This window comes from Telluria antibiotica, assembly GCF_011682055.1.
GTDB classification, from domain to species: domain Bacteria; phylum Pseudomonadota; class Gammaproteobacteria; order Burkholderiales; family Burkholderiaceae_D; genus Telluria; species Telluria antibiotica.
Genome location: NZ_JAAQOM010000001.1, coordinates 632,976 through 689,043 on the forward strand (window position 1 = coordinate 632,976; position 56,068 = coordinate 689,043).

At 63.4% G+C, this 56,068-nt stretch carries 55 protein-coding genes (2 of these 55 only partly in view); 13 read left to right on the forward strand and 42 right to left on the reverse strand.

Features of this window, described 5'->3' with window-relative positions:
* Window positions 1-935, reverse strand: the 5' end (the start) of a protein-coding gene (locus tag HAV22_RS02530) for a TonB-dependent receptor (protein ID WP_166856126.1). The gene continues 1,924 nt to the left of window position 1, outside the view; only the first 935 of its 2,859 coding nucleotides appear in the window; it begins with the start codon at window positions 933-935; the stop codon falls past the left edge of the window.
* A gap of 472 nt (window positions 936-1,407) precedes the next feature.
* On the opposite strand from HAV22_RS02530, the gene HAV22_RS02535 reads away from it, so the two are divergent.
* On the forward strand, window positions 1,408-2,220 hold the full coding sequence (locus HAV22_RS02535) for a MurR/RpiR family transcriptional regulator (RefSeq protein WP_166856127.1): 813 nt from the start codon (window positions 1,408-1,410) through the stop codon (window positions 2,218-2,220).
* A 141-nt stretch (window positions 2,221-2,361) separates the two neighbouring features.
* Here HAV22_RS02535 and HAV22_RS02540 read toward each other — a convergent pair whose 3' ends face one another.
* The 16 genes from HAV22_RS02540 to HAV22_RS02615 all read right to left on the reverse strand — a co-directional run bounded on the left by HAV22_RS02540 (window position 2,362) and on the right by HAV22_RS02615 (window position 19,130).
* A complete protein-coding gene (locus HAV22_RS02540; protein WP_229421017.1) occupies window positions 2,362-4,416 on the reverse strand; it encodes a glycoside hydrolase family 97 protein in 2,055 nt (684 codons plus the stop codon).
* Between the two features lie 188 nt (window positions 4,417-4,604).
* Complete coding sequence (locus HAV22_RS02545) at window positions 4,605-5,666, reverse strand: ribonucleotide-diphosphate reductase subunit beta (RefSeq protein WP_166856128.1); 1,062 nt, start codon at window positions 5,664-5,666, stop codon at window positions 4,605-4,607.
* A gap of 80 nt (window positions 5,667-5,746) precedes the next feature.
* Complete coding sequence (locus HAV22_RS02550) at window positions 5,747-7,552, reverse strand: LPD7 domain-containing protein (protein WP_166856129.1); 1,806 nt, start codon at window positions 7,550-7,552, stop codon at window positions 5,747-5,749.
* Window positions 7,553-7,564: 12 nt separating this feature from the next.
* Window positions 7,565-9,475: a type IV secretory system conjugative DNA transfer family protein gene (locus tag HAV22_RS02555; protein ID WP_166856130.1), complete on the reverse strand. Its 1,911-nt coding sequence runs from the start codon at window positions 9,473-9,475 to the stop codon at window positions 7,565-7,567.
* A 9-nt stretch (window positions 9,476-9,484) separates the two neighbouring features.
* Window positions 9,485-10,555 (reverse strand): P-type DNA transfer ATPase VirB11, encoded by a 1,071-nt coding sequence (gene virB11, locus HAV22_RS02560; RefSeq protein WP_166856131.1) that lies wholly within the window; start codon window positions 10,553-10,555, stop codon window positions 9,485-9,487.
* Entirely contained in the window at window positions 10,552-11,745 is a 1,194-nt protein-coding gene (locus HAV22_RS02565; protein WP_166856132.1) for a TrbI/VirB10 family protein, read from the reverse strand. The genes virB11 and HAV22_RS02565 overlap by 4 nt, the downstream gene beginning before the upstream one ends.
* Window positions 11,742-12,551, reverse strand: coding sequence for a TrbG/VirB9 family P-type conjugative transfer protein (locus tag HAV22_RS02570; RefSeq protein ID WP_166856134.1), 810 nt, complete (start codon window positions 12,549-12,551; stop codon window positions 11,742-11,744). Before HAV22_RS02570 ends, HAV22_RS02565 begins: the two co-directional genes overlap by 4 nt.
* A complete protein-coding gene (locus HAV22_RS02575; protein WP_166856136.1) occupies window positions 12,548-13,411 on the reverse strand; it encodes a VirB8 family type IV secretion system protein in 864 nt (287 codons plus the stop codon). Before HAV22_RS02575 ends, HAV22_RS02570 begins: the two co-directional genes overlap by 4 nt.
* An 11-nt stretch (window positions 13,412-13,422) precedes the next feature.
* Window positions 13,423-13,575, reverse strand: a complete 153-nt coding sequence (locus HAV22_RS02580) for a hypothetical protein (protein WP_166856138.1) — start codon at window positions 13,573-13,575, stop codon at window positions 13,423-13,425.
* Between the two features lie 7 nt (window positions 13,576-13,582).
* Window positions 13,583-14,608 carry a TrbL/VirB6 family protein gene (locus HAV22_RS02585; protein WP_166856140.1) on the reverse strand — a complete coding sequence of 342 codons (1,026 nt, stop codon included), beginning with the start codon at window positions 14,606-14,608 and terminating at the stop codon, window positions 13,583-13,585.
* An 11-nt stretch (window positions 14,609-14,619) separates the two neighbouring features.
* Complete coding sequence (locus HAV22_RS02590; RefSeq protein ID WP_166856142.1) at window positions 14,620-14,889, reverse strand: EexN family lipoprotein; 270 nt, start codon at window positions 14,887-14,889, stop codon at window positions 14,620-14,622.
* A 35-nt stretch (window positions 14,890-14,924) separates the two neighbouring features.
* The gene (locus tag HAV22_RS02595; protein WP_166856144.1) at window positions 14,925-15,596 is read right to left on the reverse strand and encodes a type IV secretion system protein; all 672 of its coding nucleotides are present in this window, start codon (window positions 15,594-15,596) and stop codon (window positions 14,925-14,927) included.
* Window positions 15,593-18,049: a VirB4 family type IV secretion/conjugal transfer ATPase gene (locus HAV22_RS02600; protein ID WP_166856147.1), complete on the reverse strand. Its 2,457-nt coding sequence runs from the start codon at window positions 18,047-18,049 to the stop codon at window positions 15,593-15,595. Before HAV22_RS02600 ends, HAV22_RS02595 begins: the two co-directional genes overlap by 4 nt.
* Entirely contained in the window at window positions 18,046-18,420 is a 375-nt protein-coding gene (locus HAV22_RS02605) for a VirB3 family type IV secretion system protein (RefSeq protein ID WP_166856149.1), read from the reverse strand. Before HAV22_RS02605 ends, HAV22_RS02600 begins: the two co-directional genes overlap by 4 nt.
* A 1-nt stretch (window position 18,421) precedes the next feature.
* Window positions 18,422-18,709, reverse strand: coding sequence for a TrbC/VirB2 family protein (locus tag HAV22_RS02610; RefSeq protein ID WP_166856151.1), 288 nt, complete (start codon window positions 18,707-18,709; stop codon window positions 18,422-18,424).
* A complete protein-coding gene (locus HAV22_RS02615; RefSeq protein WP_166856153.1) occupies window positions 18,702-19,130 on the reverse strand; it encodes a hypothetical protein in 429 nt (142 codons plus the stop codon). The genes HAV22_RS02610 and HAV22_RS02615 overlap by 8 nt, the downstream gene beginning before the upstream one ends.
* Window positions 19,131-19,271: 141 nt before the next feature.
* On the opposite strand from HAV22_RS02615, the gene HAV22_RS02620 reads away from it, so the two are divergent.
* From HAV22_RS02620 to HAV22_RS02655, 8 genes are all read left to right on the forward strand, one after another.
* Window positions 19,272-19,583: a TrfB-related DNA-binding protein gene (locus HAV22_RS02620; RefSeq protein ID WP_166856155.1), complete on the forward strand. Its 312-nt coding sequence runs from the start codon at window positions 19,272-19,274 to the stop codon at window positions 19,581-19,583.
* A complete protein-coding gene (locus HAV22_RS02625; RefSeq protein WP_166856157.1) occupies window positions 19,580-20,386 on the forward strand; it encodes a ParA family protein in 807 nt (268 codons plus the stop codon). The genes HAV22_RS02620 and HAV22_RS02625 overlap by 4 nt, the downstream gene beginning before the upstream one ends.
* Window positions 20,383-21,387: a ParB/RepB/Spo0J family partition protein gene (locus HAV22_RS02630; protein WP_166856159.1), complete on the forward strand. Its 1,005-nt coding sequence runs from the start codon at window positions 20,383-20,385 to the stop codon at window positions 21,385-21,387. Before HAV22_RS02625 ends, HAV22_RS02630 begins: the two co-directional genes overlap by 4 nt.
* A gap of 53 nt (window positions 21,388-21,440) precedes the next feature.
* Entirely contained in the window at window positions 21,441-21,740 is a 300-nt protein-coding gene (locus HAV22_RS02635) for a hypothetical protein (protein ID WP_166856161.1), read from the forward strand.
* Between the two features lie 177 nt (window positions 21,741-21,917).
* Window positions 21,918-22,481 carry a plasmid mobilization relaxosome protein MobC gene (gene mobC / locus HAV22_RS02640; protein ID WP_166856163.1) on the forward strand — a complete coding sequence of 188 codons (564 nt, stop codon included), beginning with the start codon at window positions 21,918-21,920 and terminating at the stop codon, window positions 22,479-22,481.
* On the forward strand, window positions 22,471-23,514 hold the full coding sequence (locus HAV22_RS02645) for a relaxase/mobilization nuclease domain-containing protein (RefSeq protein ID WP_166856165.1): 1,044 nt from the start codon (window positions 22,471-22,473) through the stop codon (window positions 23,512-23,514). Before mobC ends, HAV22_RS02645 begins: the two co-directional genes overlap by 11 nt.
* A gap of 572 nt (window positions 23,515-24,086) precedes the next feature.
* Window positions 24,087-27,653, forward strand: coding sequence for a hypothetical protein (locus HAV22_RS02650; RefSeq protein ID WP_166856167.1), 3,567 nt, complete (start codon window positions 24,087-24,089; stop codon window positions 27,651-27,653).
* A 687-nt stretch (window positions 27,654-28,340) separates the two neighbouring features.
* On the forward strand, window positions 28,341-28,595 hold the full coding sequence (locus tag HAV22_RS02655; RefSeq protein WP_166856169.1) for a helix-turn-helix transcriptional regulator: 255 nt from the start codon (window positions 28,341-28,343) through the stop codon (window positions 28,593-28,595).
* Here the strand turns inward: HAV22_RS02655 and HAV22_RS02660 are convergent.
* The 3 genes from HAV22_RS02660 to guaB all read right to left on the reverse strand — a co-directional run bounded on the left by HAV22_RS02660 (window position 28,582) and on the right by guaB (window position 33,261).
* Window positions 28,582-29,778 (reverse strand): tyrosine-type recombinase/integrase, encoded by a 1,197-nt coding sequence (locus HAV22_RS02660; RefSeq protein WP_166856171.1) that lies wholly within the window; start codon window positions 29,776-29,778, stop codon window positions 28,582-28,584. The genes HAV22_RS02655 and HAV22_RS02660 overlap by 14 nt on opposite strands.
* 294 nt (window positions 29,779-30,072) lie before the next feature.
* A complete protein-coding gene (guaA, locus tag HAV22_RS02665; RefSeq protein ID WP_166856173.1) occupies window positions 30,073-31,683 on the reverse strand; it encodes a glutamine-hydrolyzing GMP synthase in 1,611 nt (536 codons plus the stop codon).
* 117 nt (window positions 31,684-31,800) lie between these two features.
* Window positions 31,801-33,261, reverse strand: a complete 1,461-nt coding sequence (gene guaB / locus HAV22_RS02670; RefSeq protein ID WP_166856175.1) for an IMP dehydrogenase — start codon at window positions 33,259-33,261, stop codon at window positions 31,801-31,803.
* Window positions 33,262-33,415: 154 nt separating this feature from the next.
* Between guaB and HAV22_RS02675 the strand changes: the two genes are divergently transcribed.
* A complete protein-coding gene (locus tag HAV22_RS02675; protein ID WP_166856177.1) occupies window positions 33,416-33,937 on the forward strand; it encodes a DUF4124 domain-containing protein in 522 nt (173 codons plus the stop codon).
* A gap of 50 nt (window positions 33,938-33,987) precedes the next feature.
* On the opposite strand, the gene HAV22_RS02680 is transcribed toward HAV22_RS02675, so the two are convergent.
* Both HAV22_RS02680 and HAV22_RS02685 read right to left on the reverse strand, forming a co-directional pair.
* On the reverse strand, window positions 33,988-34,299 hold the full coding sequence (locus HAV22_RS02680; protein WP_166856179.1) for an RnfH family protein: 312 nt from the start codon (window positions 34,297-34,299) through the stop codon (window positions 33,988-33,990).
* Window positions 34,292-34,723, reverse strand: coding sequence for a type II toxin-antitoxin system RatA family toxin (locus HAV22_RS02685; protein WP_166856181.1), 432 nt, complete (start codon window positions 34,721-34,723; stop codon window positions 34,292-34,294). Before HAV22_RS02685 ends, HAV22_RS02680 begins: the two co-directional genes overlap by 8 nt.
* An 80-nt stretch (window positions 34,724-34,803) precedes the next feature.
* Here HAV22_RS02685 and smpB point away from each other — a divergent pair, with 80 nt between their 5' ends.
* On the forward strand, window positions 34,804-35,253 hold the full coding sequence (gene smpB / locus HAV22_RS02690; protein ID WP_036228601.1) for an SsrA-binding protein SmpB: 450 nt from the start codon (window positions 34,804-34,806) through the stop codon (window positions 35,251-35,253).
* Between the two features lie 39 nt (window positions 35,254-35,292).
* Here the strand turns inward: smpB and HAV22_RS02695 are convergent, their stop codons facing one another.
* The 9 genes from HAV22_RS02695 to HAV22_RS02735 all read right to left on the reverse strand — a co-directional run bounded on the left by HAV22_RS02695 (window position 35,293) and on the right by HAV22_RS02735 (window position 42,287).
* The gene (locus HAV22_RS02695) at window positions 35,293-37,170 is read right to left on the reverse strand and encodes a GGDEF domain-containing protein (RefSeq protein WP_166856183.1); all 1,878 of its coding nucleotides are present in this window, start codon (window positions 37,168-37,170) and stop codon (window positions 35,293-35,295) included.
* A gap of 68 nt (window positions 37,171-37,238) precedes the next feature.
* Window positions 37,239-38,435 (reverse strand): multidrug effflux MFS transporter, encoded by a 1,197-nt coding sequence (locus HAV22_RS02700; protein ID WP_166856185.1) that lies wholly within the window; start codon window positions 38,433-38,435, stop codon window positions 37,239-37,241.
* A gap of 176 nt (window positions 38,436-38,611) precedes the next feature.
* Window positions 38,612-39,298 (reverse strand): signal peptidase I, encoded by a 687-nt coding sequence (gene lepB / locus HAV22_RS02705; RefSeq protein ID WP_166856187.1) that lies wholly within the window; start codon window positions 39,296-39,298, stop codon window positions 38,612-38,614.
* Between the two features lie 103 nt (window positions 39,299-39,401).
* Window positions 39,402-39,752: a hypothetical protein gene (locus HAV22_RS02710; protein ID WP_166856189.1), complete on the reverse strand. Its 351-nt coding sequence runs from the start codon at window positions 39,750-39,752 to the stop codon at window positions 39,402-39,404.
* A gap of 32 nt (window positions 39,753-39,784) precedes the next feature.
* Window positions 39,785-40,069: an SDR family NAD(P)-dependent oxidoreductase gene (locus tag HAV22_RS02715; protein ID WP_166856191.1), complete on the reverse strand. Its 285-nt coding sequence runs from the start codon at window positions 40,067-40,069 to the stop codon at window positions 39,785-39,787.
* 3 nt (window positions 40,070-40,072) lie between these two features.
* The gene (locus HAV22_RS02720; RefSeq protein ID WP_166856192.1) at window positions 40,073-40,996 is read right to left on the reverse strand and encodes an SPFH domain-containing protein; all 924 of its coding nucleotides are present in this window, start codon (window positions 40,994-40,996) and stop codon (window positions 40,073-40,075) included.
* Between the two features lie 28 nt (window positions 40,997-41,024).
* On the reverse strand, window positions 41,025-41,396 hold the full coding sequence (locus tag HAV22_RS02725) for a hypothetical protein (RefSeq protein ID WP_166856194.1): 372 nt from the start codon (window positions 41,394-41,396) through the stop codon (window positions 41,025-41,027).
* Window positions 41,393-41,815 carry an NfeD family protein gene (locus HAV22_RS02730; RefSeq protein ID WP_166856196.1) on the reverse strand — a complete coding sequence of 141 codons (423 nt, stop codon included), beginning with the start codon at window positions 41,813-41,815 and terminating at the stop codon, window positions 41,393-41,395. The genes HAV22_RS02725 and HAV22_RS02730 overlap by 4 nt, the downstream gene beginning before the upstream one ends.
* A 97-nt stretch (window positions 41,816-41,912) precedes the next feature.
* On the reverse strand, window positions 41,913-42,287 hold the full coding sequence (locus HAV22_RS02735) for a hypothetical protein (protein ID WP_166856198.1): 375 nt from the start codon (window positions 42,285-42,287) through the stop codon (window positions 41,913-41,915).
* Window positions 42,288-42,601: 314 nt separating this feature from the next.
* On the opposite strand from HAV22_RS02735, the gene HAV22_RS02740 reads away from it, so the two are divergent.
* Window positions 42,602-43,573, forward strand: a complete 972-nt coding sequence (locus HAV22_RS02740) for a tetratricopeptide repeat protein (protein WP_166856200.1) — start codon at window positions 42,602-42,604, stop codon at window positions 43,571-43,573.
* Window positions 43,574-43,626: 53 nt separating this feature from the next.
* On the opposite strand, the gene ppsA is transcribed toward HAV22_RS02740, so the two are convergent.
* On the reverse strand, window positions 43,627-46,071 hold the full coding sequence (ppsA, locus tag HAV22_RS02745) for a phosphoenolpyruvate synthase (protein ID WP_208296017.1): 2,445 nt from the start codon (window positions 46,069-46,071) through the stop codon (window positions 43,627-43,629).
* 287 nt (window positions 46,072-46,358) lie between these two features.
* On the opposite strand from ppsA, the gene ppsR reads away from it, so the two are divergent.
* Complete coding sequence (gene ppsR / locus HAV22_RS02750) at window positions 46,359-47,207, forward strand: posphoenolpyruvate synthetase regulatory kinase/phosphorylase PpsR (protein WP_166856202.1); 849 nt, start codon at window positions 46,359-46,361, stop codon at window positions 47,205-47,207.
* Between the two features lie 53 nt (window positions 47,208-47,260).
* Here ppsR and HAV22_RS02755 read toward each other — a convergent pair whose 3' ends face one another.
* From HAV22_RS02755 to bamA, 10 genes are all read right to left on the reverse strand, one after another.
* Window positions 47,261-48,196 (reverse strand): DUF2071 domain-containing protein, encoded by a 936-nt coding sequence (locus tag HAV22_RS02755; RefSeq protein ID WP_166856204.1) that lies wholly within the window; start codon window positions 48,194-48,196, stop codon window positions 47,261-47,263.
* Window positions 48,197-49,408 carry an EAL domain-containing response regulator gene (locus HAV22_RS02760; protein ID WP_166856206.1) on the reverse strand — a complete coding sequence of 404 codons (1,212 nt, stop codon included), beginning with the start codon at window positions 49,406-49,408 and terminating at the stop codon, window positions 48,197-48,199.
* Window positions 49,409-49,459: 51 nt separating this feature from the next.
* Window positions 49,460-50,248: a TrmH family RNA methyltransferase gene (locus HAV22_RS02765; RefSeq protein ID WP_166856207.1), complete on the reverse strand. Its 789-nt coding sequence runs from the start codon at window positions 50,246-50,248 to the stop codon at window positions 49,460-49,462.
* Entirely contained in the window at window positions 50,245-50,901 is a 657-nt protein-coding gene (gene rnhB, locus HAV22_RS02770) for a ribonuclease HII (protein ID WP_166856209.1), read from the reverse strand. Before rnhB ends, HAV22_RS02765 begins: the two co-directional genes overlap by 4 nt.
* Window positions 50,898-52,055, reverse strand: a complete 1,158-nt coding sequence (gene lpxB, locus HAV22_RS02775; protein ID WP_371869509.1) for a lipid-A-disaccharide synthase — start codon at window positions 52,053-52,055, stop codon at window positions 50,898-50,900. The genes rnhB and lpxB overlap by 4 nt, the downstream gene beginning before the upstream one ends.
* Complete coding sequence (gene lpxA, locus HAV22_RS02780; RefSeq protein ID WP_166856212.1) at window positions 52,039-52,827, reverse strand: acyl-ACP--UDP-N-acetylglucosamine O-acyltransferase; 789 nt, start codon at window positions 52,825-52,827, stop codon at window positions 52,039-52,041. Before lpxA ends, lpxB begins: the two co-directional genes overlap by 17 nt.
* Entirely contained in the window at window positions 52,827-53,306 is a 480-nt protein-coding gene (fabZ, locus tag HAV22_RS02785) for a 3-hydroxyacyl-ACP dehydratase FabZ (protein WP_166856214.1), read from the reverse strand. The genes lpxA and fabZ overlap by 1 nt, the downstream gene beginning before the upstream one ends.
* Complete coding sequence (lpxD, locus tag HAV22_RS02790) at window positions 53,303-54,361, reverse strand: UDP-3-O-(3-hydroxymyristoyl)glucosamine N-acyltransferase (protein ID WP_166856216.1); 1,059 nt, start codon at window positions 54,359-54,361, stop codon at window positions 53,303-53,305. The genes fabZ and lpxD overlap by 4 nt, the downstream gene beginning before the upstream one ends.
* A 77-nt stretch (window positions 54,362-54,438) precedes the next feature.
* Entirely contained in the window at window positions 54,439-54,963 is a 525-nt protein-coding gene (locus HAV22_RS02795; RefSeq protein WP_229421018.1) for an OmpH/Skp family outer membrane protein, read from the reverse strand.
* Between the two features lie 32 nt (window positions 54,964-54,995).
* Window positions 54,996-56,068: the end of an outer membrane protein assembly factor BamA gene (gene bamA, locus HAV22_RS02800; protein WP_166856218.1), read on the reverse strand. Its footprint extends 1,288 nt past the window's final position; only the last 1,073 of its 2,361 coding nucleotides appear in the window; its start codon lies off the right edge, out of view — the gene reads right to left on this strand; the stop codon is at window positions 54,996-54,998.

Genomic DNA, 56,068 nt, shown 5'->3' on the forward strand with positions numbered 1-56,068 from the left:
GTGCCGTACGAGTAGAAGGTGTCGACGGTCGTCTTGAAATTCGCGTTCGGCTTGTATTGCAGGGTCAGGGTGGCGCTGTCGCGCGTCAGGTACTTGTGCGTGGAATCGGACTTGAAACCGCCCGGCACGATCACGTCGGTACCGTCGTAGTTGTACTTCGGCGCATAGCCGCCCCACGTGTCGAACAGCAGTTCGTCGCCGTTGTCCTGCTTGAACGAGGTCAGGCCGAACGACACGCCCAGCGTGCGGTTGGCGAACTGGTCGATGTACGACAGGGTCTTGCGGTTGCCCGAACCTTCCTCGCCGCCGGCGTCGACACCGATGCGCTCCTTGCGGTAGCTGGCGGCCATCACGCGCTTGCCGAACTCCAGCGGCCGCAGCGTGCGCAGGTCGATCGTCGCCGCCAGGCCCTGGCCGACGAGGCTCGCCGTCGGCGTCTTGTAGACCAATACCGAGCCGGTCAGCTCGGCCGGGAACAATTCGAATTGCGGCGCGCGGTCCTCGCCCGTCGACGCCTGCTCGCGTCCGTTCAGCAGCGAGCCGTTGAAGCTTGGCGACAGGCCGCGCACGCTCACCTGCGACGCCTTGCCCGTCTCCTTGTCGCGCTGCACGGTCACCCCGGACAGGCGCGACACCGATTCGGCCACGGTGCTGTCGGGCAGCTTGCCGATGTCCTCGGCAGACACGGCCTCAACGATCGAGTTTGCGTTTTTCTTGATCGAGATGGCCGCCTCGATGCCGCTGCGGATGCCGGTCACGGTCACGGTCTTCATGGGGCCGTTGGTGGCCTGGACCGTTTCCACGGCCGGTACGTTCGTTGTCTCCTGCGCCGCCGCGCTGCCGCCGGTGCCCAGCATCAGCAGGGCGCACGCCAGCGCCACGGGCGTGGGCTGCATCCCGTAGGCTTGGGCGGGCGACTTAATTTTATTGTTCACTTCTTTTCTCCAGATAGGTAGTTTAACTAGACGCTCGGAGGAGGCGCTGGGGGAGCTGGGCGCTTTCCACCTGACCGACGAGCGATCGAGAGGGATCTTACGTGGCCTGTATGCCGAATTGACGGGACTTCTTGGCTTTCGCACAAACCCAAATGAAACCTTAAACTTGGGTTTGGCGAGTGTTGCGAAAACGACTAACGCAACGCCGCACGATGTAGTTTAGGTACTTGATAAGAGAGGACGTGTAGACGCGTTACCTCCGTCCGAGCGCGTTCGGGATGCTCAGCCGCTCCTGTACGGCGATCGGTCGCAGGACAGTGAGCAGCGACGCCTGACATGGCACCCGCCGTGGTCGCGTCTTCGATCAAGAAAATTCTCATTCGCAAAGTCTAGCCCGGCAAAACTTAAGGTTGCATTTACAAAAGTCGCCTTGCACGGTATTCGCACAGGGTGCGTGATAGCATTTCTCGCTATGGAACTACCGCTGCCTCCCTGCTCCGCGTCCCTGGCAGCCAATTCGGTGCTCGACCGGATCGCACGGATCTACCCTACCCTCAGCCGCGCGGAACGCCAGGTCGCGGACTTCGTGCTGGCCGACCCCGGCGGCCTGGCGCGCACGCCGATCAGCCGCATCACCTCGCAGTCGGGCGCCAGCGCGCCGACGATCCTGTGCTTTTGCCGCGCGGTCGGATTCAAGGGCCTGACCGATCTAAAGCTGTCGATGGTCGCCGTCCTCGGTGGCGACGCGAGGACGGAAGCGTCGGCCACGTCCGACCATCCCCTCCTCAATTCTGCGACCGAACTCGTCGACAAGTTGCGCCACCTGGCGCTGCGCGCGCATATCGCGGAAGCCGCAGCTCTGCTTGCGGGCGCCGCCGGCGTCACCTGCATGGCTTCGCACGACCTGCTGGCCGCGGCGGCCTACGCGCGCGATGCGCTGCTGAGCCGTGCCGTGCACGCGCTGACGCCCGACGCGCCGGCCTACGGCGGCGCTCCCTCGGGGCCGGCGACCGCGCACGCGGTCGGACTGTTCTTCTGCCGCGGCCTGCCTACCGCGGCGCTGGCCGACACCATCACGCGCTACCGGCGTCACGGCCACGGCGCGATCGTCGTCGGCGACGTGACCGTGGCGCCGTTCGCCCAGGCACCCGTCGAGATCGCGACCGGCCTGCCGCCGCGCCGCGGCGCGGCGCATGGCAGCACCGCGCTCCTGCCTCACCTGCTGGTCACCGACCTGCTGGTCGACGCGCTCGTTCGGCGCCGCGGCGCCGCGGCCGGGCACTAACGGCTGGCGGATACCAGCCTCTGTTGCCGCTGCCGCGCACGATGTTGAAACCGTAGGCATTGAACAGTAGGTTGATGACTGCCGGGATGCCGTGTGGCGCCCCACGTCGGCCACGCCCTCGGCGGGCGCGGTGCCTCGATGTCAGGATTGCGGGACGAGACGGATCGCTTGGCCGCCGCCCGGCGCCAGCGCCATGTCCAGCACGTCCGTGCTCGTCACGGTGCGCTTCTCGATCACGAGGTCGAAGCGGTGCGCGGTACGGTAATCCGCCTGCTCGCCGTCGCGATAGATTTCCGCGACGTAGGCCTTACCGGGGTCGAGGAACTGCAGCGGCAGCCGCAGCGTGCGGGCCGCGCCGTCCGTCACGGCGCCGACGTACCACGCATCCGAATGGCGGTCCTTGCGCGCGATGGTCGCGAACTGCCCGACCTCGCCGTTGATCACCCGTGTGTCCGCCCAGTCGGTCGGCACGTCCTTGATGAACTTGAATGGACCCGGATACTGTTCGTAGTGCTCGATCAGGTCGGCCGCCATTACGACGGGCGAATAGATGACCACGAAGTTCGCGAGCTGCTTGGCCTGCGTGGAATTGAACCACTTGTCGCCCGCGCCTTTCAGGCTCAGCACGCCCGGCGTGTAGTCGAACGGACCACTCAGCATGCGTGTGAACACCAGGTTGGCCTCATGGTCGACACCGTTGACCGGATTGCCCCAGGCGTTGTACTCGACGCCGCGTGCACCCTCGCGCGAGATCCAGTTAGGATAGGTGCGGCGCAGGCCGGTGTCCTTCACTGGCTCATGGGTGTCGATCGCCAGCTTGTATCGCGCGGCTTTCTTGATGGCCTCGACATAGTGGCGCACGCCGTCCTGCGAATCGGTGTAGCCGAACCAGGTCTTGCCGCCCGGGCCGGCGAAGCGCGCCGCGCCGCCGTCGGTGACGTAGCCTGTCTTGATGCTGTCGACACCGAGCCGCGCATAAAGCTTGTACGCGTCGTCCATCTGCGCCTCGTAGCGCGCGATGTTCCCGCCGGTTTCATGGTGCCCGATCAGGCGCACGCCCTGTTCGGCCGCGTATTTCGCGAGGCCGGGCAAGTCGAAGTCTGGATACGGGCGCGTAAAACTAAAGTCGGCGCCGCTGCCGGCCCAGTCGCCGTCCCAGCCGAGGTTCCACCCCTCGACCAGTACGCCGCGGAAGCCGTTCCTGGCCGCAAAGTCGATATAGCGCTTCGTGTTCGCCGTGGTGGCGCCGTGCTTCGGGCCCGAACCCCACGTCGTCAGCCCCAGGTGCATTTCCCACCAGACGCCGACGAACTTCGAAGGCTTGACCCACGACACGTCCCCGAGCGCGTTCGGCTCGTTCAGGTTCAGGATCAGGTCCGACATGTACAGGCCTGCCGCGCTGTCGGCGATCTGCATCGTGCGCCACGGGGTCGTGAACCCGCCCTGGCGCACGACCGGCGCGCCATGCGCGGACGGCGCCAGGTGCGCGCGCAGTGTCTGCCCTTCCACGCGGCGCAGCCACATGGAGGCATAATCGACCAGGGCCGCCTCATGGAAGGCGACGTGGGTGCCGTCGTCGAGCCGCACGGTCAGCGGCGTATTCGCCATGCCCACTTCGCGCAGGGGCGTCTTCTGGATCGGGTACTCGAGCGCCCACACTTCGCCGGCCTGCTGCCACCATGCGTTGGCCGGCTGCGCGACGACGAACTCGGTCAACTCGTCCGAGATCGCCACGGGTTTTCCATCGCGCTGCGCGGGAAATTCGTAGCGGAAGCCCACGCCGTCGTCGAACACGCGGAACACGATGCCGAGCCGGCGCCCGCTCTTCTGGCGCAGGTCGACGCGCATCTCGCGGTAGTGGTTGCGCACGAAGCGACGCTCGCCCCAGGGCTGCTCCCAGGTGTCGTCGTAGTCGCCGAAGGATTTACGTTCGAGCGCGAAGCCGGCATCGAGCGGCGCGCCGCTGGCCAGCACGATGCCGAGCCGCGACGGCGCGATCACGGGCTTGCCGCGCCGGTCGACGTGGTACGACAGGCGGCCGTCAATGGCGGCCTCGATGGATACGGTGAGCACCTTGCCGGGCGAGTCGACCGTCGCCAGCAGCTCGTCCGCCCAGGCGCCGGCTGCCGCGGTCGCGATGCCCAGGGCGATGCATGCGCGCGCCGCCCAGTGGGTGAACATGGCGGGCAAATTCATGATGAGTCTCCTTGATGTTGTCATTCCGATGGCTGATGCCAGTCGGTGATCGTCCATCAAGCTCATCAGTTCCGTCAACGTGGCTTCTAAAGCCGATATTAAGATTCGGACCCGGGTCTTAACGTTGGATTCAGGGGCGTCGTTCTGGGCGTTGCGCGCGCACGTAGAGTACGATGTTCACGAATACGTTAATCCCACTGTAAAGCAGCGCTGCCCTGGTACTCGGTCACGCGCGTCTCGAAGAAGTTGCGTTCCTTCTTCAGGTCGATCATTTCGCTCATCCACGGGAACGGGTTTTCCTCGTTCGGGAACAGTGCATCCAGGCCGATCTGGACGGCGCGGCGGTTGGCGATGAAGCGCAGGTAACCCTTGAACATCGCTGCGTTCAGGCCCAGCACGCCGCGCGGCATCGTGTCTTCGGCGTAGCGGTATTCCAGGTCCACGGCCTTCAGGAACAGGCCTTTGATCTCTTCGCGGAATTCCGCCGTCCACAGCTGCGGGTTTTCCATCTTGATCGTGTTGATCAGGTCGATACCGAAGTTGCAGTGCATCGATTCGTCGCGCAGGATGTACTGGTACTGCTCGGCGGCACCCGTCATCTTGTTCTGGCGGCCCAGCGCGAGGATCTGCGTGAAGCCGACATAGAAGAACAGGCCTTCCATCAGGCAAGCAAACACGATGATCGAGCGCAGCAGCTTCTGGTCGTTTTCCAGCGTGCCGGTGTGGAACGTCGGATCGTTGATGACTTCGATGAACGGGATCAGGAACTGGTCCTTGTCGCGGATCGACGGAATCTCGTTGTAGGCGTTGAAAATTTCCCTCTCGTCCAGGCCCAGCGATTCCACGATGTACTGGTAGGCGTGCGTGTGGATCGCTTCCTCGAACGCCTGGCGCAGCAGGTACTGGCGGCATTCCGGCGCCGTGATGTGGCGGTAGGTGCCCAGCACGATGTTGTTGGCGGCCAGCGAGTCGGCGGTCACGAAGAAGCCCAGGTTGCGCTTGACGATGCGGCGCTCGTCTTCGGTCAGGCCATTCGGGTTCTTCCACAGTTCGATGTCGCGCTGCATGTTCACTTCCTGCGGCATCCAGTGGTTCGCGCATCCGGCCAGGTATTTGTCCCACGCCCATTTATATTTGAACGGGACCAGCTGGTTGACGTCGGTCTTGGCGTTAATGATGCGCTTGTCGTCCGCGTTCACGCGTTTGCCATGTGCCTGCGCTTTCGGCGGCTCGTCGTCCCACGATAACATGATGACCTCCTGAGAACCGAGTACCCACGCTCTTTGCAGAGGTGGGTCGATTACAGCTCGAAAAGAAACGGCAAGTACGCCTACCGCTCTTTCGCCACCTCTTTAGCACGCGGTGCCTTGCCCTGATCGATAGCTTCCTTCGCTACGTGAGGCTCGCGATCGTTCGCCTTTCTGCTCTTCGCATGCGACATGTAGATCTTTGGCCCTTTCACGGTCTCGCCAGTAACGATCTTCTGTAAAACATGTCGCCGGGCGAGACCGACAAACTCTTCCCTCGCCTCCTCGGGAAGATGCGCTTCCGCGAATTTCCTGGCTACGTCGACGACGCCGTATGCGGGCGCGAGCTCGGGATGATTCTTCAAGACGAACGATGGTTTGTCCTTCTCGAACGCCGAAGCCTTTGCGAATAATTCAGGGTTAGGAACTGGAGGTACCTTCGGCGTCGTCTCAGCGCTCCGCCCGCCAGTTTGAGGCCGCCCCGACGCAGCAACAGATGGCGACGCTGGAGCCTTGCCGAGGTCCGGTATTCGTCCTTTCTCGACCATGTTATTCACGGGTCGATTCGCCAACTCGGCCAAGTCCAGGGCCGTAGGCTGATATCCTGCGACCTTCAGTCCGGCCTGAGCTGCCTCCATCCATGCACTGCGTCGAAATTCCTCAGTACCCTTGACCGTGATATTCGACCAACCGCGAGCCTGGGCGATTTCGACGAGCGAGCGAACGACTTCTGGATGGGCACCCCGTGTCGCCAGCTTTTCGCCGCGGTCAACGAACGCGAGCGTTTTGTCTGGGAAGTAGTAATCGGTCTCGACCTTAAGGAAGCGTCGAACCACGCTCGCCGGCACAGCTTTGGTCTTGTCCTCTGCCACCACTGGCTCGTTGCCCGGGACTACTAATCGCTCAGCAACTGTCGCTGTCACGGCCGGTGTCGCTCTACTGTGTAGCCAAGCGCCAGCGACCTGAGCGGAGCTACCGATCATCCGCAGCACTTTCTTACTCAAGCCTGGCGTCGACTTGCCACCGTCGCCTCCGGGCTCCTGTTGCGGCATATCGGTTGATGGCCGTTTGTCGAGTTCGTGTAGAGGGCCGCGTTCAATTGTGTTCTCGACGTCGCCTTCACGTACCTTGGCCCCACGAACAATTCGGGGCGATGCCTTTACCTGAATTACTTCGGTAACCTGATGCGGTCCGTAGAAATTTGCAGGACTGGTGGACGTCGAGTTACCAGCATCTTGCGCTACCTTGCCTGCAACCGCGCGTCCCGACGTAGCCAGCCTTGCCAAGATAGCGTCAGCAGTTTTTTCAAACTCGGGACTAAACTTTGGCATGTGCGTAGCCAGGTAGCTTCGCCCGGATGCGATCTCCGCTTCCAATCGCTGCATATTCGACACGTGGTACAGAACGAATTCGCGGCTCTGTGGTTTCAGTTTGAATATGTCCGGTACCTTTGCCTCGGGGTTGGCAAGGAATCTGATTGCCTCCTCCGTGACAGGAGGGATGTCACCTCGCTCGGGCATAGCCTGAGGTAGTGCTGACTGCGTCGAAAGCTGCGCGACATCCGGGGTCGAAGATGCCCGGCGTCGCACACGTTTTGAAACGGGAGGTTCAGTCTGCGCTGGCTCCGCTGCATCCACAGCCTTCGATGATGTCCGGGTCTTCCGTGCCGGACTGGCAGCTGCCGCGGCTTGTTGGGCGGGATCGCCGGTTCCCGTTCCTTCCTGGGTTTTGGCAGTTCGGCTCCTGCGTGGACTTGATGTCGTGACCTCGGCACTACCGTTCTGCCCAGCCCTGAGCGCTCGCGCCGCTTTTGAATCGTCGTTCGGGTCGCTCGGCATTGGGTTATCCAGTGCAGGTGCCCCGTGTTCCTGTTTGTCTTCGATACTCATTATCAACTCCTGTCAGGTTGTCACTTCAACTTCACGGATGAAGGAATCGAAAACTCTTTGCAGATCTTCGCCGGTCAGCTTTTCTCCTTTCGGTAGTTGGACATTCTTGAATTCCGCCGCGTAATCGGTGAGCTTCAATTTGCCGAGCTTTGGCACGTCCTGCGGAGTGATGTCGCGTGGCGATTTGGCTTTGCCGGCGGGTGCGTCATCTTTCTCAAGCAATGGTGGTGGCGGTGCCGGCATCGTGATCTCGATCGGCGTAATCTCGGGCAGCGGACGGTTTGCGCGACGCAGGAATACAAGGCGCTGCCAGTACCAAATCTTTCGGCAGAAAATCGGCAGGCAGTGCTCAACGAAGACGATCTCGTTATTCACTCCCATCATCTTGACCTCCTGCGGATTGAGGAGTGCACGCGCCGTCTTCGACCTGGTGACGCTGCCCGGGCGGACGCTCATGGCCTGCCGTGAATCCGATGTGCTGTCCGCGGTGAAGGTACCAAGCTCGCGCGAGATATCTGTAGCGTAGTCGTTGTCGTTGGGCGCATAGACGACACGCGCTCCGCAGCAGGCGATGATGTTCTTCGTATGGTCCGGCCCGTAGACGGCGCGAAGCTGGGGCACCGAGTGCGCTATCAGCAGCGGACGGATGCCATAGCCGCCCATTAGCTGGATGCTCTTTTCGATAATGGGCATCCGGCCAAGGGCAGCCAGTTCGTCCATGATCGGCAGCAGCTCGTAACGGATGGTCGGATCGTCTTCAGGCATCTTGTCCATGTTCGCATCCAGCAGCTGCGTAAAAAACAGGTTCATCAGCAGGGACAGCCGATCCAGATCTCCGGGATTGACACCGAGGTAGATCGACAGGCGCTTGCGGCGCACGTTGTAGAAGTTAAAGGAGTCGGCACTGGTCGCGGCGTCGACGAGTGGGTCGGTCCACAACTGCAACTTCGCAGTGAACGTCTTGCGCACCGACGACTGCGTCTGGGGACTCAAGGCGATGAAGTCGTACAGCATCCGCTTACAGGTGGATGACAATGGACTCTGCGATTTATCGCGTTCACGGATGATTCGCTTCCAGTGGTCGCTTACGGAATCATCTGCGCCGTGCATGATCTGGCGCACCATCTCACCCATCGTGCGCGGTAGCGACGGCGTTTCGATCACGTACAGGCCGATGCCAAGGAACAGGTCGCGGCAAGACGCCGGCCAGAACGGATCGCCCGAAGCCGGATCGGGAGACAACTGGTTCGCGAGCTTTTGCAAGGCGCTGACGCGAAGCGGAGGATCGTCCGGTACATAGTGCTTCGAGATCGGGTTCCATTGTGCCGTCAGGCCTTTGGGCGACAGGGGATCGAACAGGTAGGCATCGGAAAACAGGCTGCGGAATCCTGCGGTGATCCTGTAGCACTCCTTGCGCACGTCGTTGACGACAATGCTTCCGCGCCAGGAAAGCGCGTTGGGCTGGACGAGGCCTGCACCTTTGCCCGACCGCGGAGGTGCGATGACGATGGCGGCAAGCTGACGTCCAAGGACGAGATAACGTCTTCCCCACCGGCCAAGGATGATTCCGGTCTCGGCGAACAGGCCGGCACGGGCAACCTCGCGCCTGGTCGCGAAACGCGCGTCGCCATGCAGCGAACGATTCACAGGCCGGCACAAGGCGATCACAATGGCACTCACCGGGACCGTTCCGATGACGAGACAGCCGATCAGCCAGCGGCGTGTGTATGGATCGGTTCCGTACTGCTGCCAGTAGCGCAAAACCGTCGTCGGCGTCGCCGCCGACGGCGGAAGCAAGGGGTTCGCAAGCTTGATCAGGAACAGGTAGCTCGCCAGGTAGAGGGCTGTCAGTACGGCGCCAAGCAGTATTGCGCCGAACGCCATCGCCTTGAGACGCGGACTGTCGATCGGAGTGATGAGCATTGCATCCCCCTACCCCAACTGACGGACCGCGAACGCGGGATCGAAGTAGACCTCGGAGGCGACACGGCGCCCTCCCGGCAGCCGTTCCATCTGGACGACGACGTCGACGAGGGCATACAGGTTCGCGAAGATATCGTCGAGGTCGAGTCGTGCCCCTTCCGCGCTCCCCTTGATCATGAGGGCAAGGCGGCGGAAAGCCAGTTTGGCCCGCGTCGCGTGGACGGTGGTGATCGTGCCCGGGTGTCCCGAGTTGAGGACGTTCTGGATGAAGAAGAACGTCTCGTCACCGCGCAGTTCGGCCAACAGTACCCTGTCCGGCCGCATGCGCAGCGTCGCCTCGAGCAGGTCGCGCGGCCGCAGCTTCGATACGCCGTTCGCACCTTTTGGGTAGAATAGGTTGACCTGGTTGGCGTGAGGCAGGCGCATCTCCGCCACGTCCTCGACGGTGATGATGCGTTCGTGCATCGGGATCATCGCCGCAAGCGCATTGCCGAGCGTGGTCTTGCCGGATCCGGTCGCGCCCGACGACACAATGTTCTTCCGACCTTCGACCGCCTCGCAAAAGAACGCCTCCCATTGACGCTTGCGGAACAGGTCGAGCATAGAGCGGTCCCGGTCCGGAAGCAAAGCCTCGATCCGCGCCCGCTCGTCTGGCGTCATCAGCAACGATTGTTCGCACCGCGTGTCTTCGAAGGCCCCGCCCTGGATGATCTCGGACATCGACAACGGCTCGCCTATCGGACGCCGGGTCGTGAACGAGACCTTCCCGGCTTCGATGGCGGGCGGGATGACGATTTGAACACGCATGCCTCCCGGCAGCTGTGCGCCAAGCAGCGGCCAGTCTTCCGCGAGGTCCTGGTTCGCGCGATTACGCAGCAGCATCGCGAGACCGTCGCACCACTGATGCGAAATGGCGGGGTTCCTGACCGCCTCCCAGCCGTCCGACCGCTCCAGCAGTACCTCGCCGGCCCGATTGATGACGATTTCGGTGACGCTCTCGTCGTTCAGGTGCGCAGCGATAGGCTCCAGGTGCAGTACCAGCGTGGAAGCGTCTTCCCCAGCGATCGCGATGTCGTTCATGGTCGCTTCCTTTCCAGTTCGTAGACGTCGCGGAAATCGATGTCGCCGGCCAGGTAAATCAACACTTGGCTAGCCTGCGAGGCGGTGATCGTCGGCCGGATGGCGACCGTGCTCTTCAACACCTCGGACATGACCTCCTGGGGGCCGGTGATCGTGGGAAAACCAATCGTCGTGTTGCCGTTTCCGCGCTGGGCGGTGGCGATGAGGTATGGCCCGACATCAGTGATCAGGCTGAGCGCGATGGCTGAACCGAACCGGTCCCAGAAGTGATTGTCGACTTCTCCAGGAGTGCCCGTGCGCCCCAGCGAATCCGCCGCATCCGAATCGAGCGGTACCAGCACATGCTGCGGCGTCTCGCAGCGCTGCCAGATGATGCCGACCCGGCGCTGGCCATGCATGACGCCGCCGCCCTGCTTGCCAACACAGTAAGTACCGCGGTCCATCAGCGACACTTTGTTATCGGCGCTCGTGGCGTCCACGGCAGTCACGCAGGTGACAGTCCCGGTCAGCGTGGTGTCGATTGCGGGAACGACCGTGCAAGGAATCACCTTACCCCGGGTCATCATGAGTGTCGGATCGGGGAGCATGTAGGCGCGCGCCGCCGGGTATCCGCCGGGCTGCGGAAGGCTGGCCGGAGCCTTTCGCGGCGAACTTCCTGTCGACACGGTATCAATCGGCGCGCTAGTTTCGCTCGCGACGGCCGACGACGCTACGCCTGCAGTGTCCAGACTGAAGCGGACCTCACGTTTGAGACGACGGTCCCGTACCATATCCGCCTGGCTTCTCACAGGCTGCTGGCCGGACACCGTTCCGGCCGGCGCCGGTTTGGCGGCTGACGCAAGATCTGTCGATGCCTTCAGCGGCGGCAACTTGTCCGTCTCCTTCGCAATCACCGGCGCCTCTACCGGCGCGGGCTCCGGCATCGACAGCGGCGGTAGCGTGGTAGTCGCCAGCGTGCGCGTAGCGTCCTTCGGCGCTGTCTTCGCTTCCTGGTAGTGCTTGTACATACCGGCGTAGTACTTGTAGAGCAGGACGCCCGCGAACAGGCAAGCCCCCAGGATCACCGCCCAGTTGGTGAGCTTGTTTTGCAGCGTAATCCCTCTGTTGACGGAACTTAGGACACGCTCACCTTCGATACTGTTTTCGTCTTCGATGTCGGGTTCTTCGGGCTGACGCTTGAACAGGTTCATTTCGCAGCTCCCTTCAAAATCCGGTCGACCTGCGGCGACGCGGTGCTCGTGGCGGGCCGCCGCGCGTCCTGGTCGAAACCATCGTTGAACACGCAGGCTATCTCGCGTCCGATACGCAGCACCAGCTTGCGGTGCACGCCAGGCACCTGCATCATGTCGTCCCTCATGACCGGACTCTCGATCTGCTCCAGTGAATCCTCGCCACTGCGGACCGAATACACGGCCGGAATGCTCGCAGTCGCGCGGAACCGGAGAAAGGTGGTCCTGCCGTCGTCCGATGCCTCCACCGGGGCAAGTTCGCTCGATCCCTGGACCGAGTAACGACGATTGCTCGCCGGTGGCGTCGCATCCAGCAAGGTGCGCGCCTGCTCGGCTACGCTGGGCGCGGCGCTAGCGGTGTGTTCAGTGACGGGATAGCGGAAGAAAACCGTCAAGAAACCGACGCTTCCCTTGCGTTTATCGGCCTGTTTCAAGTCAAACGTATACGTCCGCTTCGTCGTCACCACGTGTAGATTCGCGTCAGGCAGGATCCCTGCTGGCTTGATGAACAGACCGTCACGGAAGCGCTTGGTCGCCACGCCCCACGCATCGACATCGCCGCCAGCCATGTCGACGACCTTTTCGTCATGATCGAAAACGATGTGCGTTTCGAGCCCGTCGCGCGTATAGATCGTGACCACGTCGTACGGGTCATATGTGGCGAACCGGATGCGTGCATCCTTCTGCCCTGCCTCCGGAAGCTGGGCACCATAGGTGGCGGCCGCTGCCGCGAGCGCGATCACGCCGAATATGAGCTGCTTGCTCATGGCGACACCTGCTTGACGTTAGTCGGTGACACCAGCGCCATCGGAGACGCGGCTTGGCGTGCAACAGTTTTCGACGCCACACGTTCGGCGACACCTCGCCCGGACGTCCCGAGATCGCGATCCGCCGTGTAGTCGGTGATCTCCATGCCGAGATCGTTGATACGCCGGTCACGCTCGTTCGTGGGCTGGTTCACCCAGTGGAACGAGATGTTGGCGATCCACTCCGTCGGAGCTTCCTCCACATCGTTCACCAGCTCGTTTCTCGTGAAGCTGGCACGTGCGCCGATAGGCGTCCCCAAGCCGTTGCGTAGTACCGTGATGGCACCGATCTTGACGCGTACCCTCCTCTCCTTCTTGTACCTGTTGGGCGGCGATTCGGCGTTGGACTTGTCCCACGTCTGCGCCCACTGCGCCTGGAGCTGCGGGCTCATGAAAGCTGCGGCCGTGTAGTAGTGGGTGTCCGCCTGTTCGTAGCTGTAGCCCTCGCGGGCCAGGACGAACGTGTTGACGTTCCGGCGTATCGTCGCCTCTTCCGGAGACATCTGGAAGTCAGCCAGCGAGATCAGCGGCTGCACGACACCGTTCGCCTTGTCAACCACGAGTACCTGCGGCGGCGGCGCCGGCCGCATCGACGTCGCGACGGCGCCGCCGGCCACGGCGATGGAAGCGATGGCGACGGCACCGAACGAACCTGCCACTCGCCAAGCGACGCGGCGCGACGTTTCGCCCGCGATGGCACGGCGGTCGGCTTCGTCCGCGGCCAGATCGAGCATCTTCTGGATGTCGGCATGGGCGTCGATCAGCGCGCGGGTGGCGGCCAACTCTTCGACCAGTTGATCTGCTTTGGATCGGCTATTCATTGCATGCTCCTTTATGCGGCGGCGCTGCAGCTGGGATATCCGGTCTGGACGCTGGCCGGGGCATTGATCGGACGACGGTCGCTGCCATCGCACTTGGGTAGCGGCGTGCTCGTGCATCCGCTCAGTACGCTGGCCGTGGCCAGCACGATCAGAAATTTGCGCATTTGTTCCTCACGGTGTGTAGGTCAGCAATTTCACTTTGGCTTTGGTCGGACGAATCGAATTGCGACTTCTGTTCTGATAGGCGCCCCAGGTCCCGCGCGCCACTTTCTTTCCTGTCCACGCCACTGGTCGCATACCCTGCATGCCAATCTGTTTTCCAAACTTCGTGCCGTTGGAGAGCAACAATTTGCCTGCGAACCGGCCCATTCCGAACGAGGACAGTGACACGCCACCGGCCAGTCCTGCGGCAATACTGAGTACCGAGGCAAGCGCGAGAAGGCATACCAGACCCATCGCCAGGAACGGAAAGGCCTCCGCGACTTCAGCGCTCGACGTCATCGCTGTCGGCCCACTGGCGGCGCTCGCGAATAGCTTCATGACCAGCAGGTTGATCATCACAACGAGCACAGGTACGAGAAAGTAGTTGGCGAGTTGGCGCAACCAGGAGTTGAAAAAGCCCGCCGTGGCTTCGAACAGCAACCCGATGAAGAACACGGGACCGATGGCGACGACTGCCGTCAGAACGACCTTCGACAAGGCCATGAGAAAAAATGCATAGGCTGTCACCACGATCGTCATGACGATGACGGCTGCCGCGATCAGGTACATGCCGAAGTCGCCGTCGAGAACGCCGGCTTTGCTCCAGAACCGCGTTGTCAGCAACAACCCGTCGTTCAACATGGCATCCAGCCCGCTGATCACGCCATTGGTGCCTGAGCTTCGTGCCAGACCTGCCACGAATTCGTCCGGACCACGCAAGAATGTGTTGGTGATGAGGATGTTGTAGTTCGCCGTATTGAACCCGATACAAAGAATCCCGGCCAACTTCACGATCCGGTTGATAAACTCGTTGACGGGCTCCCTGATCAAGCCGCGTATGCTGGCGAAGCCCCATAAGGCCACGTAAAGAACCAACATCGTCGTCAGGAACGGACCGACCACGCGAGCGACCGCAACCACGTTTTCTCCCACGTAGGATTCGCACACGGCGTTTATGTAGTTCAGGCTATCGCGATAGAGAGTCGGCGCGGCCATGATCAACGCTCCTAATGTGCCAGGTCGAGACGAAGTTTGTCGGTGGTTCCCATCGATGCGATGTGGTCGGCGCGGCGCACGTTGACGCAATTCGGCGTCGCCCCCATCCTGCCGGGATCGTTCCGGCATAACACGCCCACCTTGTTTCGCAGATCCGGCTGGGCCAGGAATTCGTCCACAGTGAGTACGCGATCGCCCAGCTCCGGGATGGCCATCGCGGCTTCCCGTCCGCATCCGAGCATGAGAGCGGCCATGGATACAGCAAATAGAGTGGATTTCATGCAGTCCTCCGATAACGGGTAATGGTGGTCAACGCTCACGGCAGCGGCACTTCGACACGCGGAATAGAGGTTCCGACCGCCCCCGCACGCATCTGGCTGATCATCAGCCGCTGCGCGCGGTCCTGGGCGGCGGCGCCGTTCGCCGCGGCTTCCAGCTGGTTCTGGTCCTTGACGAGTTCCGCATGCTCGATGGCGATCCGGTTGGCCAGGTCGTATGCCGCCTTCGGGTCCTCCGTTCTCGCCAGCGTGTCCGTGAGGACCTGCAGCCGGGCCTGGCGCATGGCCGCGTCGTTGAATGCGGTCTGCGCCATCGCCTGGTTGGCTGCCGATACGTCCTGCGCCTGCGCCAGGAAGCGCTGTAGCTCGGGAGCGAGCTGCGCAGCCTGGTCCGGCCGAAGTACCGCTTGCGCGCTGCGGATCTGCTGTGCAAGCACGGAAAGCTGACTCATCGAACGAGCCCAGTCCGACGGCAATGCGGGGACTGCAGCGGGCAACAGGCGAGACATACCGCGATCGCCAGTCATGGACTTGATCTGGAAATTGATGCTCTCGATCTGTGTGGCCATCTGCCTGTACTGGTCACTCCAGGCCTTGACCTGCTTGACGGCTTGCCCAAGCACGGCCGGATCGATGACGGTCAGCTGCGCATAGGCATGTGCGGACGCACTTGTCAGCACGGCGGCGCCGATGAGGAGACGAAGGTTCATGCGGATTTCCTTTCATTGTCAAAGTGGGAAGCCCATGCGGCGGGGTCTTCTCCATACTGGGCGATAAGGCGATCCATCAGTTCGAGGTTGGAAGTGCGCGCGGACAGTACCGCCAGGTCGTCGTCCATGCCGGCGAGCGGCAGCTTGGCCACGACGGAATGGCGCCCCTGCTTCAGCAGGAACATCCCCGAACCTTCGGGCAGGTCGGTCTTGATGAGGCTGAACTCCCGGTCCGACAGCCCCAGGCCTTCCTTGTATTCGGTACGGTCGGCGCCTGGATTGGGAAACAGGATCATGGTTGCGACCTGCTCTATCAACGTGCGCGCCATGGGATGCCGCAAAGCGTCGCTCGGAGACTGCGAATCGAGTACGACGAGACCGTTCTTCTTCCGCAAGGTCTTGAGGAGGTCCTTGAGGAACGCGGCGAAATGCTTGTCGCCTATCGACTTCCAGAATTCAGCGAAGAACACGGCCAGGCGCCTGCCGTCGATCAGGCGCCCCGTCAGGTGGAACAGGTGCAGTGCGATCGGCGTGCGCAGTTCGGCGTCGTCGAGGAATGCAGTGGTATCGAACACGGTGGTACGCACTGTCCCGAGTTCGCTAGCGATCGTGGCCGAAGGGTTGTCGAACACCCATGCCAGCGGGCCGTCCTGCCTCCCTGGCTCGCGGGCATAGCACCATCGGGCCAGTCGGTCATACAGTTCGCCTTTCGGAAGGAAGTCGAGCACCCGCCCGAGCCGGCGCGCAGCCGGGGCCATATCCAGCACATGGGCAATCGCCTTGTCTACGTCCTTTTCGTCCTGCACCGTTAGCGGTTTCGTGTCGACTTCGAGACCGGTTTCGGTAACGACCGGACGGCTCATCAGCTTTCGCACGAGGAGCTGCAGGTGGCGTATGTTCGATGGTTCCGCAGGGTCGAGCTGGAATGGCGCCAGACCCGTTGGCTCGTCCATCCGGAGCGTATGCACTTCCGCCCCCAAGCGCCGGGCCGCGATTTCAGTGTCACGGTCTTTGGAAAAAAGCACCGACGTCACGCCGAACTTCTGCATCATCGACAACAGGAAGCACACGGTAGCCGTCTTGCCCGATCCATTGGGCCCGAACAGAACGGTGTGCCCGACGTCCTTCTTTCCGCCCCCGTTCGCTGCCTGAGGGTCCGACGCGTGCAGGCTGAGGTAATGCGGTGTGCCGGCCGCGGTCATCAGCATCGCGATCGCATCTCCCCAGTGGTTGCCGTTGCGGCGCCCAACGGGAAAGTTATGCAACGGATAAAATCCGCAAAGATTACGGCTGTTGATGGGCGAGAGGCGCGGCCGCATTGCAAAGTTGGCCGGCAACTGCGCCCAGAACGCCGCCTCGAGCGCCAGGTCCTCGCGTGCCGGTTTGATACCGGCGTCTACCAGGACGCGGCGCACCTCGGCCACCTCGCAATCGAGTGCATCCAGCGAGTCCGCTTTCACGAACACGTTGTAGTGATGACTGCCCATGACGGTCCTGCGGGAGGTGAGGTCGTCGGCGATCTCCGGGATCTCGTCGATCTGCGATCTCGCCGCGTCGTGCGCGTTCTCCATGCGGTTTGCCCTCATCCGCATGTTGCGTAACGCGGCGTCCTGCGCCTGGAATTCGAACGACTGGGTGACCACGAGCTCGACCGGCTGTGTCAGCAATTCGTCAAGGAAGATCGGCGTCGTTTCGGAAGGGTACGATTGGATGCCGAGCATCGCCCCGAAACGGCTCACGTCGGCATCGTGTATTTCCACGGTCTCATTGCCGAAGACCGGGCGCGCGCCGCCAATCTGGTACTTGAGCGGCACCCGCGCATACGGTACCGGCTCCCATCTCCCGGTTAGAAGGAAATTGAAGAATTCGGCAGGTTCCGAGAAAAGCGCGCCGCGTTGTTCGTACGCGCACAGTCGCTCAGGCTCGTAGTAACCCAGCGATACAACGAGATCGGTGACGATCTGATCCAGTTCCGCGACCTGCTCCGCACGCCGCATCCTGATGTCACCGGTCGTACGCGACGATAGCAGCGTCGACAGCAATCCATGGGCTTTGCTGCGGAACGGCCGCAATACGACGGTCATGAACAACTCGTTGACCATCAGGTTCTCACTGCAAATCCGGGCCTTGTAGCGCTCATTGAATTCATGCGCGTAGCCCGCCTGGAAAACGCCGTCGGGATACTGGCTTTCTCGGCGGCGGACGATATGCTGCCAGACCGTGATACGCGGGTCCGCGAGACTCATGACAATGCGATTGAGACGTGCATGCCGGTTGTTGATGTCGTCATCGTCCGCGCATTCGAAGGCGGCGCCGGCCAATCGCAGCACGCACAGGCATTCGCCCGAGCTGGTGTCGATAATGGACGGCGTCAAATGACCTTCATACGGCACGTTGCGCGCGACCAGTGTTTCGCGCCGCATTGCAATCCTGCGTGATGTCGAGGTTTTCATGCGTGGACCTCCAGTTTCAAATTCCTTTTGATACGCCAACGCCTGAATGAGCCGAAACGTTCCCTGAACGACAGCGGACTGTATGACGACGCATGCCAATGCCATCGCGTCGCGATGAGCGTCCCGAGCGTCGTCCGAGCCCATAACAGAAGAAGCTCGAACGACCGCGGGTCGTTCAGCGTGATCAGATAGCAGATGCCATGGACCGGAATGCACATCAGCAGCCAGAGCAGGTTTTCGGTCAGGGACAACGCCTCGACCGACACGAGTATGTTCACCATGCATGCCTCGTAGGGAACACCAAGGATGGTCGATGGCCGGGTGAGTGCCACCGCGAGCAGGTCGACGTCTATCCCCTCCTCGCGCTCCATATCACGCTCCCAGCCAACCGCGGAACATGGTGACGACCTGGTCGCGGCCGAAGAACAGGGCGGTACCCAGGACACCTCCGAGGAACCATCCCCAGTTGACACGGCCAGTCAGGCACAGAATGCCGACCGCCGCGACCGCGAGCGGCACGATAGGCGTGAGCAGCTGCACGAACCAGTTGGTGGCTTGCGTTCCGGCGCCCGTAAACTGCGCCATCGCAGGCGTAGCTTGCAGTGCCAGTAGCCCTGCACAAAGCACGAACGCAAGTACACGTTGAGTCTTGTTACTCATGGCTTTCACTCCTTTGGCTGGTTGATGAATCGGTTAAGTCGATAGCCCGGTTGTACGGATCCCAGAATCGCGGAGCACGCGCGCCAGTACTTGCTGCCGGGTGAAGTGCCCTTACTGAAAGACGACGAGGCGCTTCTCCACCGCTTTGCGCGTCGCCTTCCAGTTCACGCTGGAGCGCTTTGATGTTTTCTTCGTGCCGGTGAACGGCATCCCTGTCTTCTTTCGAAGTGCCCTCACCGAGCCTCGCGTTTACCTTGGAGAGTGCCTCGCGCTCCGTCGCGAGTTCGGTTTGCAGGATCAGGCGCCTATCCTCGTCGCGAGACTTTTGTTCCGCTTTGGCGACAACCGGATAGAAAGGCTGAGCTTGCACATATGGCACGACCACCGACGACAAGATGATGAAAGCGACACGATGTAACATGGGTATCCTCAACGGGTTATGCGTTCTACATTAGCCCTCCCCCGCGCTGCCGGTTTAATCCAACGCAGAGTTTCGCGTTGACTAAACGCGTACCTTTTAGCTAACGGAGCAGTGAGCGGCCGTGTTCCCGGGGAGGAGCAAATGACAGTACGGAAGCGATTGACACCAGCCGAGTTCGATTTCATCCGGCCGCATCTGGAACGTCAAAAAGAGGAAAACATCGAGCACATCCGCCGAGTGCTCGTGGACGGCGTGAAGCAGCGCGCCGTCGCAACGGAGTTGCGGATGACCGAACAAGGCGTGAGTGCAATGGTGGCGCGTGCGTGGCGTACGCATGTGGAGTCGGGCAGCCGTCCCGACGGATGGCGCGCCGTCAATGTGGCGCTTCCGGACAATGTCGCCGACGTTGTCGAAGAGATGGCGGACATCGCGAGAAGGAGGCTACTGAAATGATCAAATTCATGCCAGTAAGCCAGAAAGGCGGCACGGGCAAGACGACGACCAGCTACAACTTCGCCCACCATGCGACGGAGAGAAAACGCCGCTCTGCCCTGGTGGATGGCGACGAACAGGGCAATGCGAGCCAGGCAATGGCGCCGCATGCGATCACGGAATTCAACGCTGCCGATCTATTCTTAGACGAGCCTCTGCCATTACCGGACGAATTTCCCAGCCTGGTCCTTATACCAGCCGACAGAATCCGCCTGCGCGAGATCGAGCAGTCCGATGTCGACGATAGCGAACTGGTCGATAACCTGCGTGCGCGGTTGGCCGAACTGGCACCGCATTTCGAGTACATGACGTTCGATACGCCAGGGGCCAACAGTCGTATTGCCAACGCGTTCCTCGTCGCCAGCGATTTTACGATCATTCCGTGCAAGATCGACCCTTTCAGCGTCGCGGTGTCGGCCGAAGTGATCAAGCGGATCAAATTCATCCAGCAGCATTTCAATCCCAACCTGGTCAATTTCGGCATCCTCGCCAACGAGTTCGATATGCGCCAACCCGCCCAAGTCCGGGATTTTAAGGAGCTGCTGGCCTCCCATCACCAGTACATGTTCCCGAAACCGATATTAGACCGCCAGGCCTACCGCGAAGCTGCGGGCGCGCAGGTGCCCGTGTGGCGCCTTCGGGAAAGCGTAGCCGGCGAAAACCACAGTCGCATCAAGAGCGCAGCTCGCGACGCTGGGAAGGAAATCCGCGCCGTCTTCGACATATTGATGGAAAGAATGGAAGGCACAGGAGTGGCGACATGAACACCCGCATGAACCTTACTGGCTTCGCCGATCTCGCGTATGAAGAGCGTGCAGCGAAGGGGCAACCATTGCCGATCCCTGTGGATGACATCCTTCCTGATCCCGAAAACCCACGCAATGCGGACGACGAGAATTCACCTGTGGCCATTGCAGCACAGGAAGAACTCGATGCGGATGTCGCCGAGCGCGGGATAAAGACGCCGATCTCGGTGCGCCCTCACCCGGCCATCCGAGGCAAGTACGTGATCAACTATGGACACCGTCGTTACAAGTCCGCACGCAACAACAGTTTGGCGACGATACCGGGATTCGTGGATGAACGCTTCGACAGCTACGACCAGTTTAACGAGAACGCACTGCGGACCGGCTTGAGTACGCGGGCGCGTGCCCTCTTCATCAAGAGCAGGCTGGACGCAGGCGAAACGAAGGGCGAGATCGCACAGCGGATGCGGAAGAAGAATCAGAACTTCATCACCGAGCACCTGGCGCTCCTCGACGCCCCCGAATGCGTGAACCGTGCTTACGCCAACGGAGTCACGTCCGCACGGACCTTATACGACCTGCGCCAAGCATGGGAAGAATTCCCGGCGGAGATCGAATCCTGGTGCCAGCACGTCTCGCAGGTTACCCGCGAAGGAATCAAGGATGCGTTGGAGAGTTTCCGCTCCGGCCACTCCGCCGTTACCAAGGGCTACGCAGGAGCGGCAGCGGAACCTTCAATCTCTGGATTTCGTCATGACGAAAAGCTGCCTTCGCCAGAACCGTCAGCTGCATCGACAACACCTCAATTTCGTCATGACGAAAAAGGTCCGCGACGTCGTCCGCAATCCGAGACGCGCGCAACTACGCCTGACACACCGCCACCAGACGCTGGAGGGATAGTCGTTCAGTACAAGGGGAAACGCGCCAGAGTTGTTCTAGGCGCGACGGTGCCGATCGTCGTCGATGGCGCAGACTCAACTTTGGACGTGCCTTTATCCGAGTTGGTATTTAGGCGATGACGTTACGAGGTGGTTGATGGGACATCAGGCATCGATTTGCGAGGGAGCTGGACGTGAGACACGTATCGAAAATAGTAGCTGTCGTAACTGGTAAAACGGTGCTCGGAGCGGTCAGGTACAGCCTCTACGTCGTCTTGTTACTGGTGGGGCGTGTGCTTGTTCCTATCGCCAGTTTGGCTGTGGTGGGTGGGATCATCCTCTTCCTGTTCTGCCTGCTCTTTCTGCGTGATCGTACGCCGCTGCTGATCGGTGGGGCCTGCCTGGCAGTGGGTGGGGTCGCCCTGCAAGTTGTCTTCCACGCCGCCTTACGGGCCGTTGCGCCCAAGGGCGTCGTGATTGTGAGCGAGGTGTGAGGTGTGCGCTCGCAGTCCAGAAGGGACGAGGACCCGTCTGTTAATCCGCAAGGATTAACAACGCGAGACGTCAGTCTATCCTGCCCTCTTAAAACCTAAAACAAGAAAGAACCGTTGAATTCAAGCGCCAGCAGAAAGCGAGTCGGCTTTCGCGTTGGGCCAATCAGGAGAACTGTCATGGCGGTGATCGGAGCAAGGGTCGATGAGGAGATCAAAGAGGCATTCGATGCGCTTGCGCGGGCAAGGTCAGTGACGACCTCACGCCTGGCTGGAGCGTTGATCAAGGATTTCATCAGGGACGAGAATGGCGGCCACGCGCAAACGACGGCAAGTGCGGGATTGCCGGCTCAGGCTTATGCAGCCGCGCATGCGGGCGCAAAAACCGAGATGGTGCACGTGCGCCTCGAGCCCTACTATTACAACGAACTCGGACGGCTGGCGGCACAGCGGCGGTGGTATCGCAGCGCCTACCTTGCGAACCTCTTGTATGTGCATGTTGATAGGCGACCGGTACTGTGCCACGACGAGGTCAACGCAGTCAGGCAAGTCGCCCGGCAGTTGGCGGATATCGGCCGGAACATCAACCAGATCGCCAGGAAGGCGAACATTGATTCCGGCTCGCTCGACTTGTCCGCCGTCGACTTCGAACTCATCCGGATGCTGCTCGATATCGAGGCCACGGCGGTCAAACAACTCGTGCTGGCGAATTTACGGACCTGGGGAGCGACAAATGTCCAGTAAGCTTTCAGTCGTACCCAGCCGTAACGGGCGCAAGTCCGGCCTGCGACGGCTCGTCTATCGGCCACAGACACAATCGAGCAAGATTGATAGCGACTGGCGGTCGACCAAAGACAGGCTGCGTCGAACCGTTGCACGCGTGCCGGAAGTCGTCATTAAGGTCACAGGTGGCGGGTCGAAGAGTGCTGGCGTACTCCGCTACATGAACTACATTTCGCGCAACGGGGCTCTGATGACGGTCGACCAAAGCGGCGAGCACCTGGACGGCAAGGACAATCTGAGGGACGTGCATGCCTCGTGGGATCTCGATTTGCAACGCGCTCACGACAAGCGTGGTCAAACATTGCACCATTCCTTCAACATCATTTTTTCGATGCCGGCGAAGACCGCGCCGGACAAGCTGCTCGAGGCAGTGCAGGCTTTCGCACAACTTCGCTTTTCTAGGCGTCAGTACATCATGGCACTACATACGCCCGAAACTGACCCGAGCCGTAATCCGCCGCCACATCCGCATGTGCACGTGGTCGTACGCGCGGAAGACGAAGATGGATATCGCCTTCATATTCGAAAATCGACACTCCGTATCTGGCGCGAATCGTTCGCGGCCGAGTTGCGCGCACGCGGTATCGAGGCCAACGCCACCGCAAGGGCAGAACGCGGCGTATCGCTCAAAGGCCGAGGCAGCGCTGAATATCACATCAGAGAACGCGGCGACGTATCCACAGCCCACGCGCGCCGCTTTGCTGAAGCAGCGGATGATCTGCACAAAGGGCTCGCCGAACCTAAACCATGGGAGATCGCTATGGCGGCGCGCAGACGCAAGGTGTTGAAAGAGCTCGCGCGTAACGCTGCGGCACTGCGATATAAAGGCGACGTCGAGCTTGCGGAAAGAGTCGAACGGTTTGCTCGCGAATTACCGCCGCTAGACAGCGAACGTAGCAAGATGCAGCGCGCACTTCTCGAACAAGTGAAATCGCGATTGCAGCCCGAATCGGTAAAGGATCTCCTACAACCACAGGAGCACGACACTCAATAGATCCCTGCCGGCACATACGAGTGGAAAAGAACAAAATAGGTAGGCGGGAACAAGCGAAGCACATGCTGCGCCAGCGCTAGGCCGGCCAGATCGTTAGCAACGACGCGAGCGAAATCATTCTCCTGAATCCCGTGATAGGCCACGTCCGCCAAGTAATGCTCTGGGTTATTGGGTAGCTGTATCACCCCTAGCGTGGTTAGCAGTGCGTAAAGCCACACTAAGACGTATGTGGCGCGAGCCCTTCGGCACATGCTCTCACGTGGCTCTTCGTCATCGCCTTTGCCGGTTCCCCGACAAACCTTGTCTCGCAGTAGAATTGGCGACCCCAGCTGTGGAGAAGCGAGTTGTTCGACATAACACCCGATGAGATTCTTCAACTAAACGACACCGACCTCCGTACACTCGTTGCACGCTTATGCGAAGCCGAGCTGTCATCCCGCGGGTTGTCCCCCGCCACGGTCACGTGGGGAGGCAGCCAGACGGCTGCGGATGGCGGGCTGGATGTGCGCGTGGCGCTCCCTCTCGACACCAGGATCGACGGATATATTCCGCGTCCATCGACCGGGTTCCAAGTGAAGAAGCCCGACATGCCGCGGGCCGAGATCATCGCCGAGATGCGACCAGATGGCGCAATCCGCCCTGTTATTCGGAGACTGGCGGACGAGTCGGGCGCATACATTATCGTGAGCTCCACCGGTTCGACCGCGGACAGTGCTCTTCAAACCCGACAACATGCCCTGCGCGAGGCTCTGACTGATGTCGGCAATGCCGATCAGCTGAGTACGGACTTCTACGATCGGACGCGCTTGGCCAGCTGGGTTCGGTGTCATCCTGGTCTGATCAGCTGGGTGAAGGAGAAAATTGGCCGAGCGTCTGTCGGTTGGCGCCCTTACGGTCAATGGGGCGGCGCGCACGAAGGCCCCGACGCGGAGTACCTGCTCGACGACAAACTGCGTCTGCACCTCGGTAAACACCGTGACGCCCCGGCACAATCGGTCGTCCAGGCTATTGACGGGCTTCGCGACGAACTGGCCACTGCCGGCAAAGTTATCCGCTTGGTTGGGCTATCCGGGGTTGGCAAAACCCGTTTGGCCCAAGCATTGTTCGACGCGCGTATTGGATCATGGCCGTTGCCTCCGTCACTCGCGATCTACGCCAATCTATCCGATGACCCGGATCCGCAACCGACTGGATTGGCGTCCGATCTCATCGCGAACTGTACACGTGCCATCCTTATTGTCGATAACTGCCCGCCGGACCTGCACCGCAGACTGGCAGAGGTGTGCGGAGGACAAGGCAGCACGGTCAGCGTGCTGACGATCGAGTATGACGTGCGTGAGGACCAGCCCGAGAGGACTCAAGTGGTGCGGCTCGACACCTCCTCGCCCGCATTGATCGAAGCCTTGCTTCGGCGACGCTACTCCCAATTGTCCCAAGTCGATGCGCGTACTATCGCCAACGCGTCGGGAGGTAACGCGCGCATTGCGATCGCTCTTGCTGAAACGGTCGATCGATCGGATAGCATTTCAGGCCTGTCCGACGAAGAGTTATTTCAGCGGCTCTTCCGGCAACGACAGGATTCTGATAACGCTCTGCTCCTGACCGCCCAAATGTGCTCGCTGGTTTACTCATTCCAGGGAACGGATCTAACGGGCAACGAAGCTGAGCTTCCCCGCTTGGCCGCGCTCGCTGGTCAAGCCCCGGCGGAGACGTTTCGGCATGTGCGAGAGTTGCTACGGCGCGATCTGGTTCAGCAGCGCGGTCCATGGCGGGCTGTATTGCCGCATGCCATTGCGAATCGACTCGCAGCACGTGCATTGGAGGATACGCCCTACGATTTTATCGACCATCAGCTTGTATCAGGCGGCACAGAGCGGCTTGCCAAATCGTTCTCGCGGCGGCTTTCGTTCCTCCATGACCAACCTGCCGCCATCGCTATCGTTGAACGATGGTTCGCACCTGAGGGGCTTCTATACAACGTGTCGGCGCTCAGCGACCTCGGACGAACGATGTTTCATAACGTTGCGCCAGTGCTGCCCGAAGCGGCGCTCTCGGCTCTCGAACGCGTCTCGGTCAGTAGTCCCTATCTAGCAGCGTCGGTATGGCGACAGCACTTGCCCCTGCTACGCTCTCTTGCCTATGACCCGCCACTGTTCGAACGAAGTGTCCAGATGTTGGCACGAGCTGCATTAGAGAACGGAGATGAGCGGGCGGCGAAAGAAATTTCGGATGCGTTCGTCTCCCTGTTCCCAATTTGTCTTTCTGGCACTCATGCAACAATCGAACAGCGCTTGGCAGTAATCGAACGGCTTCTTCGTTCAGATCAGTCGGCGGCAAGAGCATTGGGCTTGCGTGCCATGGATGCGGTGTTGAAGACCAGTCACTTCAGCGGTGGTTACCAATTCGAGTTCGGGGCAAGGTCGAGGGATTACGGCTTTTTCCCTGACAACGAGGAAAAACTGACCCACTGGTACTCCGCCGCACTCACGCTGATCGAGCGTCTAGCGCCGCTGAACGAATGGTTTAGCAATGAAATGCGCGGCACGCTAGCACGGAATTTCAACGGCCTGTGGACGATCGCAGGTGTGTACGACCAGACCGAAAGGCTCTCCCATCGATTTGCTGCAGACGGGTTCTGGCGCGAAGGCTGGTTCGCATGCAAACAGACGCTGCGGTTCGGCCGAAGTCAGCGTGATCAGCAGGGCGCAGCCCGCCTTACCATGCTGGAGGCCGTTCTAAGGCCGTCCAACATCACCGAGCAGGTAATGGCTATTGCGTTGAGTGAACGGTCAGGTACCCTCGAATTGGAAGAACTGGAAGCGATTGACGATGACTTCACGGAGGCCTCTGCACGCCTCGAGTCCAGAGCGCGCGAGCTCGGCGAGATAGTAGGCGCGGACGATACATTGTTTGAACAGCTCTTACCCGTCATGCTGCGTGGCGGAGTCAGGGCGTGGACGCTTGGCCAAGGCGTGGCCGCGACATCGCCGCAAACCCAAGCTACATGGGCCAGATTCGTTGAAGAACTTGCTAAGGTTCCGCCGGAGCAGCAGGACGTTCAAGTGCTCAGGGGTTTTCTGGCAGAACTCTGGAAGCGGGACCATGACCTCGTACACAGCATTCTCGACGCCATGCTGGCGACACCGGACCTGGCAGCATTCGTCCCTTTATTACAAACGGCCTTAGATATCGACAAACGCGGGATGGGCAGGCTTGAGCGGGCATTACTGACCGGTGTGCCGGTAAGGATGTACCGATTCCTTGCGTACGGCCGGGTTACCGACCGTGCGCCTGCAGGCCCACTCAAGGATCTGCTCCTACTCATTGCTGGCCAGCCCGACGGCTTTGACGTTGCGTTGGAAATTCTATCCATGCGCTTCCATTCGGACCGCTCCGACCAGCGCGATCACGAGCCGGAACTTCTATTGGCCGGCGCCGGGCTGCTTCGGCACATCAAATTCTGCACCGATAATTCAAGCAAAGCATACCAGCTTGCGGAGGTTGTCAAAGCGTGCCTTGCCGCAGCCGACGTCAGCCCGCACGCGGCTGATGTCGCGAGACAACTCCGAGACGCTGTAGCAAGCCACAAGACCTATTCCTTCAATAACAACGAGCTACTTACGGCGCTTTTGGAAGTGCAGCCGGTGGGCGTATTGGACGCACTGTTCGCCGGTAGCGACGACGATCGAGCGGCAGGCGTAGACGTATTTGATTGTCTTGGGGCTCACCGGAACAACCCCGCTGATACGATCTCGTGCGATACGCTCATCGAGTGGTGCAACGCGGATGCTGTCGTTCGCTATCCGCTGGCAGCTGAATTCGTGTCGTTCAGCAGGCATGCGGAAGAAAGCGAATCTCTCGTGTGGTCTGAGCAAGCAGTCGCTTTACTTGTCGGTGCACCGAATCCTGGACAAGTGTTGTCGGCGTTTATCGCCCGGTTTCAGCCAACGAGTTGGAGCGGTTCACGGGCCGCGATAATAGAGGCAAACTCGCGGCTCCTGGACAGCATTTCATCAGTACTTCCATCGCTGGAACCGGTGGTCATCGCAGCCAAGGTTGAGATCACAGAAGCCGTCTCCGCTGAGCGACGACGTGAAACGGCACGCGATCGAGTCGACGATGAACGGTTTGAATGGTGACATTTCGTCGAACTCGAGCATGATAAACGTCGTGCTGTGTTCTCGAGAGAACTCGTCATCGGACTTTCGGTGCCGCGGGCATTGTCGCTTTAGCGAGCAACCGGCCCCGTAGCAACAAGTACCCCGTCCACACCACCAACATCGAAAGCAGCAGTCCCGTAATCATCCGGCCGGCCACGTCCTTAGGTGGGCGCGTCGCCCAAATCATCGGACACCATTCGATGTAGGCCGCCAGCGCCTCCAGCCGGGGCACGCGCCCACCGCCTAACACCTGGGCCGCACCTGGTTCGCGCCGGCCAACTCCAACGCCCCGACTCTACGGTACTACACCTGATCCTGCTTCCGGCTCGACAAGCATGTGACCACGGACCGAAGTTCCTAGAAAAAAAGCGCGTCCTATAAAATTGCTACGGTCCCGCCCACTCCCACTCTGTAAACGTTCTTCCTCGGTCCGCTTGATCATTTCGTCAACGCAACACTGCGCCATCGATTGTTCTGGCAGCCTACCTCCAAGCAGAACCCGTTAGATTCTCCTCAATCGCACCGTCACGCTTGATCGTAAACAGTCGCCACGTACGCGCAACGCATATTATTAAATAAACCATTTATGGTTCTTCATAAATAATGTTGGCACTAACAAATTCGAAAGATCATCATAAATCCATCATTTCTTGGAAGGAGCTAGCAATGACGACTTTGGATTCTCATCGCGTTCAACAGGAAAATCTTGGACGCGTCGTAATCAACCGCAAACAACTGAAGATTAAAGTACCACTGTGTGAACGCACGATCCTAGATCTGGAAAAGCGCGGCAAGTTTCCAAAGCGCTTCTCCGTGACCGCGCGCCTGGTTGTCTGGGACCTTTCGGAAATCGACGAATGGATTGCCTGCCAAAAGGCTGCAGGCGTCCAGCAACCTGCTCCTGGATCTAAGTCGCGTTAGAAGTCCAGTTGTCAATCATGTTTGCCCATGCCTGCATCATATGCCGACGCTGCTCGGCATATTCGGCTTTGTTGTAGACTGCCCGTACCCCGCGCTGTTCGTGCGCAAGGCACTTCTCAATCCAGTCCGATTGAAAGCCCGCTTCGTGGAGCACCGTCGAGGCAGTGCGTCGAAAGTCATGTGGCGTGAACGTAGCTAGCGGCACCCCATCAGCGCGCGCTTCGCTGAGCACGGCCATCGTTACTCTGTTCAGGGTGGCCTTACTCATCGCCTGATCACTATCGTATCTACCGGGGAAAATGAACTCGGAGCCGCCAGCGCACGTTTTTAGCGTGACGAGAATATCAAGAGCCTGTTCCGATAAATAGACATTATGCGGGTTACGACGCTTCATCCGCGCGGCAGGTATTGTCCAGACGCGCTCACTGAAGCTTACCTCCGCCCAACGTCCCTCGCTCATCTCGGATTTACGCAACATCGTCAGCAACAGCAACTTCACCCCGAGGCGTAGGATCGGGCTGGTGGCCACTTTCTCGAGATAATGGTAGAGGAGTCGGATCTCTTCACCGCTTAGGGCTCGGTCACGCGGTTGAAATCGCGCTATCGAGCTGGGCCTTACGTCGTCTGCCGGGTTCGATAACTTTTGACCGCGATCACGCGCATACCGAAAGACCAGCATAACGATGTCACGAGCGTGTACAGCAGTTGCCGGCGCGCCGCGCTCGACGATGCGGTCACACAGACGTCGCAACTCGTCCGCAGTGACTTCCTCCAGTTTCAGTCTTCCAAACGGCCGCTCTAAATCGCGTTGATACACTGAGCGGCGCATATCCCTAGTGGATTCTGCCATCACGTATTTGTCGAGCCATTCCACTGCCCATTCGCCGAACGTGTTTTCCTCGCGTCTTCGTTCCTTGACTGCGGCTTTCTGGCGGGCGGGCGATCGACCTGCCGCTAACGCCTTTTTGGCCTCAACAAGAAGCTCGCGGGCTTCAGCGAGCTTGATCCCGTTGGGCCCATAGCGGCCGAGAACAAGGGTTTCTTGGCGTCCGTTGATCGAATAGTTGTATCGGAACGAGACGGTACCTGACGTCAGCACGTACACATATAGTCCGTCGCGGTCAGAAATCTTATACGGCTTCTCCTTTGGCCTGAGACTGCGTAGGGTAGCATCTGTTAGCATGTGCGCCTCCTGATACCATGTCTGTGGAGAGAGAGTCTACGATAATATTTCTCAATATATTCAAACACTTAGCGAGTTCGTGTACCATGTTTGAGTGAGTACCTACAACATGGTACGCGGTACACACGATGGTACTGCCCTCAGATCGCACCATTTTCGATACCATCAAAAGATGGTGCTTTATGCTGCTTGTTGTTGCCAACTTCTGCCGACGCGAAAAGAAAAAAGCCCCTGAAATCAGGGGCTTGCTTCATCTCTAATGCCTGAGATTGCCATCTATTGCCGAGTCGGGAATCATTCCCACTCAATCGTCGCCGGCGGTTTCCCAGAAATGTCGTACACGACGCGATTAATGCCGCGCACTTCATTGATGATGCGATTCGAGACCTTCCCGAGCAACTCGTGCGGCAGATGCGCCCACTGCGCCGTCATGAAGTCCAGCGTCTGCACGGCGCGCAGCGCCACGACGTATTCGTAGGTGCGGCCGTCGCCCATGACGCCCACCGATTTCACCGGCAGGAACACGGCGAACGCCTGCGACGTCGCTTCGTACCAGTTGATCGGCGCCTTGCCCGCGTCGATACCCGGCACGCGCGGCGATTCGAACGGCGTGTTGCGCAGTTCTTCGATGAAGATCGCGTCCGCTTCGCGCAGCAGGTCGGCAAACTCGCGCTTCACTTCGCCGAGGATGCGCACACCCAGGCCCGGACCCGGGAACGGGTGGCGGTACACCATGTCGTGCGGCAGGCCCAGCGCGACGCCCAGCTTGCGCACCTCGTCCTTGAACAGTTCGCGCAGCGGTTCCAGCAGCTTCAGGTTCAGCGTTTCGGGCAGGCCGCCCACGTTGTGGTGGCTCTTGATCGTCTGGCCCTTCTTGCCCTTGCCGGCCGATTCGATCACGTCCGGATAGATCGTGCCCTGCGCGAGCCAGCGGGCGCTCGTCAGTCGCTTGGCCTGCTCCTGGAACACTTCGACGAATTCGCGGCCGATGATCTTGCGCTTCTGCTCCGGGTCGTTGACGCCCGCCAGGTGGCCCATGAACTGGTCGGACGCGTCGATGCGCAGCACCTTCACACCGAGGTTCTTGGAGAACATGTCCATGACCATCTTGCCCTCGTCCTTGCGGAGCAGGCCGTGGTCGACGAAGACGCAGGTCAGCTGGTCGCCGATGGCGCGGTGGATCAGCGCGGCGGCCACGCTCGAATCGACGCCGCCGGACAGGCCCAGGATCACTTCATCGGTGCCGACTTGCGCGCGGATCTTCTCGACGGCTTCGCCGATGTAGTCCGGCATGTTCCAGTCGCTCTTGCAGCCGCAGATCTCGTGCACGAAGCGGCCGATGATGGCTTCACCCTGCGTCGTATGGGTCACTTCCGGGTGGAATTGCAGCGCGTAGAAGTTGCGCTCCTCGTCGGCCATGGCGGCGATCGGGCAGCTTGGCGTCGAGCCCATCAGCTTGAAGCCCGGCGGCATGTCGAGGACCTTGTCGCCGTGGCTCATCCACACCTTCAGCATGCCGTGGCCTTCGTCCGTGACGAAGTCGTTGATACCGTTCAGCAGTTTCGTGTGGCCGCGGGCGCGCACTTCGGCGTAGCCGAATTCGCGCACTTTGCCGTTCTCGACCTTGCCGCCCAGTTGCGCGGCCATCGTCTGCATGCCGTAGCAGATGCCCAGCACGGGCACGCCCAGCTCGAACACGGCTTGCGGGGCGCGCGGCGAATCGCCTTCGAGCGTCGAATTGTGGCTGCCGGACAGGATCACGCCCGAGGCGCCGTAGTTGCGGACGAAATCGTCGCCGATGTCGTAAGGGAAGACCTCGGAGAACACGCCGGCGTCGCGCACGCGGCGGGCGATCAGTTGGGTGACCTGGGAACCGAAGTCGAGGATGAGTATCTTGGAGTGCATGTGGTGGTGATGGTTGAATGGTGGGCGCGGGGTGCCCACCCTACGTCAGATGGTATTCGTAGGGTGGGCATTGAGGCCAGTGGCCTCAAATGAAACGTGCCCACCTTGGCCGATCGATTATTCGGTACGGTAGTTCGGCGCTTCTTTGGTGATCTGCACGTCGTGCACGTGCGATTCACGCATGCCGGCCGACGTGATCTCGACGAACTCCGCCTTCTCGCGCAGTTCTTCGATCGTCGCGCAACCGCAATAGCCCATCGACTGGCGCACGCCGCCGACCAGTTGGTAGATGATCGCCAGCACGCTGCCCTTGTAGGCGACGCGGCCTTCGATGCCTTCCGGGACGAACTTGTCGGCCTTGCTCGACGCTTCCTGGAAGTAGCGGTCGGCCGAGCCTTCGGCCATCGCACCCAGCGAACCCATGCCGCGGTAGCCCTTGTAGCTGCGGCCCTGGTACAGGATCACCTCGCCCGGCGCTTCTTCCGTGCCGGCGAACATGGAGCCCATCATGACGGTGTGCGCACCGGCGGCCAGCGCCTTCGAGATGTCGCCCGAGTAGCGGATGCCGCCGTCGGCGATGCACGGCACGCCCGTGCCGGCCAGCGCTTCGGCCACGTTCGAGATCGCCGTGATCTGCGGCACGCCCACGCCCGCCACGATACGCGTCGTGCAGATGGAGCCGGGGCCGATGCCGACCTTGACGGCGTCCGCGCCCGCTTCCACCAGCGCGCGTGCGGCAGCGGCCGTCGCGATGTTGCCGCCGATGACGTCGACGTGCGGGTACGTCGTCTTGATCCATTTCACGCGGTCGAGGATGCCCTGCGAATGGCCGTGCGCCGTATCGACCACCAGCACGTCGACGCCGGCCTTCACCAGCAGCTCGACGCGTTCCTTGTCCTTGTCGCCCACGCCCACGGCCGCGCCCACGATCAGCTTGCCCTGCGCATCCTTCGATGCATTCGGGTGCTCGTGCGACTTCAGGATGTCCTTGACCGTGATGAGGCCGCGCAGTTCGAACTCGTCGTTCACGACGAGCACGCGCTCCAGGCGAAACTTGTTCATCAGGCGCTTCGCTTCGTCCGTGCCGGCGTCTTCCTTGACGTACACGAGCTTGTCGCGCGGGGTCATCTTGGCGCGCGCCTCGGCGTCCAGGTCTTCCTCGAAACGCAGGTCACGGTTCGTGATGATGCCGACGACCTGCTTGCCCTCCACGACCGGGAAGCCGCTGATGCCGTGTTGCTGGGCCAGCGCCAGAACTTCGCGGATCTTCATCGTCGGCGGAATCGTGATCGGGTCGCGCAGCACGCCCGCTTCGAAACGCTTGACACGCGCGACTTCGCGCGCCTGGTCGGCCGGACGAAGATTCTTGTGGATGATGCCGATACCGCCCTCTTGCGCCATCGCGATTGCGAGGCGGGCTTCGGTCACGGTGTCCATGGCGGCGGACAGCAGCGGAATGTTCAGCGAGATATTCCGGGTCAGCTTCGTGCGCAGGGACGTGTTGGCCGGGAGGATGTTGGAGTAGGCCGGGACGAGCAGCACGTCATCGAACGTGAGTGCTTTCTGGAGAAGACGCATAGTTGATTTCCTATAGGCGCAAAAGCGAATTATACAGAAACTCCAGGAAAACGTCGCCGCCTTGCCAGAAAACGACCGGAATTACCGCAATGCGGCAATTGACAGTGGGCGCGCGGCATGGCGAAATCAGGGTATGACGCAAGGAAATAATCCGATGAAACCGATCCGCTGTTTGCGCGCGCTGTGCGCCGGCGCTGCGCTGCTGCTCGCGCCGTATGCGCATGCCCAATACTCGTGGATCGACGACCACGGCACGCGCGTGTTCTCCGACCGCCCGCCGCCTGTGGGGACGCCCGCATCGCGCATCCTGCAGGCGCCGCGCTCGGCAACTGCAGCGACACCGGTCGAGGCAGCAGTCCCGACGACGGATGTCGACAAGGCCTCGCCGGCGGCAGGCGCGAAGCACGCACTGCCGACCTTGGCCGACCGCGAAGCGGCGTACCGCGAACGCACTGCGCGGTACGAGGCCGACGCGCGCGAGGCAGCCGAAACAGCGCGGCTCAAAGTCGAGCACGCCAACGCCTGCACGGCCGCGCGCGAAGAGGAATACTTCATGAAGAAGACGAGGCGGATGATCGGCGTAAACGAAAAAGGTGAACGCGCCGTGCTGACGGACGAGGACAAGGCTGCCCGCCTCGCGCGTGCACGGCGCGTGCTGGCCGGGTGCCCCGGGTAGGGTGGGCACCCCGTGCCCACGCGTAACGCAAGCGCTCCGCCTCCGCTAGACTACGCGGCCGGCGCCTGCGTCGACTGCTTCTTGGCTGCGCGCTTGCGGCGCGAATCCTTCGGGTCCGCCACGAGCGGACGATAAATCTCGATACGGTCGCGCTCGCGCAAGACCGTGTCCAGCGCCTTCTTCTTGCCGTAGATCCCCACCGGCTGCGTCACCAGGTTGATGTCCGGGAAGCTCGCCAGCACGCCGCTCCGCTCGATGGCCTCGCCGACCGTCGTGCCAGGCGTCACGCGCAGCGGACGGACGAACTCGTGCTGCGCCGTCGCATACGCCACAACCACTTGCAATTCCCCCGGCTCAGCCATAGATAACCTCGGCGCGCTTGCAGAACGAATCGACCATCGTGTTGGCGATCATGCCGAACACGGGGCCGACCAGCTGCTCGAGGATGACGCTCGAGAACTCGTACTGCATGTCGAAGTCGATCTTGCAGGCGTCGGCGCGCAGCGCCTTGAAGCTCCACGTCGCTTCCAGCATCTTGAACGGACCGTCGACGAGGTGCATCTTCATCTGCGTGGGACGCTGGTTGTGGTTCGACGTCGTGAAGCTTTGCTTAACGCCGTGGAAATTGATTTGCAGGCAGGCCACCAGCTTGTCGTCGCTGCGCTCGAGCACTTTGACGCCGCTGCACCAGGGGAGGAATTTCGGATAGTCCTCGACTTTCGCGACGAGGTCGAACATCTGTTCGGCGCTGTACCCGAGGAAAACTGATTTGTGCACTACTGCCATTGGTCAACCGTTTGTTATGATGTTGGTTACGTTGCATTTTTCAACGATAGTTTAACCGACGCGCGGAAATTAGCGATTCCATGAGTATTATTGACAATAAAAAAGCCTTTTTCGACTACTTCATCGAGGACCGCTACGAAGCCGGCCTCGTGCTCGAAGGGTGGGAAGTGAAGGCGATCCGCGACGGCCGCGTGCAAATCAAGGAAGCGTACGTCGTCGTGCGCAACGGCGAGCTGTACCTGTTCGGCGCCCACATCAGCGCCCTCACGACGGCGTCCGCCTGGAGCCATCCGGAAGCGCTGCGCACCCGCAAGCTGCTGCTGCACAAGGCCGAGATCGACAAGCTCGTCGGCAAGGTCGAGCGGTCCGGCTACACCCTCGTTCCCCTCAACCTGCACTTCAAGGGCGGCCGCGTGAAATGCGAAGTCGGCCTCGCCAAGGGCAAGAAACAGCACGACAAGCGCGATACGGAGAAAGACCGCGACGCCAAGCGCGAAGTCGAGAAGGCGATGAAACAACACCGCCGCTGAGCGGCCCGCGGCCGCACCGCCGCCGAGCGGCTCCCTCCGTCAGGCCGCGGCCAGCTCCACGCGGTTGCGGCCGCCCTCCTTCGCGGCGTACAGCGCCGCGTCCGCGCGCCGGCACAGCGCGTCGAGCGTGTCGTCCGGGCCCGTCCAGGCCGCGACGCCGATGCTGACGCTGGGCCGCACGCCAGCCGGCAGGCCGGCGCAATCGATGTCCGCGACGGCCGCCCGCAGCCGCTCCGCCGCGCCCAGCGCATCGTCTTCCGTCGCACCGGCCAAGAGCGCCACGAATTCCTCGCCGCCCGTGCGCCCGATCGCGTCGCCCGGCCGCAGCGCCACGCGCAGCACATGCGCGACCCGCTGCAGCACCAGGTCGCCGGCCGCGTGGCCGTGGCGGTCGTTGATGTGCTTGAAGTGATCGATGTCGAGCGCGGCCAGCGCGAGCGGGCCGCCCCGTGCGCACGCCGCCGCGCACGCCTCGTCGGCGAGCGCCATGAAGTGGCGGCGGTTCGGCAGGCGGGTCAGCTCGTCCGTCAGCGCCAGGTCGCGCATGCGCCGGCTGAAGCGGCGCTGGCGCACAGCGACGATGCTGAGCATGACGACCAGTCCCGCGCACGCGCCGAGGGCGACGTATTGCCAGCGCCGTACGTGGCGCGCGGCGTCCAGGTCGCGCCGCTGCAACGTGTTCTGGTATTGCAGCTCGGCGTTGTGCAAGCGCGCCTGCTCGGCCTGGAACTGCACGCGCAGGCGCGCCATGCGTTCGTCCAGCGTCTGCTTCTCGATGTCGCGCTGCGCCTCGCCCATCGCGCGCTGCGCGCCATATGCCGCGCGCCAATTGCCCGCCTGGGCGAACGCGAGCGCCCGCTCTTCGTGGACCTTGACGAGGAACCGCATGTTGCCGCCAGCCGCGAAATAGCGGCGTGCCGCTTCCAGGTCGACCAGCGCATCGAGCGGGCGTCCGGCGCGCCGGTACGCGGCGCCGCGCGACAGCCGCAAGGTTGCGACGGCGTCCGCGTCGCGCGGCGCATGCGCCTGCAGCAGGGTGGCCGCCTCGCCCAGCAGCGCGAGCGCGTGCACGTGGTCGTCCGACTTGGACAGGATGACGCCGTAGGCACGCTTGTCTTCCGCGATGTCCTCCGGCGGCGCGCCTCGCGCCTCGTCCAGCTGCAGCGCGGTGGCGAAGTGGCTGCGCGCGCGCGCCAGGTCGCCGATGTTCTCGAGCGTGGTGCCGATGTTGAAGTGCGCCGTGGCCAGCTCGCGCTCGCCTCCTGCTTGTCCATGCTCGGCCAGCAGCCGCGCGTACGTGTCGAGCGCGGCGTCGTAGTCGCGCACGTTGGCGTCGCCGTACAGATTCGCCAGCGCGTTCAGCACATAGCTTTCGTTGCCGCGGTTGCCCAGGCGGTGTTCGATGGCGTACGCCTCCTGCAGGTCGGCGATCGCGTCGCCGTACAGGCCGCGCACGTGACGCTGCTCGCCGCGCAGCGCGAGGGCGCGCGCGAGCGCCACGTCGTCGCCGGTCCGGCGCCCCTGCTCGATGCCGACATCGTATTCGGCCAGCGCGTCGTCGACGCGCTGCGACCGTTCGTACGCATAGCCGCGGCACACGTGCACGTACGGCGCGTCATGGTTGGCGGGATCGGCGAGCAAGGCGGCGGCGAGGTCGATGGCGCGCGCGGGCTCCGTGTACGCCAGCACCCAGCAGCGCGCCGCCTCCACGTCCAGCAGGTCGCGCTCGGAGCGGCCGCGCGCCGCCGCGGCAAGCGCCTCGAGCTGCCGCAGCGCGGCGGCGGCATCGGTGTCCGCGAGCTTTTCGGCCTGCGCCACCTGCGTCCGGACGTCCGCCGCGGCCGGCGCGCACGCGGCCGCGGCGACGAGGCCGGCCTGCAGCAGGTGGAAAACGAAAGTGCGAAGCGAAGTGCGCATGGCCGACGGTCGGTGGACAATCCCGGCAATATACATCATCGTGTCCGCGGCCGGCCGTTCGCGGCGGGTCAGGCCGTCGCCACCCGGCCGCGCGCCAGCGCCATCCCCAGCTGGCAGGCCAGGAAGCTGCCGACGAGGCCCACGGCGACGCCGCACGCGAGCTTGAACGCGCTGTCGAACAGCAGCGGTGCAACGAGGCCGGAGACGAGCGCGAACGACATCATCTGGATGAACGCGAGCATCGACGACGCGAGGCCGCGGTTGTCGGGGAACAGCGCGAGCGCGCCCACCTGGATCGCGGGCATCGCCACGGCAAGGCCGAAGGTGTAGACCATCAGCGGCAGCACGGCCCACGGCACGGCGACGGCACCGCCCGCCAGCGCCGTATAGCCCACGTTCAGCATGCAGGCCAGCAGCATCGTCGCGAAGCCGATCGCGCGCATGCGCGGCGCGGGGATGCGCGCGGCGCGCTTGCCGCCCCAGGCCGAGCCGATCACCATGCCGCTGATCAGGGGGATGAACATCCAGGCGAACGCCGTCTCGGGCAGGTGCAGGATCTCCATCACGAAATTCGCGGCCGAACCGATGTACAGCGACAGGCCGCCGAACGCGAGCCCCACGGACAGCGACAGCAGCACGAATTGCGGATGGCCGAGCACCTTCAGGTAGTTGCGCGCGATGGCGACGCCGTGGAACGCGTGCCGCTTCTCGCGCGGCAGGCTTTCCGGCAGCAGGCGCCAGCTCGCGACCAGCATCACGGTGCCGAACAGCGCGAGGAACACGAACGTCGCGCGCCAGCCGAACGTCACGTGCAGCCAGCCGCCCAGCACGGGCGCGATCGCGGGCGCGAGGCCGAACACCATCATGATGTGCGACATCATGCGCTGCGCGTCGGCGCCGCTGAAGCGGTCCTGCACGATCGCCTGGCCGATCACGGAGCCGGCGCCGGCCGACATGCCCTGCAGCGCGCGGAACAGCAACAGCCAGCCGAACGTGGGCGCCAGCGCGGCGCCGGCGGACGCCAGCGTGTAGATCGTCAGCGCGACGAGGATGACGGGACGGCGGCCGAAGGAATCGGACAGCGTGCCGTAGAACAGCATTATGAACGCGAACATGAACAGGAACACCGACAGCGTCTGCTGCACGGCCACGGGGCCCACGTCGAACGCGCGGCCGATGGCGGGAATGGACGGCAGATACGTGTCGATCGCGAGGGCGCCCACCATGCCGAGGCAGGCGAGGATGACGGTCAGGAGTCTTTGCATATGCATGCCTTGAATAGAACATCGGCACTGCACCATGCGAGCGTCCGAAGGCGAAATTGTAGCGGGAATCGCAAGAACCGTCCCGGCGCGCCGCCGCGCCTTTGCGGCGGCGGCGCGCGTAATACCGAGGGCACGCAGGCGCAGCCAGTGCCGCCTGCGCGCGCGCGATGATTGAATCAGTCCTGGCGGTACAGCGACATGCCGAAGCGTTCCGTGCGCGGCATCCAGTTGCCCTGGTAGTCGGCGGAGACGAGCACGCGCTCGGCGCGCCCCACGAGCAGCTTGCGCGGCACGAGGCCGATCACGCGCGAGTCGGCGCTGTTGTCGCGGTTATCGCCCAGCATCAGGTATTCGCCCTGCGGCACGGTGACGGGGCCGAACGTGCGCGGCGCCATCACGTCCGGCATGATCTGGATGTGGCGGCGCGGCTGCGCGCCCTTGCCGTCCCACGATTCGGCCAGCTGCAGCGCACGCATCGCCGCGCCACCGACGGAATCGAGCGACTGCTCCACCATGCGATAGTCGGCACCGCGGCCGTTGATGTACAGGCGTTCGTTGCGCATCTCGACGACGTCGCCCGGCAGCGCGACGACGCGCTTGATCAGCAGCGTCCGGTCGCGCGGCGAGCGGAACGTGACGATGTCGCCGCGGTGCGGCTCGCCCAGGTGCGCCAGCACGACGTCCGTCAGCGGCACCTTCAGGTCGAACGCGAGCCGGTTCACGAGCACGACGTCGCCTTCCAGCAAATTCGGATGCATCGACGCGGACGGGATCGGATTCCAGTCCGCCACGGCCGTGCGGAACACGCCGAACAGGATGAGAAACGCCAGGAAACCTTTGTTGTTGCGCACCCAATTCTTCATTCAGGACCCCGCTCGTGGTTATGGTTGGCCGTGCTTGGGGTGTTATACGCGGCTTCGGCGGGGCAAGGCTTAACAGAGGATTAAATGGCGCCATGCCGATGGGCTAGGCGAGCCCGATGTGGACGGCCATGCCGACCCACACGGCGAACGCCGCGGCCGCGAGATAGGCCGCGTAGGCAAGCAGCGCCTGCCCCCGCTCGCCGCCGCGCCGGCTGCGCACGAGGTAGTATGGGATCGTCGCCACCGTGAACGCGACGAGGGCCACGCTGAGCCAGCGCGACCGCCGGTAGCCGCGCGCGTCGCTGTCGCCGCGGTACCACAGGAAGCACAGGTAGCTGACAGCGACGCCCACGGCCAGGTGCAGCTGCGCCGCATCGTCGGCGCGGCTCGCATCCAGCAAGCCCGTCGCGGCCATCAGGATCATCACCCACAACACGACACGCTGGTGGCTCATCGCGGCTCCTTGCGCGCCGCGGAGGCCCTCCGTCAGCGCGGTTTGACGTCGTCCTTGAGAGCGGCCAGGGCAATGCGTTCGACCAGGCCGGGAACGACCAGCTTAAGGATCCGGCCAAGCTTGCCCTTGAGCGTCATCACGACTTCGCGCCGGCGCCCGTCCATGCCCGCGATGATCCGGCGCGCGCATTCCACCACCGTCATCGCGCCCTCTTCGCGCAGCCCGAGGGCCACGCCGCCGCCGTCGCGCGCCGCGAGCTGGCGCGCGATCTCCGCGCCGATGCCGTCCGACGCGCCCGTGACGACGACGACCCGCACCCGTTACGCCTTTTGCGACTTCACGATGGTGAGGGCCGACGCGATCAGGCCGCTCATGTCGCCCAGGTCGGCGGGGACGATGATGGAATTGTTCGTCTTCGCGAGCTTGCCGAACGCGTCGACGTAGTGCTCGGCCACGCGCAGGTTCACGGCGTCGATGCCGCCCGGCGACCGGATCGCCTCGCCGACCTCGCGCAGCGCGCTGGCGCTGGCGTCGGCCAGCGCGATGATGGCGGCGGCCTCGCCCTGCGCGCGGTTGATGGCGGCCTGCTTCTCGCCCTCCGAGCGGGCGATCGAGGCTTCGCGCTCGCCGGTCGCGATGTTGATGGCTTCCTGGCGCCGGCCTTCGGACGCGGCGATCAGCGCGCGCTTCTCGCGCTCGGCCGTGATCTGGCGCTGCATCGCGTGCAGGATCTCGGCGGGCGGCGTGAGGTCCTTGATCTCGTAGCGCAGCACCTTGACGCCCCAGTTGGCGGCCGATTCGTCGATCGCGTTGACGACGGTCGTGTTGATGTGGTCGCGCTCCTCGAACGTCTTGTCCAGCTCCATGCGGCCGACCACGGAGCGCAGCGTCGTCTGCGCCAGCTGCGTGATGGCCTGGATGTAGTTCGACGCACCATACGATGCGCGCATGGCGTCCGTCACCTGGAAGTACAGGATGCCGTCCACCTGCAGCTGCGTGTTGTCCTTCGTGATGCAGACCTGCGGCGGCACGTCGAGCGGGATCTCCTTCAGGCTGTGCTTGTAGGCCACGCGGTCGATGAACGGCACGACGATGTTGAGGCCGGGCGCCAGGGTGGCGTGGTATTTGCCGAGGCGTTCGACCACCCACGCGTGCTGCTGGGGCACGACGTTGATGGTCTTGAACACGAAGACCAGGGCGACGATGAAGATCACCAGCGCGACGGTTCCAAACGAGAATCCCATGGTTGTCCTTTCGAAGGGCGGAAGAAGTTCAGGCGACGCCGGGAGCGAACGCCAGGTAGACGGTGCCGCCGGCCACGCCCGCGGCGATCATCAGCAGTCCGAAGCCGGCGAGCCGCAGCAGCGCCGCACCGCGCTGCCCGGCCGGACGGCTGCGCACGAGATAGTACGGCACGGCGACGATCGCTGCCATGACGATGCCGATGTTGAGCAGGACGGTGCGCCGGTACAGGCGCGCATCGCTGTCGAGGCGATACCAGCTGAAGATCAGGAAGCTGAACAGCAGCGTGGACAGGACGATCCAGCCGTTGGCCTGGACGCCCGAGGTCTTCGCACGCGCGTCGACCACGCCATACACGAGCATGGCCGCGAGCAGCAGGATGCGGACGTGCGCCTTCGTCATGGATTCGCCACCACGAGCCGGCTGCCGTGCACCTCGACGATGCGGAACTCGCCCGCATGGGGCGCGACGCCGTGCGTCAGCTCCACGTCCCACAGGGCGCCACGGTACATGACGCGCGCGCGGCCGTTGTCCCAGGCGGGCACCGTGACGCGCTGGCCGATGTCCAGGTTGACGTTGCGGTCGCGCTGGGCGTCGGTGCGCGCCGGATGGCCGAAGCGCGAGCGGTGCAACAGGCCCGTCGCGAGCACGCCGACGATGGCGGCGACGATGGCCTGCGCGGGAACGCCGGGGCCGGCCAGCGCGACGATGGCGCCGGCCGCGAGGCCGATGGCGATCATCAACAGATAAAACGTCCCGGTGAACAGCTCCAGGATCACGAGCACGCCGGCCGCTACGAGCCAGCCCATCCAGTCAGCCATGATCTCCTCCGTAATCGGATCCCCGGCCGCTCCGCGACGAGGGTTGCACGAGGGCGGCGCGAACGTCAGCGCCAGTCTACTGCGTCTGCGCGCGGCGTCAACGGCCCTGCTGGTTGCGGCGGGCCGCTTCCGGCTTCAAGACGGACGACGCCTGGGGCGCCGCACACGCGCGCGTGCAGCGCAGGTAGGTCGCGTCGCACTCCCCGGCGTGGCCGAGCCGGCGTCCCGCCGTGCCGACGTTCTCGATCGCCTGCGATGCGGGCGTGGCCACCTCGTGCTGCGCCGCCCGGGCCATCGGGTTTCTGTCGGGCATCAAGCCCTCGGAACGGTCCGCGGCCAGCTCCGGGACGTTCGCACGGCATTCGCGCCGTTCGCTGTCGCACAAGGACTTGCACAAGGTCGGCTCGGCGGCGCGGGCGGCGCCCGCCCACATCATGCACATCAATACCGGCAATACGGTGAAACGTTTCATCGACAATCTCCAGCAGGTTCAGGTTTTGCCAAAGTGTAACGTTTTTCCTCGTAGAGTCAAAATTTATTGCTCAGTTCCCAACATTTGACGAAGGATCGTCGTGCCGCGGGGCCCCGGCCACCTTGCCGATGAAACAAGGAAACTTTACGAGATGTTAATGTTGTTGTCCTCACGCCAAGCGTATCCTCCCGTATCCCGGTATTGACCGATATCGCAAAGCGAGGTCATCACCAGGGAAGATCAATTTCCAAGTGGAAATGAAATTTGATAATGCCTGCATTGCCCCCACTGAAAATTGCTCACTGGAGACCATCATGTTCCAACGCCTGCTCGCTGCGTTCCGCACCCGTCCGCCCGCCACGCAGCGCGCCGCCGCCCACGACGCGATCGTGGCCGCGGGCGAGCACGGCCGCCACACGGCGATGCCACGGGACGAATGGCGCGACAAGGTCCTGCACCCGCGCCTCAAGCAACACTGGAACACGCCGGACGCCTTGTACGGCACCATCATGGCCGCGCTGGCCGACGGGTTCGCGCCGGAGCTGATGACGTCCGCCGCGCGCCTCGTCCAGATCGACGATCTGCCGGAACGGAGCCATGCCACGCAGGGCATCGTCCTGTTGGAAAGCGGCCGGCCCGACGAAGCGGAGGCCGTGCTGCGGGCAGGCATCCGGGTCGCCGGCGAGACGGCCGTGCTGCTGACGAACCTCGCCAAGGTCGCCCACTACCGCGGCGACGCGACGGCCACGGCCGACCTGCTGCGGCGCGCCGTCCGGCTCGACCCGAACTACGAGCGCGCGCTGAACGGCTGGCTCGCCATCGAGCGCGAGCGCGCCGGCGAAGGCGGTTTCCTGCACGCGCTGCGCGACGCATGCGCCCTGCCCGGCAGCTGGCGCGCGCGGCTCATGCTGGCCCGCCACCACCTCGCGGCCGGCGACCTGCCGGCGGCGCGCGACGAGTACACCGCGGTGCTGGCCGCCGCCGACGTCGACGGCAGCGCGCTGACGACGATGTCCGCCGACCTGGCCCGCCACGGCCACACGGGGCTCGTCGTCACGCTCGTGGGGCCCGTCTACGAACCGGCGATGCACGGCGCGCAGGCCGGCTTCAGCCTGTTGCGCGCCTGCCTCGAGACGCAGCGCGTGGCCGACGGCGAAACGCTGCTCGCGCGCCTGCGCCCGCTCGCGACACCGCCGTTGGCGCGCCAGCTCGATGAATTCCAGCGGGCGTTCGACCGGCTGCACGCCGCGGCCCCGGCCGCGGAGCAAACCGCAGCACGCGCCTGACGCATAAAAAAACCGCTGCAGCAGCAGCGGTTTTTCGTTGGACGCTCAAACGATCAGAGCGACGCCAGCTTCTGCCACGTGTCGATCACGGAGTCCGGATTCAGCGACATCGACTCGATGCCCTGCTCCACCAGCCACACGGCGAAGTCCGGATTGTCGGACGGCCCCTGGCCGCAGATGCCGATGTACTTGCCCTGCGCGCGGCAAGCCTTGATCGCCATCGACAACATCGCCTTCACAGCCGGATCGCGCTCGTCGAAGTCCTTCGCGAGCAGCTCCATGCCCGAGTCGCGGTCGAGACCCAACGTCAGCTGCGTGAGGTCGTTCGAGCCGATCGAGAAGCCGTCGAAGTACTGCAGGAACTGCTCGGCCAGGATCGCGTTGGACGGCACTTCGCACATCATGATGACGCGCAGGCCGTTCTCGCCGCGCTTCAGGCCGTACTTCGCCAGCAGGGCGATGACCTTCTCGGCCTGGCCCAGGGTGCGCACGAACGGGATCATGATCTCCACGTTGGTGAGGCCCATCTCGTCGCGCACGCGCTTCATGGCCATGCATTCCATCTCGAACGACTCGGCGAAGTCCTCGGCGAGGTAGCGCGCGGCGCCGCGGAAGCCCAGCATCGGGTTTTCCTCGTCCGGCTCGTAGCGCGAGCCGCCGATCAGCTTCTTGTACTCGTTCGACTTGAAGTCGGACAGGCGCACGATGACGGGCTTCGGCCAGAACGCGGCGCCGATCGTCGCCACGCCTTCGGCAAGCTTGTCGACGTAGAACGCGCGGGGCGACGCGTGGCCGCGCGCGACCGACTCCACGGCCTTTTTCAGGTCGTTGTCGATGTTCGGGTACTCGAGGATGGCCTTCGGGTGCACGCCGATGTTGTTGTTGATGATGAATTCCAGGCGGGCCAGGCCCACGCCGCCGTTCGGGATCGACTGGAAGTCGAACGCGAGCTGCGGGTTACCGACGTTCATCATGATCTTGGTCGGGATCTTGGGCAGGTCGCCGCGCGCCGTCTCCGTCACTTCCGTTTCCAGCAGGCCGTCGTAGATGCGGCCCTCGTCGCCCTCGGCGCAGGACACGGTCACGAACGTGCCGTCCTTCAGCGTCTCCGTCGCGTCGCCGCAGCCGACGACGGCCGGTACGCCCAGTTCACGTGCGATGATCGCCGCGTGGCACGTGCGGCCGCCGCGGTTCGTCACGATGGCGGAAGCGCGCTTCATGACGGGTTCCCAGTTCGGGTCGGTCATGTCGGCGACGAGCACGTCGCCCGGCTGCACGCGTTCCATTTCGGACGGGTCGTTGATGACGCGGACCGGGCCGGCGCCGATCTTCTGGCCGATCGCACGGCCGGAGGTCAGCACGGTGCCCGTGCCCTTCAGCTTGAAGCGCTGCTGGGAATCCGTCGCCTTCTGCTGCGACTTCACCGTTTCCGGGCGCGCCTGCAGGATGTACAGCTTGCCGTCGCGGCCGTCCTTGCCCCACTCGATGTCCATCGGGCGGCCGTAGTGCTTCTCGATGATGACGGCGTATTTCGCCAGCTCGACCACTTCGTCGTCCGTCAGCGAGTAGCGGTTGCGCTGCTCGACCGGCACGTCGACGGTCTGCACGGAGCGGCCGGCCTTGGCTTCCTTCGTGAATTCCATCTTGATCAGCTTGGAGCCGATGTTCTTGCGGATCACGGGCTTCTTGCCCTGTGCCAGCATCGGCTTGTGCACGTAGAACTCGTCCGGGTTCACGGCGCCCTGCACGACGGTCTCGCCCAGGCCGTAGCTCGACGTGACGAACACGACGTCCTGGAAGCCCGATTCCGTGTCGATGGTGAACATGACGCCGGCCGCGCCGGTGTCGGAACGGACCATGCGCTGCACGCCGGCCGACAGCGCGACTTCCGCGTGCGTGAAGCCTTTATGGACGCGGTACGAGATGGCGCGGTCGTTGTACAGCGACGCGAACACGTGCTTCATCGCTTCCAGCACGTTGTCGATGCCGACGACGTTCAGGAAGGTCTCCTGCTGGCCCGCGAACGAGGCGTCCGGCAAGTCTTCCGCGGTGGCCGACGAGCGCACGGCGAACGACACTTCCGTGTCCGAATCGGCCACGAGGCGGTCGTAGAAGCTGCGGATTTCCTGTTCCAGGCGCGGCTGGAACGGGGTGTCGACGATCCACTGGCGGATTTCCGCGCCGGCTGCCGCCAGCGAACGGACGTCGTCGATGTCCAGGCCTTCCAGGCGCGTCGCGATGCGGTCGCCGAGGGAGGCGCCGCCGTCGATCGAGTGGTTCAGGAAGTCGCGGAAGGCCTGCGCCGTCGTGGCGAAGCCGCCCGGCACGCGCACGCCGGCTTCGGCCAGCTGGCTGATCATCTCGCCGAGCGACGCATTCTTGCCGCCGACGGATTCGACGTCGGTCATGCGCAGGGTCTCGAACGAGGCGACGTACACGCTTTCGGCCGAGGCTGTTGGATCGGGCGCCTTCAGTACTGCATTCGACAGGTTAGTCATGGTAAAACACCTTTTTGATGATGGAAATCTGTACGGCTGGCTGCCGACGTCCCGGTGACGACACAGCCTGGCGAGGCGGCGGCGGCTGGCCGGGCGTTGCCGTGCGGGACACGGCTGCGCTCCTGGCCGGCTTCGCGCGGCAGGCTGGTCGGGTTTGCGGGGGATTTCTTGTTATTCTTGGCGTCGTACAGCACAATCAAAACCAGTTGCCGAGCATTTTACCCCGTGCGACTGGGTTACACAGCCCTAGGGCTGCAACTTTGTCATTCTCTATTCAAAAAAACATCATGTCCCACCCGAGCACCCCAGACAGTCCGGCCACCGCCCGCACCGTTTTCTTCGTTTCCGACGGCACCGGCATCACGGCGGAGACCTTCGGCCACGCGGTGCTGAGCCAGTTCGAGATGCGCTTCCGCCAGATCCGCCTGCCCTTCATCGACACGATCGAGAAGGCCTACGAGGCCGCGCGCCGCATCAACGACGTCGCCATCGCCGACAACCAGCGCCCCATCGTGTTCTCCACCCTCGTCAAGCACGACCTGTCCGCCGTGATCCGCGCCGCCCAGGGCATGCACATGGACCTGTTCCAGACCTTCGTCGCTCCGCTCGAGCAGGAGCTGCGCGTGAAGTCGACGCACACGATCGGCCGCATCCACAACGTCGTCGACACGGAGGAATACAAGAACCGCATCGAGGCCATCAATTTCTCGCTGGCGCACGACGACGGCCAGTCGCACAAGAACCTGGCGGATGCGGACGTGATCCTCGTCGGGGTGTCCCGTTCCGGCAAGACGCCGACGAGCCTCTACCTGGCCATGCAATACGGCATCAAGGCGGCGAACTACCCGCTGATTCCGGACGATTTCGAGCGCGGCAAGCTGCCGTCGGCGCTGCCGCCGTTCAAGCACAAGATCTTCGGCCTGACCATCACGCCGGAACGCCTGTCCGAGATCCGCAACGAGCGGCGCGCGGGCAGCAAGTACGCGTCGCTGGCGAATTGCCGCTACGAGGTGAACGAGGCCGAGCAGTTGATGCGGCGCGAAGGCATCCGCTGGCTGTCGTCGACCACGAAGTCGATCGAGGAGATTTCGACGACGATCCTCCAGGAGATCAAGCCCGATCGCCGCGAGTATTGAGCCGCGTGGCGGGACACGGTTGGTGGGCACGGGGTGCCCACCCTCCGGCCAGCTTATCGTAGGGTGGGCTCCCCGAGCCCACCGGAACGCGGATCCGCCAGCACCGTTTCCGATAGCACCCTGAACGGTACTTGCGGCACGAGGAAACACAGCGGCTCGCCCGCCGCCGGCAGCGCATCCAGCAGCGAACACGCGACGGGTCCCGCCGGCACGAGCGCCCGCACGGCATCGAGCGGAATCGGCAGGTCGATGTGCGACAGCACGAGCTTCCCGAGCCGCGCCGACCAGCCCAGCGCCGCGTCCTGGCACGCGAGCATCGTCACGGCATCGTTCCAGCTCGCGAACGCGGCGGCGAAGTCCGGCGGCAGCGCGGGCCGCACGGCCGGGGCCACCGTGCACGCGAACGACGGCGCGCTGCCGTCCCCCGGCTCGATGCGGGTCGCGTAACCGTCTCCACGCGGGCCGTGCGAAAAATGCGCGGGCCGGTGCGTCTGCATGATGTCGCTGAACAGGCGCGTGGCCGCGACATAGGCCCCGTTGTCGATGATGTTTTCCAGGAACCAGACCGTCTGCGGAGGCGCCCCCGGCGGCAGCGGGCCGTCCAGGTACAGGCGCCAGTTGCTCTGCAGCGGCGACGGGAACAGGCGCCGCAAGGGTCCCGCCAGCGCAGGACCGAAATGGCCGTGCCGGTACGTCAGCACCGTGAGCGGCGTCTTCCCTTCATGCGTCCACAGGCGCAGTCCGGCCGGCAGCAAGGCCGCCGCGGCGCGCGCATCGACCATCCACGTGACGTAGACGACGTCGGCGACGTCGCTGCGCAAGACGGGAAACGGCAGGCGCGCAAACAGGGCAAGCCGCACGCGGGCGAGCGTGCGCGCATTCAGCACGCGGGCGAGCAGGCGTCCGGCAACACCGGGATACGGATGGCGGTAGGCGCCGCGCGCGCGTGACGCGCTGGCGGTGGCCGTGGGCGGTGCCGAGCCGTCCATTCAGAAGAAGTGGCGCCAGTCCTCGAGCCAGCCGGGGAATTCGTCCGCGGCCATCGGGTTGGCGATGTGGTAGCCCTGCGCGTACGTGCAGCCGAGGTCCTGCAGGAAGTCCCAGTCCTGCCGGGTCTCGACGCCGACGGCGACGGACATGCGATCGAGGCTGTGCGCCAGCCCGAGGCACGATTTCAGCACGGTGCCCAGCGGCCGCTTCTTCGACGCGCCGTCGACGAACGAGCGGTCGATCTTGAGTTCCGAGAACGGGATGCGCGCGAGGATCTGCAGGTTCGAGCGCCCCGTGCCGTAGTCGTCGATGGCGAGGCCGAAGCCCATCATGCGCAGGCGCACGAGGCGCTCGATGAAGTCGGCGTCGAAGCTGAGGATCGACGATTCCGTCATCTCGAACGTCAGGTAGTCGGGCAGCACGCCGTGGCGCGTCATCGTCGACGCCACCTGGCGGATGAAGTTCGGGTGCGCCAGCGTCTCCGGTGCGAGGTTCAGCGAGATGGAGATCGGGATGCCCTGGTCGTGGTAGCGGCGGCAGCGCTCCACCGACATTTCCAGCATGGTCCAGTCGAGGAAGTCGATGCGGTTGTTCTGCTCCAGCGCGCCGATGAACGCGGACGGCCCCAGCATGCCGTGGTCGGGATGGCGCCAGCGGGCGAACGTCTCCAGGCTCTTCACCTGGCCCGTCGCCAGCTCGATCTTGGGCTGGAAGAACGGTTCGAACTGGCGCTTCTGCAGGCCGACGCCCACCTCGGCGAACGAAAAGCTGGGACCCGGCTGCGGCGGCGCCGGCCGGCCCGGCGGCTGGTAATTGTCCAGCAAGGCCTTCAGCTTCGTGCTCGTGACGGGCTTGGCGATCGTGCCCAGCAGGTCGACGCCGTGCGCCTGTGCGAGGCTCTCGACGGAAAACAGGACGCTCGCAGGCTGGGCGCCTACGACGATCAGGCGCACCGTGGATTTCAATGCGGCGATGGCACGCAGCAGTTCCAGGCCGTCCATGCCGCCCAGGTCGAGGTCGATGATGGCGACGTCCACCTTGGGCGTGAAGCTGGCCTGCAGGGTGCGCAGCGCCATCGGGCCGTCCGGCACGTCCGTGACGCGTGTCGCGCCCACCTGGCCCAGCGCCTCGATCAGCGCGCGGCGCTGCACCGGGTCGGCCTCCGCCACCAGGAAATGCAAAGACTGCAACTGCGATTGCCCCATGTCCATCTCAACTCCATCGATACGTGGACGAAGCGTAACCTGAACGGACGGTGGCGTCTATGGCTGGCGAACGGCGTGTTGTTGCCTCAGCTGTTCGAAGAAGCACACGGCCGCGCAGGCCGCCACGTTCAGCGATTCCACGGCGCCCGCGTGCGGGATGACGACGCGGTGGGTGGCCAGGTTCAGCAGCGCGTCCGACACGCCCTGCCCTTCGTGGCCCAGCAGCCAGGCGACGGGACGGGACAGGTCCACGTCGTAGATCCGTTCGCTCGCATAGCCGCTGGTCGCCAGCACGGGCACGCGCGCCGTGCGCACGACGCTTGCCAGGTCGACGTTTTCGAAGATCTCGAGCACGAAGTGGGCGCCCATCGCGGCGCGCAAGACCTTCGGCGACCAGATCGACGCCGTGCCGGGGCTGCAATACACCTGCCCGATGCCGGCCGCACCCGCGCTGCGCAGGATCGAGCCGGCATTGCCCGGGTCCTGCACGCCGTCCAGCAGCACGGCCGATCGGGTCAAGGCATCCGGCCGCTGCGGCCGCGGCGTCTCGACGAGGAACAGCAGATGGATGCCGTGTTCGACCTGCGACAGCGCGCCGAACAGCGCGTCCGGCAATGACGTGGCCGGCGCCGTCACGCGGTCGACGATGGCCGCCACCTCGGCATTGGCGAGCGCGCCTTCCGACACGATGCAGTGCGCGGGCTGGCCGACGAGGTCGAGGTACGCCTGGCACAGGTGCACGCCGTCCAGCAGCGAACGCCCCGCCTTGCGCAGCGCGTGGCTGCTGCCGGCGAGGTGTTTCAATTCCTTGTAAAACGGGTTGTCGCGCGACGTGATGCTCTTCATGCGAGCTCCGAAAACAGATCGGGCTCGATGAGCGCGCGGACCGGGGCAAAGCTGCGCCGATGGACGGGGCTGGGCCCATGCTCGCGCAGGCGCGCGAGGTGCAGCGCCGTCGAATAGCCCTTGTGCTGGTCGAACGCATACTGCGGATACGTGTCGTGCAGCGCGACCAGGGCGGCATCACGGGCCGTCTTCGCGAGGATCGACGCGGCGGAGATCGCGTGCACCTTGTCGTCGCCCTCGACGACCGCATGGGCGCGGATGTGGGGCGCGAACTGCGGGCAGCGGTTGCCGTCGATGAGGGCGATCGTGGGCACGGTCGCCAGTTGCTCGACGGCGCGGCGCATTGCCAGCATCGTCGCCTGCAGGATGTTCAGCGTGTCGATTTCCGCGTGCGAGCATTCGGCGATGGCCCAGGCCAGCGCGTGCGCCTTGATCAGCGGGGCCAGCTCGTCGCGGCGCGCTTCCGTCAGCTTCTTCGAATCGCGCAAGCCCTCGATCGGACGGGCCGGATCGAGGATCACGGCGGCCGCGAACACGGGGCCGGCCAGCGGCCCGCGCCCGGCCTCGTCCACGCCGCAGACGATGTCTTCCAGCGTGAACGGCCGGTTCTTCGGCGGCAGGCCGGGGTAGAAATCGAACTTCTTTTTTCTCATGCTTTGCCTATCACCTGCAGCACGGCGCGGGCGCTTTCGCGCGCGGAATCGCGCAGCAGGCTGTGATGCATTTCGGTGAAGCGTTCACTCAGCCTCGCCCGGTTGTTCTCGTCCGTCAGCTGGAACCAGACGGCGTCCGCCAGCGCCTGCGGTGTCGCCGCGTGCTGCAGGAATTCCGGCACGACGAAATCGCGCGCGAGGATGTTCGGCAGCCCGATCCACGGCAGGTAGCCCATGTTCTTGATGAGCATCCACTCCGCCTGCAAGACCTTGTACGCGATCACCATCGGCTTCTTGAACAGCGCCACTTCCAGCGTCGCCGTGCCGGACGCCGCCAGCACGGCGTCGGCCGCCGCGATGCACGCGTGCGACGCGCCGTCGACGAGCTGCAGCGGCACGTCCTGCAAACCGGCCTTCGCCACCAGCTCCTCAAGATACGCCTTCTGGCGCTCGCCCGCCATCGGCGCGATGAAGCGCAGCGACGGATCGCGCGCGGCCAGCAACTGCACGGTGCGCACGTACGGCTCCGTCAGGTACTTAATTTCCGACATGCGGCTGCCCGGCATGACGGTGACGACTTTCGCGTCTTCCGGCAGGCCGAGCTGGCGCCGCGCAGCGGCGACGTCGGGCACGAGCGGGATCGTCTCCGCGAGCGGATGGCCGATGTAGGTGACGGGCACGCCGGCCTTCTTGTAAATCTCTTCCTCGAACGGGAAGATCACGAGCATGTGCGACACGGCGCGCTGGATCTTCTTGATCCGGCCACCCCGCCACGCCCAGATCTGCGGGCCCACGAAGTGCACGGTCGGGATGCCGACCGCGCGCAGCTGCTCTTCCAGGCCCAGGTTGAAGCCGGGGTAGTCGGCGCCGATGAACGCGGCCGGCCGCTCGGCCAGCAGGCGGTCGCGCAGGCGGTTCTGGATGCCCTTCAGTTCGCGGTAGCGCAGCAGCACCGGCAGCAGGCCCCGCACGGTGAGCGTGTCCATCGGGACGTCGGAGACGAGGCCCTGCTCCAGCATGCGCGGGCCGCCGATGCCGGAAAAGGCGACGTCCGGCAGGTGCGGCTTCAGGCCCGCCATCAGGCGCGCGGCCAGCAGGTCGCCCGACAGTTCGCCGGCCACGAGGGCCAGCGACGTGTTAGCGGACGATGCCACGGGTCGTCGTGTCGAGGAAGTCGCGCATGGCGCGCAGCTGCGGCGCCGCATCGCCGGCGGCCGCTTCTTCTTCCGCCAGCTTCGCCTTTGCCTCTTCCAGCGTGAGGCCGGAACGGTAGATGTGCTTGTACGCGGCGCGGATCGCGTTGATCTGCTCGCGCGTGAACCCGCGGCGCTTGAGGCCCTCGATGTTCACGCCGTGCGCCTCGGCCGGGTTGCCGGAAACGAGGACGAACGGCGGCACGTCCTGCGTGAGGCTCGTGTACATGCCGATGAACGCGTGCGCGCCGATCTTGCAGAACTGGTGCACGCCGCAGTACCCGGACAGGATCGCCCAGTCGCCCACGTGCACGTGGCCCGCGAGCTGCGCGTTGTTCGAGAAGATCGTGTTGCTGCCGACCTGGCAATCGTGCGCGAGGTGCGTGTACGCGGACATCCAGTTGTCGTCGCCCAGGCGCGTCACGCCCGCGTCCTGCGCGGTGCCCAGGTTGAACGTGCAGAATTCGCGGATCGTGTTGCGGTCGCCGATGTCGAGGCGCGTCGGCTCGCCGGCCCACTTCTTGTCCTGCGGGGCAGCGCCCAGCGACGCGAACTGGAAGATGCGGTTGTCGCGGCCGATCGTCGTGTGGCCCTCGATGACGACGTGCGGCCCGACGACGGTGCCCGCGCCGATGCGCACGTCCGGCCCGATGATGGAGTACGGGCCGACTTCGACGGTGGAGTCCAGCTCCGCCTTCGGGTCGACGATCGCGCTCGGGTGGACCTTGCTCATCACTGCCCCGCTTTTTCGTTCGCCCTGATGGTGCACATCAGTTCCGCTTCAACGGCGACCTTGCCTTCGACGCTGGCGACGGCCTTGTACTTCCAGATCCCGCGCGACGTGCGCACGATCTCGACGTCCATCTTGAGCTGGTCGCCCGGCTCGACGGGACGCTTGAAGCGCGCGTTGTCGATGCCGACGAAGTACACGACGGAGTTCTCGTCCGGCTTGACGTTCATGGTCATGAACGACAGGATCGCGGCCGTCTGCGCCAGCGCTTCGATCATCAGCACGCCCGGCATCACGGGCTTGTGCGGGAAGTGGCCGTTGAAGAATTCCTCGTTGACGGTGACGTTCTTGATGGCGGTGATGGTCTTGCCGATCTCGTAGTCGACCACGCGGTCCACCAGCAGCAGCGGATAGCGGTGCGGCAGGTATTCCTTGATCTCGTTGATGCCCAGGGTTTTATTTGTCGTAGTTTCGGTTGTCATTTTTCTTCTGGTGCTTCCGTCAGTTGTTTGATCTGTTTTTCCAGGCTGCGCATCTTCTCGCGCAGCGAGGACAGGTTGCGCACGATGGCGGCGCTCTTTTCCCATTCGGCGTTCTTGGCGAGCGGATAAAAGCCCGTGTACTGCCCCGGTTCGAGCACGGAACGCGACACCATGCTGCCCGACGAGATATGGACGTTGTCCGCGATTTCCAGGTGCCCCAGCACCATCGCCGCGCCGCCGAACGTGCAATTCTTGCCGATCTTGGCGCTGCCCGCTACCCCCACGCAGCCTGCCATCGCCGTGTTCGCGCCGATGCGGCAGTTGTGGCCGATCTGGATCTGGTTGTCGAGCTTCACGCCATCCTCGATCACGGTATCGTCGAGCGCACCGCGGTCGATGGTCGTGTTGGCGCCCACGTCGACGTCGTCGCCCAGCAGCACGCGGCCCGTCTGCGGGATCTTGATGTACACGCCGTTCTCGCGCGCGAAGCCGAAGCCGTCGGTGCCGATCACGGCGCCCGAGTGCAGGATGCCGCGCTTGCCGATCTTGCAGCGCGCATGGAAGGTCACGTTCGCGAACAAGTGCGTGTCGGCGCCGATCTCCGCCTCGCGGCCGACGAAGCAGCCCGCGTCGATCCGGACGCCGGCACCGATCACGGCGCCCGCCTCCACCGTCGCGTTCGGACCGATGGTCGCCGTCGGGTCGACCTGCGCCGTCTCGTCCACGACGGCACTCCTGTGGATGCCGGCCGGCGGCACGTACTCGTCCAGCGCCACGAAGTACTGGGCGGCGCGGGCGAAATAGGCGTAGGGGTTTGTCGTGATGATGCGTGCGCCGGCATATGTGGTGGCGACGGTGGCGTCGTCCAGCGGCGAGACGATCAGCGCGGCCGCGTTGCTTTGTGCCGCGAGTGCGCGCAGTTTGCTGTTGCTGAGAAAGCTGATGTGCGAAGCGCCGGCGCTGTCGAGCGGTGCGATGCCCTGAACCTCGAGGTTCGGGTCACCCACCAGCTGCCCACCGAAGCGTTCGACCAAATCACCCAGTCGAGTGCCCATCGTGGTCGTTCCGTAAAAGAAGTAAAAATTGCCGGCCGCTCATCGAGCCGGCCGGCATCGGGGGAGCCGCGTGCGGCTCACTTGTCGAGCAGTTTGAGGATGCGGTCGGTGATGTCGACGCGCGGGCTGGTCCAGATGGCTTCCTGCAGCACGACGTCGAGGTGATCCTGCTCGGCCACCTGTTCGATCAGTTTATAGGCTTTCTGGGCGATGGCGGCGCGCTCCTCGTTCTTGCGCTGGAACAGGTCCTCGTTGTACTCGCGCTGCATACGCTGTACGTCCTTTTCCATGTCGAGCAGTTCGCGCGTACGCTTCGTGCGGTCGACGTCGGACAGTTTCGGCGCTTCGTCGTCGAACTTCTCGCGGCTCTGCTTGTACTTCTGCACGGCGTCGTCGAGCTGTTTCTGGCGCTTCGAGAATTCCGACTGCAGCTTCGCGTCCGCCGCCTTGGCCAGCTTGGACTCCGTCATCAGGCGTTCCGTGTACACGAAGCCGATGCGGCTGGTGGCGGTCTGCGCCGACGCCTGCGCCATCGCACCGGCGCACAACAGCGCCAGCGCGAGGCTGCGCGGCAACGAGGCTAACGATTTTTTCAACATCATTCTTCGCAATCCTTGTTTCGGCGATGGGTCGATCAGAAACCGGTACCCATCTGGAACTGGAAGCGCTCCAGGCGGTCGCCCGGCTTCGCGTTCAAGGGCTTAGCATAACTCAACTTCAGCGGACCCACCGGCGAAATCCACGACAGGCCGATACCCGCCGAGTAGCGCAGCTGCGACGTGCGGATCGGCTCGTGCTCCTGGTAGATCTGGCCCGTGTCGGCGAAAGTGAACCAGCGCAGCGAGCGGTCCTGGCCGCTGCCCGGGAACGGGAACTGCAGCTCGGCATTGCCGATGACGCGCTTGGCGCCGCCCAGGGCGTCGTACGTGCGCGGGTCGACGATACCCAGCGACGAGCTCTCGTAGCCGCGCACGGAACCGATGCCGCCGCCGTAGAAGTTCTTGAAGACCGGGTACGCGTGGCCACCGAGGCCCGCGCCGTAGTCCAGTTCACCCTTCAGCGCCAGGGTCATCCAGCGCGTGATCGGGCGGTACCACTGGTGTTCGTAGATCATGCGGTAGTACTTGGCGTCGCCGACCGCGTCGATCTCGAGGTTGGCGCGCTGGTAGCGGCCGCGCGTTGGGGTGATCGCGGAGTCGCGCGAATCGCGGCCCCATGCCACCGTCAGCGGGATGGCGTTGGTCGTTGCCTCGCCGATGCCCGTCGCCTTCGCCGTCGCGTCCTTCGAGTTCTGCATCACGAACTGCTTGTACAGCGTGGGCGAGCTCTCGTCCGTCTCCAGGCGCGTGCGTTCGAGGCCCGCGCCGAAGTAGACGGTGTCGATTTCCGAGAACGGCACGCCGAACGTCAGGTTGCCGCCCTGCTGGCGCACGGTGTACGAACCGATGTTCAGCGCCGGCGGACGCGACGTGCGCAGGTACAGCTGGAATGCGCGCGAGATGCCGTCGTCCGTGAAGTACGGATTCGTCTGCGCGAACGAGATCGTGCGGTTGTAGTGGCTCGTGTTCAGTTCGATGCCGACCGTGTTGCCGCTGCCGGCGAAGTTGGCCTGCGTGATGGACGCGGTGAACGTGAATTTCTCCGCCTGCGAGAACGCGCCGCCGACCATGAAGTTACCGGTGGGTTTTTCGACGACGGCGATGTTCA

Bases quoted from the DNA above. Each gene is read 5' to 3' on its own strand.
- HAV22_RS02695 (WP_166856183.1), bottom strand. From the start codon at position 37,170: ATGCGCACTTCGCTTCGCACTTTCGTTTTCCACCTGCTGCAGGCCGGC.
- HAV22_RS02655 (WP_166856169.1), top strand. From the start codon at position 28,341: ATGACGACTTTGGATTCTCATCGCGTTCAACAGGAAAATCTTGGACGC.
- HAV22_RS02645 (WP_166856165.1), top strand. From the start codon at position 22,471: ATGTCCAGTAAGCTTTCAGTCGTACCCAGCCGTAACGGGCGCAAGTCC.
- HAV22_RS02720 (WP_166856192.1), bottom strand. From the start codon at position 40,996: ATGGGATTCTCGTTTGGAACCGTCGCGCTGGTGATCTTCATCGTCGCC.
- HAV22_RS02730 (WP_166856196.1), bottom strand. From the start codon at position 41,815: ATGGCTGACTGGATGGGCTGGCTCGTAGCGGCCGGCGTGCTCGTGATC.
- HAV22_RS02615 (WP_166856153.1), bottom strand. From the start codon at position 19,130: ATGTTACATCGTGTCGCTTTCATCATCTTGTCGTCGGTGGTCGTGCCA.
- HAV22_RS02535 (WP_166856127.1), top strand. From the start codon at position 1,408: ATGGAACTACCGCTGCCTCCCTGCTCCGCGTCCCTGGCAGCCAATTCG.
- HAV22_RS02540 (WP_229421017.1), bottom strand. From the start codon at position 4,416: ATGAATTTGCCCGCCATGTTCACCCACTGGGCGGCGCGCGCATGCATC.
- HAV22_RS02570 (WP_166856134.1), bottom strand. From the start codon at position 12,551: ATGAGCAAGCAGCTCATATTCGGCGTGATCGCGCTCGCGGCAGCGGCC.
- HAV22_RS02680 (WP_166856179.1), bottom strand. From the start codon at position 34,299: ATGGCTGAGCCGGGGGAATTGCAAGTGGTTGTGGCGTATGCGACGGCG.
- HAV22_RS02755 (WP_166856204.1), bottom strand. From the start codon at position 48,196: ATGGACGGCTCGGCACCGCCCACGGCCACCGCCAGCGCGTCACGCGCG.
- HAV22_RS02675 (WP_166856177.1), top strand. From the start codon at position 33,416: ATGAAACCGATCCGCTGTTTGCGCGCGCTGTGCGCCGGCGCTGCGCTG.
- virB11 (WP_166856131.1), bottom strand. From the start codon at position 10,555: ATGAACGACATCGCGATCGCTGGGGAAGACGCTTCCACGCTGGTACTG.
- smpB (WP_036228601.1), top strand. From the start codon at position 34,804: ATGAGTATTATTGACAATAAAAAAGCCTTTTTCGACTACTTCATCGAG.
- HAV22_RS02545 (WP_166856128.1), bottom strand. From the start codon at position 5,666: ATGTTATCGTGGGACGACGAGCCGCCGAAAGCGCAGGCACATGGCAAA.
- HAV22_RS02765 (WP_166856207.1), bottom strand. From the start codon at position 50,248: ATGAAGAGCATCACGTCGCGCGACAACCCGTTTTACAAGGAATTGAAA.
- HAV22_RS02795 (WP_229421018.1), bottom strand. From the start codon at position 54,963: ATGATGTTGAAAAAATCGTTAGCCTCGTTGCCGCGCAGCCTCGCGCTG.
- HAV22_RS02555 (WP_166856130.1), bottom strand. From the start codon at position 9,475: ATGCTCATCACTCCGATCGACAGTCCGCGTCTCAAGGCGATGGCGTTC.
- HAV22_RS02590 (WP_166856142.1), bottom strand. From the start codon at position 14,889: ATGAAATCCACTCTATTTGCTGTATCCATGGCCGCTCTCATGCTCGGA.
- fabZ (WP_166856214.1), bottom strand. From the start codon at position 53,306: ATGACAACCGAAACTACGACAAATAAAACCCTGGGCATCAACGAGATC.
- guaB (WP_166856175.1), bottom strand. From the start codon at position 33,261: ATGCGTCTTCTCCAGAAAGCACTCACGTTCGATGACGTGCTGCTCGTC.
- HAV22_RS02725 (WP_166856194.1), bottom strand. From the start codon at position 41,396: ATGACGAAGGCGCACGTCCGCATCCTGCTGCTCGCGGCCATGCTCGTG.
- mobC (WP_166856163.1), top strand. From the start codon at position 21,918: ATGGCGGTGATCGGAGCAAGGGTCGATGAGGAGATCAAAGAGGCATTC.
- guaA (WP_166856173.1), bottom strand. From the start codon at position 31,683: ATGCACTCCAAGATACTCATCCTCGACTTCGGTTCCCAGGTCACCCAA.
- lepB (WP_166856187.1), bottom strand. From the start codon at position 39,298: ATGAAGAATTGGGTGCGCAACAACAAAGGTTTCCTGGCGTTTCTCATC.
- HAV22_RS02740 (WP_166856200.1), top strand. From the start codon at position 42,602: ATGTTCCAACGCCTGCTCGCTGCGTTCCGCACCCGTCCGCCCGCCACG.
- HAV22_RS02700 (WP_166856185.1), bottom strand. From the start codon at position 38,435: ATGCAAAGACTCCTGACCGTCATCCTCGCCTGCCTCGGCATGGTGGGC.
- HAV22_RS02660 (WP_166856171.1), bottom strand. From the start codon at position 29,778: ATGCTAACAGATGCTACCCTACGCAGTCTCAGGCCAAAGGAGAAGCCG.
- HAV22_RS02625 (WP_166856157.1), top strand. From the start codon at position 19,580: ATGATCAAATTCATGCCAGTAAGCCAGAAAGGCGGCACGGGCAAGACG.
- lpxD (WP_166856216.1), bottom strand. From the start codon at position 54,361: ATGGGCACTCGACTGGGTGATTTGGTCGAACGCTTCGGTGGGCAGCTG.
- HAV22_RS02685 (WP_166856181.1), bottom strand. From the start codon at position 34,723: ATGGCAGTAGTGCACAAATCAGTTTTCCTCGGGTACAGCGCCGAACAG.
- ppsA (WP_208296017.1), bottom strand. From the start codon at position 46,071: ATGACTAACCTGTCGAATGCAGTACTGAAGGCGCCCGATCCAACAGCC.
- HAV22_RS02550 (WP_166856129.1), bottom strand. From the start codon at position 7,552: ATGAGTATCGAAGACAAACAGGAACACGGGGCACCTGCACTGGATAAC.
- HAV22_RS02610 (WP_166856151.1), bottom strand. From the start codon at position 18,709: ATGAGTAACAAGACTCAACGTGTACTTGCGTTCGTGCTTTGTGCAGGG.
- HAV22_RS02735 (WP_166856198.1), bottom strand. From the start codon at position 42,287: ATGAAACGTTTCACCGTATTGCCGGTATTGATGTGCATGATGTGGGCG.
- HAV22_RS02605 (WP_166856149.1), bottom strand. From the start codon at position 18,420: ATGGAGCGCGAGGAGGGGATAGACGTCGACCTGCTCGCGGTGGCACTC.
- HAV22_RS02630 (WP_166856159.1), top strand. From the start codon at position 20,383: ATGAACACCCGCATGAACCTTACTGGCTTCGCCGATCTCGCGTATGAA.
- HAV22_RS02585 (WP_166856140.1), bottom strand. From the start codon at position 14,608: ATGGCCGCGCCGACTCTCTATCGCGATAGCCTGAACTACATAAACGCC.
- HAV22_RS02565 (WP_166856132.1), bottom strand. From the start codon at position 11,745: ATGAACCTGTTCAAGCGTCAGCCCGAAGAACCCGACATCGAAGACGAA.
- HAV22_RS02575 (WP_166856136.1), bottom strand. From the start codon at position 13,411: ATGAATAGCCGATCCAAAGCAGATCAACTGGTCGAAGAGTTGGCCGCC.
- rnhB (WP_166856209.1), bottom strand. From the start codon at position 50,901: ATGAGAAAAAAGAAGTTCGATTTCTACCCCGGCCTGCCGCCGAAGAAC.
- HAV22_RS02620 (WP_166856155.1), top strand. From the start codon at position 19,272: ATGACAGTACGGAAGCGATTGACACCAGCCGAGTTCGATTTCATCCGG.
- lpxA (WP_166856212.1), bottom strand. From the start codon at position 52,827: ATGAGCAAGGTCCACCCGAGCGCGATCGTCGACCCGAAGGCGGAGCTG.
- HAV22_RS02710 (WP_166856189.1), bottom strand. From the start codon at position 39,752: ATGAGCCACCAGCGTGTCGTGTTGTGGGTGATGATCCTGATGGCCGCG.
- HAV22_RS02600 (WP_166856147.1), bottom strand. From the start codon at position 18,049: ATGAAAACCTCGACATCACGCAGGATTGCAATGCGGCGCGAAACACTG.
- ppsR (WP_166856202.1), top strand. From the start codon at position 46,359: ATGTCCCACCCGAGCACCCCAGACAGTCCGGCCACCGCCCGCACCGTT.
- HAV22_RS02760 (WP_166856206.1), bottom strand. From the start codon at position 49,408: ATGGACATGGGGCAATCGCAGTTGCAGTCTTTGCATTTCCTGGTGGCG.
- HAV22_RS02595 (WP_166856144.1), bottom strand. From the start codon at position 15,596: ATGAACCTTCGTCTCCTCATCGGCGCCGCCGTGCTGACAAGTGCGTCC.
- HAV22_RS02580 (WP_166856138.1), bottom strand. From the start codon at position 13,575: ATGCGCAAATTTCTGATCGTGCTGGCCACGGCCAGCGTACTGAGCGGA.